This window comes from Pseudomonas sp. 10-1B (assembly GCF_000935045.1).
GTDB lineage: Bacteria > Pseudomonadota > Gammaproteobacteria > Pseudomonadales > Pseudomonadaceae > Aquipseudomonas.
This window is the reverse complement of record NZ_JYKS01000023.1, coordinates 280,403-323,417: the sequence shown is the minus strand read 5'-3', so window position 1 is coordinate 323,417 and position 43,015 is coordinate 280,403. Positions and strand designations below refer to the sequence as shown.

Sequence of the window (43,015 nt, the reverse complement as noted above, 5' to 3'; positions counted from 1 at the left end):
GCAGCTTAAACTGTCCAACTTTTTGGGGGCAGTCCATCCTGTGGGAGCTGGCTTGCCGGCGATGGGCTGCCACCAAGGCTTAACTGACTGGCATTACGCCAGACGGCCCCTTTTCGTTTCAACTCTTGACCGGCTTCAGGTCGAACGCCCCGGCCTGATACTGGAACAGCAGGCAATCGGCAGCGGCCGTGCAGCCGCTCTCATGCACCAGGTCGGCGGGCAACTGGTAATAGGAGCCGGCCGAATACTCGCTGCGCTTGCCATCGATAACCGCGTAGAACGTGCCTTTGAGCACCAGGGTCGGCAGCACCTGGGTGTGCTGGTGCAGGCCGTTGTCGGTGCCTTTGCGGAATTTGACATAGGCCGAGTAGGGCCCCTTGCCGAAGATATCGCCCTCGACGTTGGCGTAGCTGATGGCGCCCTGGGTATTGGGTACATCCTGCCATTTCAAGGCGGCACTGTCGGTGACAGAGATGGCTTGTTCCGCCGCGTTGACGCTGAGGGTCAAGGTGCACAGCGATAACGTCGCGATGATTGCCTGAATTGCCTGCATGATGGAGCTCCTCGATGAGTGACAGTCACCCAGCCTATCTGAACCTCCATCACACAAATACGCGCCATGTGGGCCATGACTTGTGCCAATTCTGCACAAATTAGCTTGGCCACCTGTCTGTCGAGTAATAGGCCTGCACGTAATCGAGCAATGCCCTTACTTTCGGCGCCAGATAGCGGCTTTGTGGATAAACCGCGTACAGGCTGCGTGCGGGTAGCTTCCAGTGTTCCAGCACCGGCACCAAGCGCCCGTCCTGCAGGGCATCATGCACGATGAAACGGTCGAAACTGGCGATGCCCAGGGCGCCTATGGCGGCGGCGCGCAGGGCCATTGGCGAGTTGGCACTCAGGCGCCGGGGCATGAGGACGTCACGTTGCTCGCCGCAGGCGCTGGCCAGTTGCAGGCGCTGCGGGTGCAGCAGCCGGCTGTAGCCGAGCAGGGCGTGGCTGGCCAGGTCATCGGGCGTAACCGGGGTGCCGTGGCGTTCGAGATAACCCGGGGCGGCTACCAGCAGCACCTCGCTGCTTGCCAGCCGGGGCGCCACCAGGCTGGAGTCCGGTAACTGGTCGGTAACGCGCAGGCACACATCGATTTCCTCCTCCAGCAGGTCGACGAAGCGATCGCTGCAGTGCAGTTCGATCTGCAACAGTGGGTGACGCCCGACGAAGTCGGGCAGCCAGCGCCCCAGCTCCAGTTCCCCAAAGGCGGTAGCCACGCCCAGGCGCAAAGTGCCGGTGGGTTGTTGCTGATGCTCGGACAATTCCAGGGTCATCGCCTGCATCTGTTCGAGAATCTGCACGCAGTGGCGATAGAACAATGCCCCGGCCTCGGTCAGGTGCAGGCGGCGGGTGGTACGGGTGAGCAACTGGGCGCCGAGGTGGCGTTCCAGGTGCTTCACCTGTCGTGACAGCGCGGTATGCGAAACGCCCGCCTGACTGGCGGCGGCGCTGAAGCTGCCGAGGTCGACGACCCGGCGGAAGGTTTGCATGGCACTGAACTGGTCCACCGGCACAACTCTCCTGGCTGCGTGCGCTGGGGCCCGCGAGGCCCCGGCGCAGCAAAGATCAGCGCCGAACCAGCAGTACCCCGCTTTCCATATGATGGGTGTACGGGAACTGGTCGAACAGCGCGCAGCGTTCGATACGGTGGGTATCTTGCAACTGGGCGATGTTCTGCGCCAGCGTCTCGGGATTGCACGAGATGTACAGGATGCGCTCGAAGCGCCGGGTCAGCTCGCAGGTGTCCGGATCCATCCCCGCGCGCGGCGGGTCGACGAACACCGTGCCGAACTCATAGCTCTTCAGGTCGATGCCTTCCAGCCGACGGAACGGCCGCACCTCGTTCAGCGCCTGGGTCAGCTCTTCCGCCGACAGCCGCACCAGCCGCACGTTATCCACAGCGTTCTCGTCGAGGTTGCTCAGCGCGGCATTGACCGAAGTCTTGCTGATTTCGGTGGCCAGCACCTGGCGTACGCGGGTGGCCAGCGGCAGGGTGAAGTTACCGTTGCCGCAATACAGCTCCAGCAGGTCGTCCTCACGCTCGCCAATGGCCTCGAAGGCCCAGCTCAACATCTTCTGGTTCACCGCGCCATTGGGCTGGGTGAACGCGCCCTCCGGCTGACGGTAGCTGAACACGCGGCCAGCCACGTCGAGTTTTTCCACCGCGTAGTCGCGGCCGATCACCAGGCGCTTGCCCTTGGAGCGGCCGATGATGCTGACCCCTAGTTCCTCCGCCAGTTGCCGCGCGGCCACTTCCCAGGCCTCGTCCAGCGGGCGGTGATAGCACAGGGTGACCATGGCATCGCCGGCCAGGGTGGTGAGGAACTCCACCTGGAACAGGCGGTTGCCCAATTCCTCGCTGGCTTGCCAGGCCGCCTTCAGGCGCGGCATCAGCTCATTGATGCGCTGGCTGGCGATGGGGAAGTCGTCGATCAGGATCGCCTTGTGTTTCTCGCCCGGGGCGAACATGGCGTAGTGGCGCTGGCCATCTTCGCGCCACAGGCGGAACTCGGCGCGCAGGCGGTAATGCTCGCGCGGCGAATCGAAGACGGCCGGCTCCGGTGCGCCGAACGGTGCCAACAGTTCGCGCAGCCGGGCCACCTTGGCGTCCAGTTGGGTGGTGTAGGAGGAGGGGTCGAAAGCAGCACTCATGCGTTGAGCCAGCCCAGTTTGATGACGAACAGGATGGAAAGGATCACCAGCGCCGAATTCAGCTCGCGGTGGCGGCCAGAGATCAGCTTGATGGTGGTCCAGGCGATGAAGCCGAAGGCGATACCGTTGGCGATCGAGTAGGTCAGCGGCATGGCCAGGGCGGTTACCACCACTGGCGCGGCTTCGGTGACGTCGTCCCAGTTTATTTCCGCCAGGCCCGAGGCCATCAGCACCGCGATGAACAGCAGCGCGGGGGCGGTGGCGAAGGCCGGCACGCTACCGGCCAGTGGGGCGAAGAACAGTGCCAGCAGGAACAGCACGGCCACCACGATGGCGGTCAGGCCGGTACGGCCACCGGCGCTCACGCCAGCGGCGGATTCGATGTAGCTGGTGGTGGTCGAGGTGCCTAGCAGCGAACCGGCCATGGCCGCGGTGCTGTCGGCGATCAGGGCGCGGCCCATCTTCGGCATGTAACCGTCCTTGCCCATCAGCCCGGCGCGCTTGGCCACGGCGATCAGGGTGCCGGAGTTGTCGAACAGGTCGACGAACAGGAAGGCGAAGATCACGCTGACCAGGCCCACGTCCAGGGCGCCGGCGATGTCCAGTTGCAGGAAGGTCGGGGCCAGCGACGGCGGCATCGAGACGATGCCACCGAACGGCGTCACGCCCATCACGATCGAAGCGATGGTCACTGCCAGGATGCCGATCAGCACGGCGCCGCGCACTTTCAGCGATTCCAGGCCGACGATCAGGAAGAAGCCCAGTGTGGCGAGGACCGGCGCTGGCTGCTTGAGGTCGCCCAGGCCCACCAAGGTGGCCGGGTTATCGACGACGATGCCGGCGTTATGCAGGGCGATCAGTGCCAGGAACAGGCCGATTCCCGCGGCGATAGCCGAACGCAACGGCAGCGGGATGCTGTTCACGATCCATTCGCGGATGCGGAAGATCGACAGCAGGAAGAACATCACCGCCGACAGGAACACCGCACCCAGTGCCACCTGCCAGGTGTGGCCCATGTGCAGCACCACGGTGTAGGTGAAGAACGCGTTCAGGCCCATGCCCGGTGCCAGGGCGATCGGGTAGTTGGCGATCAGGCCCATGGTGGCGGAGCCTATGGCCGCCGCCAGGCAGGTGGCGACGAAGATCGCGCCCTTGTCCATGCCGGTCTCGCCGAGGATGCTCGGGTTGACGAACAGAATGTAGGCCATGGCCAGGAAGGTGGTGACGCCCGCGAGAATCTCGGTGCGCACATTGGTGTTGTGTGCTCTTAGTTGAAACAGCCTTTCCAGCATGCCCGCTCCCCAAGGCGCCCCCGGCGCCATGAATGTATCGACCCCATCAGCAAAGCACAGACCGTACCGGTTGCCGTGGTTTTGTGTGGGGCGGAAAAAAGCCGCGCATCATACCAGCATGCTTGGCGGGGGCCTATGACCATTGGGGAATGGGATTTTCTTGACCTGTGCTGGCCTCTTCGCGGGCACGCCCGCTCCCACAGGTACAGCGCAGGGCCTGACTGTGGCGCGGTCCCTGTGGGAGCGGGCGTGCCCGCGAAAGGGCCGGGACAGGCTATATCTCAACCGCTATGCAACCGATCCCGCTTGGCCAGGGTCGGGAACAGTTTTATCCACACCCCGGTCACCAGCAACGTGCCCACGCCACCCAGCACCACCGCCGGCACTGTGCCAAACCAGTGCGCTGTAACCCCCGATTCGAACTCGCCAAGCTGGTTCGAGGCACCAATGAACAACCCGTTCACCGCGCTCACCCGGCCACGCATCTCGTCCGGGGTCTCCAACTGCACGAATGAACTGCGGATGACCATGCTGATCATGTCCGCCGCACCCAGCACCACCAGCACCGCCAGCGAGAACCAGAACGAGGTCGACAGGCCGAAGGCGATGGTCGCCACGCCGAACACGCCAACCGCCGTGAACATGGTCCGCCCGACGTTACGCTCGAACGGGAAGCGCGCCAGCCACAGCGACATCAGCAATGCCCCAACCGCCGGTGCCGAACGCAGCAGGCCCAGGCCCAACGGGCCGGTCAGCAGGATGTCCTTGGCGAACACCGGCAGTAGCGCGGTGGCCCCGCCCAGTAGCACGGCGAACAGGTCCAGCGAGATGGCGCCGAGGATATCGGGCCGGCTGCGGATGAAGCGGATGCCGGCCAGCAGCGATTCGATGCTGGCGCGCCCGCGCTGGGCGACCTGGTCGCGCGCCTGCAGGCTCAGGGTGAGCACGCAGGCGATGGCGTACAGGGCCACGGTGGGGCCATACACCCAGATGCTGCCGAAGGCATACAGGAAGCCGCCCACCGCCGGCGCCACGATGGTCGCCGACTGGGTGGCCGACGCCGACGCCGCCACCGCCCGTGGGAACAGCCCGGCCGGCACCACGTTGGGCAGCAGCGCCTGGGTCGCCGGCATTTCGAACGAGCGCGTGGCACCGAGCAGGAAGGCGAGGGCGAAGATCAGCTCGCGGGTAACGTTGTCGGTGGCACTGCCCAGCGCCAGCGCCAGGGCAATCAGCCCCTGCAGGCTCTGGCACAGGGCAGCGACCTTGCGCCGGTCATAGCGGTCGGCGACATGCCCGGTGTGCAGCATGAACAGTACCCGTGGGGCGAACTCGACCAGGCCGACCAGGCCCAGGTCCAGCACATTGCCGGTCAACTGGTAGAGGTGCCAGCCAATGGCCACGGTGAGCATCTGGAAGCCGCTGGCGGTGAAGACGCGGGCCAGCCAGAAGGCCAGGAAAGGACGGTGGTGACGCAACAACTGCGGTGCGGAATCGGACATCGGAAACCAGGGGCCTCGGCGCAGTAGAGGGGCGCGCAGCGTATCATCTGTTTGTAACAAACGGTTACTGTTTGCCGGAGTGGGCACTTTTTCACATTTACCGAAAGGGGGTGGGGCAACCGGTCACGCGGCAATCAACCACACGGCCCGTCGGGCCATTCGGGACTATGCTTCCAAGCATTCGTTGACCTGGATCAATCGTTGCCTTTGCAACAACTGGCCAGCGAATAGGCCTCTGGGCCGGAATCCCTGCGATCGAACAGAACAATTCCAACGCGCCGCACTCGACTACCGTGGGGGCAGTGGGCGACGGGCCACAGGCCCGGACGCCGGATTATCTGAAGAGGAAGCACCATGTTCGGAATAGAGGCCTTAGAGCTCGCCCGAATGCAGTTTGCCTTTACCGTGTCGTTCCACATCCTGTTCCCGGCCATCACCATTGGCCTGGCGAGCTACCTGGCAGTCCTCGAAGGCCTCTGGCTGCGGACCAACAACCAGGTCTACCGTGACCTCTACCACTTCTGGTCGAAAATCTTCGCCGTCAACTTCGGCATGGGCGTGGTCTCCGGCCTGGTCATGGCCTACCAGTTCGGCACCAACTGGAGCCGCTTCTCCGACTTCGCCGGTGCCATCACCGGCCCGCTGCTCACCTACGAGGTGCTGACCGCCTTCTTCCTCGAGGCTGGTTTCCTGGGGGTCATGCTGTTCGGCTGGAACCGCGTCGGCCGCGGCCTGCACTTCTTCTCCACGGTGATGGTGGCGCTCGGCACACTGGTCTCGACCTTCTGGATTCTCGCCTCCAACAGCTGGATGCAAACCCCGCAAGGCCACGAGATCATCGATGGCCGGGTGGTGCCAGTGGATTGGCTGGCGGTGGTGTTCAACCCCTCGTTCCCCTACCGCCTGATGCACATGGCCACTGCCGCGTTCGTTTCCACCGCGTTCTTCGTCGGTGCCTCGGCGGCCTGGCATCTGCTGCGCGGGCGGGACAACCCGGCGGTGCGCAAGATGCTGTCGATGGCCATGTGGATGGCGCTGATCGTCGCCCCGATCCAGGCGGTGATCGGCGACTTCCATGGCCTCAACACACTCAAGCATCAGCCGGTGAAGATTGCCGCGATCGAAGGCCACTGGGAGAACGTGCCCGGCGAGCCGACCCCGCTGATTTTGTTCGGTATCCCCGACATGAAGGCCGAGACCACCCGCTTCAAGCTCGAGATCCCGGCGCTCGGCAGCCTGATCCTGACTCACAGCCTGGACAAGCAGGTACCGGCGATGAAGGAGTTCCCGCCCGAGGACCGGCCCAACTCGACCATCGTCTTCTGGTCGTTCCGGATCATGGTCGGGCTGGGTTTGCTGATGATCTTCGTCGGCCTGTGGAGCCTTTGGCTGCGTAAGCGCGGCACGCTCTACACCTCGCGCCCATTCCTGCATGTGGCCCTGTGGATGGGCCCTTCCGGGCTGATCGCGCTGCTGGCTGGCTGGTTCACCACCGAAATCGGCCGTCAGCCCTGGGTGGTTTATGGCTTGATGCGCACGGCGGATGGTGTGTCCAACCACAGCTACGCCCAGCTCGGCTTCACCCTTGTGGCCTTCGTGGTGGTGTATTTCGCCCTGTTCGGCACTGGCCTTGGCTACATGATGCGCCTGGTGCGCAAAGGGCCGCAGACCGGCGAGGGTGACGAGCACAACCCCGGTGGCCCCGGCCAGAAACGCACGCCGGCGCGGCCGCTGTCCGCCGCCGATGATGGCCATGAGGCCAACACCGCCAGCCTGAGCAAGGGGGACTGAGCCATGGGTATCGACCTTCCGCTGATCTGGGCCGTGATCATCATCTTCGGCGTCATGATGTACGTGGTGATGGATGGTTTCGACTTGGGCATCGGCATGCTCTTCCCGTTCGTCAAGGGCGAGCATGACCGCGATGTGATGATGAACACCGTCGCCCCCGTGTGGGACGGTAATGAAACCTGGCTGGTGCTGGGTGGTGCCGGGCTGTTCGGGGCGTTCCCGATGGCCTACGCGGTGGTGCTCGAAGCCTTGTACCTGCCACTGATCCTGATGCTGATCGGGCTGATCTTCCGCGGCGTGGCCTTCGAGTTCCGCTTCAAGGCCAAGGCCGACAAGCGGCATATCTGGAACAAGGCGTTCATCTGGGGTTCGCTGATCGCCACCTTCTTCCAGGGCGTGGCTCTGGGTGCCTTCCTGGAGGGCTTCAAGGTGGTCGACCGGCATTTCGCCGGTGGCACCCTCGACTGGCTGACCCCGTTCAGCGTGTTCTGCGGCTTGGGGCTGATCGTTGCCTACACGCTGTTGGGTTGTACCTGGCTGATCATGAAGACCGAAGGCGCGCTGCAGCAGAAGATGCATGACATCGCCCGGCCGCTGGCGCTGGTGCTGCTGGTGGTGATCGGTATCGTCAGCCTGTGGACACCGATCGCCTATCCGCAGATCGCCGACCGCTGGTTCAGCATGCCTAACCTGGTCTGGTTCATGCCGGTGCCGATCCTGGTGCTGGTGACCTTCTACGGGCTGCTCAAGGCGGTGGCGCGCCATGCCCACTACACGCCGTTCCTGCTCACCCTGGTGCTGATCTTCCTTGGCTACAGCGGCCTGGGTATCAGCCTGTGGCCGAACATCATCCCGCCGTCGATCTCGATCTGGGATGCCGCTGCGCCACCACAGAGCCAAGGCTTCATGCTGGTGGGCACACTGTTCATCCTGCCGTTCATCCTCATGTACACCTTCTGGAGCTACTACGTGTTCCGCGGCAAGGTGACCCACGACGACGGCTATCACTAGGAGGGCCGAATGATGACGGGCAAGCATGGCTTGGAAGAGAAGAAGCCACTGTGGCAGCGGCTGGGCTGGCTGCTGCTGATCTGGGCGATGAGCGTCGCGGCGCTGGGTGTGGCGGCTTGGGTGATGCGCTTGTTCATGGGGGCTGCGGGGTTGACCACCCATTGAGGTAAGCCTGTTCTGGCCCTATCGCCGGCAAGCCAGCTCCCACAGGTACTGCACAGGATTCGGGCACTGTGGTTACCTGTGGGAGCTGGCTTGCCGGCGATAGGGCCGGTACAGGTTTACTTGCGGGCTTTCAGGATAACGAACTTGGGCGTAGCCGCCACCTGCTCCACACCACGGAACAACCGCGCCAGCTTGCTGTGATAGCCCAGGTGCCGGTTGCCCACGATATAAAGCGCCCCACCCACCACCAGCGCCTCACGCGCCTGCTGGAACATGCGCCAGGCGAGAAAGTCGCCCACCACCTGCTGCTGGTGGAACGGCGGGTTGCACAGCACCACGTCCAGCGACTGTTTCTCCACCCCTGCCAGGCCATCGGCCGCCAGAAGTGTCGCCGGGCGATCGCCCAACGCAGCCTGCCAGTTCTCCCGCGCCGATTGCACCGCCATGTACGACTCGTCGACCAGGGTGTACTCGGCATCCGGGTTGGCCAGGGCGCTGGCAATCGCCAGCACGCCGTTGCCACAACCCAGGTCCGCTACCCGCGCACGGCCCAGCTCGCGTGGCAGGTGCGGGAGGAACGCCCGGGTACCGATATCCAGGCCTTCACGGCAGAACACGTTGGCGTGGTTGACCAGTTCCAGTGCCGGTGCGTCGAGGCGGTAACGGCTAGGGTAGGGCGAGCGGGCGAGCGGCCGTTCGGCCACTGTCGCCGTCAACAAACGGGCCTTTTTCTGTGCCAGCGAAGCCTGTACCGGGCCGATGTACTTTTCCATCAGGTCACCGGCGGCCCGTGGCAGGTGCTTGATCATCGCCCCGGCAATCACCTGTGCACCGGGCGCCAGCTGGCCCTGCAGGCGGATCAGCTGCTCTTCGAGCAGGGCCAGGGTCTTTGGCACGCGTACCAGTACTCGGTCGAACGGCCCTTGCCAGTGTTCGCTGGCCGGCACGAACGGCACGCTGTCGAATGGCAAGCCATTGCGCGCCAGGTTCTTCTCCAGGCCCAGGTGCGCCAGGTGCGAATCGCCGCTGCTGACCACCTGCAGCCTGCCCGCCAGGCTGGCGGCCAGGGCGCCGAAGCTGTCATTGAGCACCAGTACCCGGCAGTTGGCGTCGGGTGCCTGTTCGTGCAACTGCGCGAGCAGGTACTCGTCGGCGGCATCGAAAGCTTGCAGCGGGTCATTGGCCTGCTCCGGCTGGCGGATCAAGTCGAGTTCGGCGTAGGGGGTGGTCAACAGGGGCATGGCGTCTGGCTCGGGTATGAATCTGCCCGTTGCGGTTCGCTCCGGGCTTTGCCGGGCGATTCTACAGGGCTTTGCCCAAGGTCGCAGGCTTGCCTGTCAGAGCCAGCCACGCATGGCGGCGATGGCGATGGCGCCGACCTTGTTGGCGGCGTTGGTCTTGTTGATCACGCTGCGGATGTGGAAGTTCACCGTGCTTTGCGACAGTGACAGGATGCAGGCGACGTCGGCGGCGGTCTTGCCGGCAGCCGACCATTTCAGCACTTCCAGCTCTCGCTCGCTCATTTTCGGCTGCGGCGGGTGTAGCGCATTCAGGTGGTATTCGCCGAGTACTGAATGCAGGGTGTAGCACAGCCACAGCACCCTGCCGGCCTTGTCGTAGAGTTCGGTCGTGTCGATTTCGCCGACGGGCCTGGCCACGCTGATCTGGCTCTCGTTATGCTGCAGGTCGTGCAACGATTGCGTCCAGCCATAGCGCAGGCCATGTCGGCAGGCGGCTTCACGAAACTGCGGGGCATCGCGATACAATTCGTCGGTCCACAGCACCGGCCTGGTCGAACTGTGGCTCACATTGGCGGCCGGGTCCTGCTTGTAGAACTCATCGCGCTGATAGCACTCGATCCACTCGTTCGGGTAATTGCTGTAGAGGTACAGCTGGGGTGTCTGCGTGGCGATCTGGATGCGAATCTTGAGCCCCAGGTAATGCATGCCCAAGTCCTGCGCCAGGTGCACTGCGATATCGAACATCTTCTTTGGGCTGCGTTCGTTGGCGAACGCATGAAGATGCTCGGGTTTCCACTGAAGCATCTGAAACCCTCCTTGGTGGAATCCAACCCATTTAGATACGCAGGTGATTGTAGGAAAGGACCTACCGTGTTGCTGGGATTTTTTGTTACAGCGATCAGGTTTTTCTGCGACTTCGGTAGAGGCGCCTTTGCTGAGGCCCTACAAAGCAATGGTTTTTATCCAGGCCACTTTGCGCGACACTGTGCGCACGCCAACCCTGGAGCCCGATATGACCGCTAGCGCCGAAAAGTTCACCCGCCAGACTCTGCTCGATGTTCAGCCGCTGACGCCGAACCTCTTCAGCCTGCGGGTTACGCGCGATGCGGGGTTCCGCTTCCGTTCCGGCCAGTTCGCCCGCCTGGGCGTGACCAAGGCCGATGGCAGCGTGGTGTGGCGTGCCTATTCCATGGTCAGCGCGCCACATGACGAGCACCTCGACTTCTTCTCCATCGTGGTCCCAGGTGGTGAGTTCACCAGTGAGCTGAGCCGGCTGGGTGCGGGCGATACCCTGTTGATCGACCGCCAGGCCTTCGGCTTCCTCACCCTCGACCGTTTCGTCGGTGGTCGCGACCTGTGGCTGCTGGCCACCGGCACTGGCATTGCGCCATTTATGTCGATCCTGCAGGACTTCGAGGCCTGGGAGCGCTTCGACCACATCAAGCTGGTGTATTCGGTGCGCGAAGCGAAGGAACTGGCCTATGTGGATGAAATCGCCGGGCTGGAGCAGCGCGACTACCTGGCTGAATTCGCCGGCAAGTTGCAGTTCATCCCGGTGGTGACCCGTGAGCGACACCCAGGGGCGTTGAATGCACGCATTACCACGCTGATCGAGAATGGCGAGCTGGAGAAGGCGGCGGGGTTGGAACTGTCGCCAGAGCATTCGCGGGTGATGCTGTGCGGTAATCCGGAAATGATCGACGAGACGCGCAAGGTGCTGAAGGCGCGTGACCTGCAATTGAGCTTGAGCAAGCGGCCGGGGCAGGTGGCTGTGGAGAATTACTGGTAGCTGCAAGCTGCAAGCTGCAAGCTGCAAGCTGCAAGCTGCAAGCTGCAAGCTGCAAGCTGCAAGCTACAAGCTACAAGAAAAAGCAGCCCAATCACCTATCCGCTTTTTCTTGCAGCTTGCAGCTTGCAGCTTGCAGCTCAGCCCCTCAAGGCAACCGATTCTGGTTCTGCGCCTTGAGCAAATCGCGAATCTCGCTCAGCAAGGTCTCTTCGGCAGAAGGCACCGGCGGCGCAGTCGGCGCCACGGCTTCTTCGCGCTTCAGGCGGTTGATCACCTTCACCCCCATGAAGATGGCAAAGGCCACGATCACGAAGTCGATCACGGTCTGGATGAACTTGCCATACGCCAGCACCACCGCGGGCACATCACCTTCGGCAGCCTTCAGGGTAATGGCCAGGTCGCTGAAGTCCACACCACCGATAAGCAGGCCCAGTGGCGGCATTATCACATCACCGACGAAGGACGAGACGATCTTGCCGAAGGCCGCGCCGATGATGATACCGACCGCCATGTCGACGACATTGCCTTTGACCGCGAAGGCCTTGAACTCACTGATCATGCCCATGTTTGGTTCCTTGTAACAAAAGGTAAGGTTAACGCAGTGTAATCCACTAAAACGCTTCATGCGCTGTGTTCAGGGCTACTGACTGCGGTTAGAACGAATAGTTTTGTCGCATCCCAAAGCGTTCGGGACACGTCCTGCTCGGCTATCATGGCGGTTTTTCCAGGAGACCCCATCCAATGGCCAAGGCCAAGCGCTTGTATGGCTGCACCGAGTGCGGCGCGACCTTCCCCAAATGGGCCGGCCAGTGCGGCGAATGCGGGGCCTGGAACACCCTGGTCGAAACCATGATCGAAAGCGCTGGGGCGGCTGCGCCCAGTGGCGGCCGCGCTGGCTGGGCTGGGCAGCAGGCGCAGATCAAGACCCTGGCCGAAGTCAGCGTCGAGGAAATCCCGCGCTTCACCACCAGCAGCACCGAACTGGACCGCGTGCTGGGCGGTGGCCTGGTGGATGGCTCGGTGGTGCTGATTGGTGGCGACCCCGGCATCGGCAAGTCGACCATCCTGCTGCAGACCTTGTGCAACATCGCCGTGGGCATGCCGGCGCTGTATGTCACCGGCGAGGAATCCCAGCAGCAGGTGGCCATGCGCTCGCGGCGCCTGGGCCTGCCCCAGGACCAGCTCAAGGTGATGACCGAAACCTGCATCGAAACCATCATCGCCACGGCGCGCCAGGAAAAGCCGCGGGTGATGGTGATCGACTCGATCCAGACCATCTTCACCGAGCAGTTGCAATCGGCGCCCGGCGGCGTGGCCCAGGTGCGTGAGAGCACGGCGTTGCTGGTGCGCTACGCCAAGCAGAGCGGTACGGCGATCTTCCTGGTCGGCCACGTGACCAAGGAAGGCTCGTTGGCCGGCCCGCGGGTACTGGAGCACATGGTCGACACCGTGCTGTATTTCGAAGGCGAGTCCGACGGCCGCCTGCGTCTGCTGCGGGCGGTGAAGAACCGCTTTGGCGCGGTCAACGAGCTGGGCGTGTTCGGCATGACCGACCGTGGCCTGAAGGAAGTTTCCAACCCGTCGGCGATCTTCCTCAACCGCACCCAGGAAGAAGTGCCGGGCAGCGTGGTGATGGCGACTTGGGAGGGCACCCGGCCGATGCTGGTGGAGGTGCAGGCACTGGTCGACGACAGCCACTTGGCCAACCCGCGCCGGGTGACCCTGGGCCTGGACCAGAACCGCCTGGCCATGCTGCTGGCGGTGCTGCACCGCCACGGCGGTATTCCGACCCATGATCAGGACGTGTTCCTCAACGTGGTGGGCGGAGTGAAGGTGCTGGAAACTGCCTCAGACCTGGCGCTACTGGCGGCAGTGATGTCCAGCTTGCGCAACCGGCCACTGGCTCATGGTTTGCTGGTGTTTGGCGAGATCGGCCTGTCGGGCGAGGTGCGCCCGGTGCCCAGTGGCCAGGAGCGCTTGAAGGAAGCGGCCAAGCATGGCTTCAAGCGGGCCATCGTGCCCAAGGGCAATGCGCCGAAAGAGCCGCCGGCGGGGTTGCAGGTGATTGCCGTTACCCGGCTGGAGCAGGCCCTGGATGCATTGTTCGAGTAATTTGTAGCCTGTGCTGGCCCTATCGCCGGCAAGCCAGCTCCCACAGGGATTGCATCCGGACTGACAGATGCGGTGGCGAGCACCTGGCAACCCTGGTGCCCTTGCCAGAAACCATAGAATCTCCCACAGGTACTGCACAGGATTCGGAAGCTGTGGTGTTCCTGTGGGAGCTGGCTTGCCGGCGATAGGGCCAGCACAGGCAAACGAAAAAGGGGGCCGACGATGCGCATCGGCCCCCCACTTCACCGCTCAGTCAACGGTCAATGCTCGGCAACCGCACTGCGCCTGACCGTTTCATTGCCATGCTCGTCCAGCTCCAGCATCGGCACTTCATTCCCTTCGGCATCGAACAGCTTGCCATCCTTGAAGTAATCGCCATCACGCAGCGCAGAAATGTCCGAGTACTGGATGGTGCGCTCATAGGCTGCAGCGAACACCGACTGGTTTTCCGAGTTGCCGGTGGTGAAGTGGTTGAAGATCAGGTTCAGCAGGATGGCCATGATCGCTGCCGAGCTGATGCCCGAGTGGAAGATGGTCTCGAACCAGTTCGGGAAGTGGTGGTAGAAGTTCGGCGCGGCAATCGGGATCATGCCGAAGCCCAGCGAGGCGGCGACGATGATCAGGTTGACGTTGTTCTTGTAGCTGACCTTGGACAGGGTACGGATGCCACTGGCAGCCACGGTGCCGAACAGCACGATGCCGGCGCCGCCCAGTACCGGGGTAGGTACCGCGGCAATCACCCGGCCCATGATCGGCAGCAGGCCGAGCACCACCAGGATCACGCCACCGGTGGCCACCACGTAGCGGCTCTTGACCCCGGTCACGGCCACCAGGCCGACGTTCTGGGCGAATGCGCTCTGGGTGAACGAGCCGAAGATCGGTGCCAGGATGCTCGATGCCATGTCGGCGCGCAGGCCGTTGCCCAGGCGCTTGGAGTCGACTTTGGTGTCGATGATCTCACCCACGGCGAGGATATCGGCCGAGGTTTCCACCAGGGTCACCATGATCACGATGCACATCGACAGGATCGCGGCGATGTGGAACTCCGGCATGCCGAAGTGGAATGGCGTGGGGAAGGCGAACATCGGGCCTTCGGTGACCTTGCTGAAGTCGGTCATGCCCAGCGCCCAGGCGATCAGGGTGCCGACCACCATGGCCAGCAGGATCGACAGGCGCGAGATGGTGGCGCTGCCCAGCTTGCTCAGCAGCAGCACGATGGCGAAGGTCAGGGCCGCCAGGCCGATGTTGGCCATGCTCCCGAATTCCGGCGAGGCGCTGTTGCCGCCCATCACCCAGCGGGCGGCCACGGGCATCAGGGTCAGGCCGATGGTGGTGATGACGATGCCAGTCACCAGCGGCGGGAAGAACTTGGTGATGCGCGAGAACACCGGAGTGATCAGGAAGCCGATCAGCGATGCCGCCATCACCGCGCCGAGTACCCCCGGCAAGCCACCGCCGCCCTCGCTGCTGAGGATTGCACCCATGGTCGCCACGCCAGCGAACGACACGCCCTGCACCAGCGGCAACTGGCAGCCGAAGAACGGCAGGCCCAGGGTCTGTAGCAGGGTGGCCAGGCCACCGGCAAACAACGAGGCGGCGATCAGCATGCCGATTTCGGCGCCGTTCAGACCCGCGGCCTGCCCCAGGATCAGGGGTACCGCGACGATTCCCCCATACATGGTCAGCACATGCTGCAGACCATAGGCCAGGTTGGCCCCAAGGCCGAGGTTTTCATCCTCGGGGCGCTTGGCGGGAGACGTGCTAGGGGACGTAGTCATGGAGCAGGCTCTCTGTTTATTTTTGTGTTGCTACTGTAGACACTTCCTGCAATTGATTGCCACAAAAATTGTATACAATATTTTGATCGGAGCGCGCACAAGCGTGCCCGCACGATGTCTGAGAGCTCAATGCAGAAGGCGTACCAACTCGTCAGAGGCTGTACTAGAGGGGTGTGTACAAAGCGCTGCTACCCAGGCTCAAAGCTGTCTGGGTAGACAGGAAACACCAGGCGGTAAGGCTATTAGCTAGCTAAGAGATTTCATTATTCGATCAGTTCGCGCAGCTCACGCATCATTTCGGTGCTGTCGGCCACGTTCAATTCCACAAGACGGTGCAAATGGCTCATCGAATCGATGTCGATGTACAGGCAGATGAAGCCCAGCCGGTCGGGCTCTTCGTGGCGCAGTTCGACCTGCATCTGCACGCACGTTTCCTGGTCCAGGTGAATGATGGCATCGAAGTCCTGGGTGAGGTCGGCATCCCAATTGGCCGGGCGTTCGATCAGCAAGCCTTTGAGTGAAAGATCCAGCAGTTTGGCTGGCCAGCGTTGCAGGCCTTGGCGCAGTTCGGTGGGCGCGTCGAAATCGATGCGCTGAAAGCGCCGGCGTTCGTCGTGATCGCTCATGGCATGGCTCCTCGAATAGCTTCTCGGGTGACATCCTGACTATAGTTACTGTGGTCTGTGCCTTGGGTAGCGCAATCGGGCCGCAGAGGCTCTAGACCAAAGCAAGTGTGGCAATGCGCTTTGACTGGCCCTAGACTCGATGGGCGGTCTTTTCCAATCCACCAGCTGGAAGCAAACCATGAACAACAATAATAGCCTGCTACGCCACATTCCGTGGCTGGCGCTGGCAGTCATAGGAGCCTGCGCGCTGGGTGTGGTTGCCCTGCGTCGCGGCGAGGCGATCAATGCCTTGTGGATCGTGGTCGCGGCAGTGGCCATCTACCTGGTCGCCTATCGCTACTACAGCCTGTTCATCGCCACCAAGGTGATGCAACTCGACCCGCGCCGTGCCACTCCGGCGGTGCTCAACAACGACGGCCTGGACTATGTCCCGACCAACAAACACATTCTCTTCGGTCACCACTTCGCCGCCATCGCCGGCGCAGGCCCCTTGGTCGGCCCGGTACTCGCCGCGCAGATGGGCTACCTGCCCGGCACGCTGTGGCTGATTGCCGGCGTGGTGCTGGCCGGTGCGGTGCAGGACTTCATGGTTCTGTTCCTGTCCACCCGCCGCAATGGCCGTTCGCTGGGCGACATGGTGCGCGAGGAAATGGGCCGCATTCCTGGCACCATCGCCTTGTTCGGCTGCTTCCTGATCATGATCATCATCCTCGCGGTGCTGGCGCTGATCGTGGTCAAGGCCTTGGCCGAAAGCCCGTGGGGCATGTTCACGGTGATGGCGACCATCCCGATCGCGATGTTCATGGGCATCTACATGCGCTACATCCGCCCGGGCCGCATTGGCGAGATCTCGATCATCGGCGTGGTGCTGCTGCTGGCTTCGATCTGGCTTGGGGGCCAGATTGCTGCCGATCCGGTATGGGGCCCAGCGTTCACCTTCACGGGTGTGCAGATCACCTGGATGCTGGTCGGTTACGGTTTCGTGGCTGCAGTGCTGCCGGTATGGCTGGTACTGGCGCCGCGCGACTACCTGTCGACCTTCCTCAAGATCGGCACCATCATCGCCCTGGCCATCGGTATTCTGGTGACCATGCCCGAGCTGAAAATGCCGGCGCTGACCCAGTTCACCGACGGCACCGGCCCGGTGTGGAAGGGCACCCTGTTCCCGTTCCTGTTCATCACCATCGCCTGTGGTGCGGTGTCCGGCTTCCACGCGCTGATCTCCTCGGGGACCACGCCCAAGCTGCTGGACAACGAAACCAACGCCCGCTACATCGGCTACGGCGGCATGCTGATGGAGTCGTTCGTCGCCATCATGGCCATGGTCGCCGCCTCGGTGATCGAGCCGGGCGTGTACTTCGCCATGAACAGCCCGGCCGCGGTGGTTGGCGCCGACGTTGCATCGGTGGCGCAAACGGTCAGCAGCTGGGGCTTCCTGATTACTCCCGAGCAGCTTGAAGCCGTCGCCCGCGACATCGGCGAGCACACCGTCCTGGCCCGTGCCGGTGGTGCGCCGACCCTGGCGGTGGGTATCGCGCAGATCCTCCACCAGGTGCTGCCGGGTGAGAACACCATGGCCTTCTGGTACCACTTCGCGATCCTGTTCGAGGCGCTGTTCATCCTTACCGCGGTGGACGCCGGTACCCGTGCGGGCCGTTTCATGCTGCAGGACCTGCTGGGTAGCTTCGTACCGGCGCTGAAACGTACCGAGTCGTGGACCGCAAACCTGATCGGTACCGCTGGCTGCGTGGCGCTGTGGGGCTACCTGCTGTACCAGGGCGTGATCGACCCGCTGGGTGGCATCAACACCCTGTGGCCACTGTTCGGTATTTCCAACCAGATGCTGGCCGGTATCGCCCTGATGCTCGGCACCGTGGTGCTGGTCAAGATGAAGCGCCAGCGCTACGTCTGGGTCACCCTGCTGCCGGCCGTGTGGCTGCTGATTTGCACCACCACTGCGGGCCTGATCAAGCTGTTCGACCCGAACCCGGCGGTTGGCTTCCTGGCCCTGGCCAAGAAGTACAGCACTGCACTGGACGCCGGCCAGGTACTGGCCCCGGCCAAGGACATCGGGCAGATGCAGCATGTGATCTTCAACGCCTACACCAACGCCGGCCTGACCGTGCTGTTCCTGGTGGTGGTGTTCAGCGTGCTGTTCTTCGCAGTCAAGGTCGGTTTCGCCGCCCTCGGCCGCAAGGAGCGCACCGACAAGGAAACCCCGTTCCAGGCCCTGCCTGACGCTTGAGAGGAATGCTGCGATGTTCAACGACCTGGGTCGACTGGGTAAATACCTGGGGCAGGCAGCCCGCCTGATGGTCGGCATGCCCGACTACGACAACTATGTCGAGCACATGCAGAAGACGCACCCGGACCAGCCGGTGATGAGCTACGAGGCGTTCTTCCGCGAACGCCAGGAAGCGCGTTATGGTGGCAAGTCCGGGCCCAAGTGCTGTTGAGCCTTAAGCGTTAACCTGTCCCGGCCTCATCGCCGGCAAGCCAGCTCCCACAGGTACAGCACAGGCCGCAAGGTTTGTGCAGTACCTGTGGGAGCTGGCTTGCCGGCGATGAGGCCTGTGTTTTTTCCGCACAGGAGATGTTCTGCGTGCAGACGCCTATTCCCGTAACCGTACTCACCGGCTTTCTCGGTGCCGGCAAGACCACCTTGCTCAAGCACATGCTCAAGGCCGAGCACGGCCTGAAGCTTGCCGTGATCGAAAATGAATTCAGCGAAGCCGGCATCGACAGCCAGCTGTTGGGCGACGAGCCGGTGCAGGTGATGACCCTGGCCAACGGCTGCGTGTGCTGCAGCATCCATGGCGACCTGACCCGCGCCCTGTACCTGCTGCTCGAACGCCTGGACGCCGGCGAGATCGCCTTCGACCGCCTGGTGATCGAATGTACCGGCCTGGCCGACCCGGCGCCGGTAGCGCAAACCTTTTTCATCGACGAGGAACTGCGTGAGCGCTACATCCTCGACGGCATCATCACCCTGGTCGATGCCGCCCATGCCGAACTGCACCTGACCCAGGCCATCGCCCAGGCCCAGGTCGGCTTTGCCGATCGCCTGCTGCTGAGCAAGACCGACCTGGTCGAGCCGGCTGCGGTAGAGGCCCTGCGTGAACGCCTGGCACGCATCAATGGCCGGGCCGCGATCCGCGTGGTCGAGCATGGCCGTATCGACCTGGCCGAACTGCTCGATGTGCGCGGTTTCAACCTCAACCCCGACCTGGGCGCGAACCTGCAGCCAAGCCTGCGCCCACTGCTCAAGCCTGCTACGCCGGACCGTATCTCGACATTGGTGTTGCGCACTGAGACCGCGCTGGACATCGACCGCCTCAGCGATTTCATGAACGAACTGCTGGAAACCCACGGCAAGCAACTGTTGCGCTACAAGGGCGTGCTGAACATTGCCGGTGAAGAGCGCAAGCTGGTGTTCCAGGGCGTGCTCAAGCTCTACGGCTTCGACTGGGACGCCGAGTGGGCCGATGGCGAGGCCCGCGAGAGCGTGATGGTGTTTATTGCCGACGAGCTGCCCGAGGCTACGATTCGGGCTGGGTTCGAGGCGCTGGCTGCGGGCTGAGCCGGCGCGAGGTTGGCGGTGCGAACCACTGCGGCCATGAGCTGCGGTGGCGAGTTTCCACCTCAATGCACGGGATCAGCCGCTCGGTCAGCACGGCAGTTTGCCCCACAGCCTTGGCGGTGCGGTACTTGACGCTGTGGATGCACTCACGGTCGCCGAACTCGCAGCGGTTCAGCGCGGTACCACCACAGGGGCCGTTGGCCAGGCCCTTGGGGCAGGTTTCCGGGCAGATGTACAGGGTGTCTTCCAGACGGCAGCGGCCGCAGGTGTCACAGCCCACCAGCGGGCGCTTCACGCTGCGCTCCAGCGTGTGCAGCACTTGAACGCCAGCGCGGGTGGCCCACAGCGGCTGGCGCACCGCCCAGCCAAACGCCTTGCTCAGGCTGTTGCGGCGGCTGAACAGCAGGGCATGGACGCCATGCATCAGGTGGTAGCGGGCTTTCTCCCTGAACGACGCATCGACCTGCGATTCTCCCTGGCGCCAGCTCGCCTGCGGTGGATGGAAGGTTACCGCCGGCATTCCCGGCATCTGCCAACTGGCATGCCAGGCGGGCGCCCATTGCTCCAGCGAATGGACCTGCGCTTGCCAGTGTTCAAGTCGCTCTTCCAGGGCAAGCAGTTGCTTCAGTTCGTGAATCCCCGACAGGTGCACGCCGGCGTAACCCATCAGTTTCGTACCAATGATCTGCAAAGCAAGGCGATCAACGCTGCGCGCCTGGGCAAAGGTCTTGGACTGCGCCGTTTCCGCTTCGAGCATCTCGCGCATGGACGGTGTGACGGTAACGCCCGCCACATGGTCGAGCATTGTCGCACGGCCGTGGGTGAGGCTCATGAGGCATGCCAGCATGGGTTTGGGCGTGGCCTGGCGGCGCATCCAGTGCATGGCTTCCTGGTGCTTGGCGGCATCGAAGCCCAGTTGCAGGGTGAGGAAGTCGGCCCCCGCTGCCAGCTTTTTCTCGGCCTTGAAGTACTGCGCGCCGCCTTCTTCCTCGTGGTACTTGAAGGGGTTGAGCGCCGCGCCCAGTAGCCAGTGCGGGCAGGCCTGGCGGGCAATCTGCAGGGCGGCCACCGATTCCAGGTAGCGCACCGGGCGCTGGCCAGGCTCATGCCCGGGCAGGCGGTCGCCGGTCAGCAGCAACAACTGATCAAGGCCAGCAGCGTCCATGCGCTGCAGTTGGGCTAGCAGGTGGTGGCGTTCGCGGTCCTTGCCGGAAAAGTGCGGCAGGGCCGGTACTGGGTTGCTGAACGAGGCGAGGGCATCCAGCGGCGACATGTCCAGCGGGCTGCCGACGCGATCGCCGATGGCCACGGTCATTGGCCAACTGCACAGATGCCCACGGGCCATGATCGCCTGCATGGCGGCGAAGCGTTCTGCGGAGGCTTTGGGGACGAACTCCATGACACAGACGAAGTTCTGTTCGCGCAGCGCGGTTTTCAGCAGGCTCATGAGGCCAGTCACCTGGTTTGGTCAGGGTGGCATTGTGGAGCAGAAGGCGAGCGGGGTCATGTCCGGATGCGCAGGGTGGTGCTCTGAATGAGACATATGTGTTTGCCTTTACCGGCCTCTTCGCGGGCTCGCCCGCTCCCACAGGTTTGGCGCTGAACTTTAAAAATGCGCGGTCCTTGTGGGAGCGGGCGTGCCCGCGAAGAGGCCGGGCCTGCTCAAATCAATCAGTGATCAACGCTCGATGGCCAAGGCAACCCCTTGGCCGCCACCAATGCACAGGGTAGCCAGGCCCTTCTTGGCATCCCGCTTGATCATCTCGTGCAGCAGGGTCACCAGCACCCGGCAGCCGGACGCGCCAATCGGGTGGCCCAGGGCAATCGCCCCGCCATTCACGTTGACCCGCGCGGCATCCCACTCCAGCGCCTTGCCCACCGCCAGCGCCTGTGCGGCAAAGGCTTCGTTGGCTTCGATCAGGTCCAGCTCCGCCAGCTGCCAGCCGGCTTTGTCCAGGCAGCGTTGGCTCGCCGAAACCGGGCCAATGCCCATGATCGCTGGGTCTACACCGGCACTGGCATAGGCCGCGATCTTTGCCAGCACCGGCAGGCCCAGGGCCTTGGCCTTGGCGGCGCTCATCAGCAGCACGGCGGCGGCGCCGTCATTCAGGCTGGAGGCGTTGCCAGCGGTGACGCTGCCGTCCTTCTTGAAGGCTGGGCGCAGTTTGCCCAGGGATTCGGCCGTGGTCTCCGGGCGGGGTTGCTCGTCGCGTGCAAAGACCTTGGGCTCACCCTTTTTCTGCGCCAGCACGATCGGGGTGATCTCGTCGTCGAAACGGCCAGCCTCGATCGCCGCCACGGCCTTGCGCTGCGATTCGGCGGCGAAGGCGTCCTGCTGTTCACGGCTGAGGCCGTATTTGTCCACCAGGTTCTCGGCGGTGATACCCATGTGGTAGTCGTTGAAGGCGTCCCACAGGCCATCGGTGATCATGCTGTCGATCAGCTGGCCATGGCCCATGCGCTGGCCGGTACGGGCCGAGGGCATTACGTAAGGGGCAAGGCTCATGTTCTCCTGGCCACCGGCGATCACCACCTCGGCGTCACCGCAGCGGATGGCCTGGGTGGCCAGGTGCAGGGCCTTGAGGCCCGAGCCGCAGACCTTGTTCAAGGTCAGCGCCGGTACGCTGAAGGGCAGGCCGGCCTTGATCGCGGCCTGGCGTGCCGGGTTCTGCCCGGCACCTGCGGTGAGCACCTGGCCGAGGATGACTTCGTCGACCTGCGCCGGGTCCAGCCCGGTCTGCTCCAGCAGGCGCTTGATCACGGCAGCACCGAGGTCGACCGCAGGCACAGTGGCCAGGGCGCCCTGGAAGCTGCCGATGGCGGTACGGGTTGCGGCGACGATGACCACGTCGTTCATGTTGTTGTTCTCCGTGCGATGGGCGTAATGCCTCAAGCATCGGTGGCTTTGGCTAATTTGTTAAGTTTGTTTTTCTTTGTGATTGATCCAGAAAACAAATGAATAGCGTAATAAGAGGTGCCCACATCTACGCTAAGGGATGTGCTGTTTCACTCAACTGAATGGAGCTTACGCCCGTGCGCCTATTGATCGCTCTGACCCTGCTGATCGGCAGCAGCACAGCATTCGCCGCCACCCAATGCACCACTGCTGAAAGAAGTACCTGGCAAGACCCCGAAGCCTTCCAGGCCCAGCTCAAGGAACAGGGCTACAAGATCAACAAGTTCAAGGTCACCAAGCGTAACTGCTACAAGACCTACGGTTTCGACAAGGACGGCCGCAGGGTCGAGATCTACCATGACCCGGTGACCGGCAAGGCGGTCAAGACCGAGTACCACGATTGAACACTGACGGCACGGTACAGCTGTGGAACCGCTCCCACCTCGACCGCATAGGTCTCACGCCCTGTGCAATACCTGTGGGAGCAACTGTCTTGTATTGCCTGGGCGGGCCTCATCGCCGGCAAGCCAGCCCAACTGCGCAGGGCTTGAGGCCTATGCGGTCGAGGTGGGAGCTGGCTTGCCGGCGATGAGGCCAGCCCAGGCAACATCATTCAAATAGCCGGGCACTGATAGGTCACACAGTGAATCCCCCCGCCAGCTTGGCATGGTTCAGTCCTGTGCAGTCTTGAAGCGTGTCCACACGCGCATGCGTGCGCGCATGTCAGCCTGTGGAATATCGCGGCCCGGGATCAGCCGAGCATAGGTCGCTTCGTCGAGGTAGATATTTGGGTTGTCACGCATGCGTGGGTCTACCGCCAGTCGCGCCTTGGCGCTGGCGGTGGGGTAGCCGGTGAAGTTGCTGATGGCAGCCATGTTCGCCGGGCGCATGACGAAATTGATGAAACGATAGGCGTATTCCGGGTGCCTGGCATCGGCCGGAATGGCCATGGTATCCATCCACACCGTGGTGCCTTGGCGGGGGATGCGATACTGGAAGTCGAGATGCTTGCCTGCGGACTCGGCGGTGCGCTGTGCCTGGATTACATCGCCGCTGTAGCCCAGAGACAGGCACAGGTTCTCATTGACCAACTCGGTCACCGGTTGCGACTGGAACTTGCGCACATATGGGCGGATGGCCTTGAGCAGTTCGCTGGCAGCGGCCAGGTCTTCGCGTTTGGCGCTGCGTGGCTCACGGCCCAGGTAGTTGAGGACCACGGCCAGCACTTCATCGGGCGAGTCGATCACCGAGATACCACAGTCGGCGAACTTGGCGGCCAGCTCTGGTTTGAACAGCAGGTCGAGGTTGTCCAGCGGTGCATCAGGCATGCGTTGGCGGATCTTCTCGGCGTTCGCCGTCAGGCCGATGGTGCCCCAGGTGTAGGGCACCGTGGCCTGACTGGCCTTGGGGTACTGGGCATGCAGCTTGCGCAGGCCGGGCTCGATATCGTCGAGCGCTTCCAGGCGGCTGTGGTCCAGCGGCTGCAGGCTGCCGGCGCGCATCAGCCGTTCGGCAACGGTGTCACCGGGGAACACCAGGTCGTAGCCACTGCGCCCGGACATCAGCTTGGCTTCGAGCACTTCGCTGCCATCCATCACGTCGTAGATCACCTGGATACCGGTTTCGGCGGTGAACTGCTTGAGGGTGTCCTCGGCAAAATAATCGGCCCAGTTGTACAGGCGCAGCACCGGCTGCTCGGCCTGGACATGGCTGGCGCAGACGACCAGCGCCAATGTGGCAAGAACGTGGCGTTTCATGCTCAGGCCCTCAGGTTGTGTGGGTGGGCGCCGTCCAGGGTCAGCAGCGTTGCGTACATTTCCGGGCGGCGGTCACGGTAGATGCCCCAGCTCAGACGGTCTTCGCGCATGCCGGCGAGATCCAGGTCGTGCAGCCAGATGCCGCTGCTGTCACGGTCGGCCTCGGCAAGCATGGCGCCCTTGTGGTCGCAGATGAACGACGAGCCGTAGAAGCGCATGGTCAACCCGGCATCGCTGGCGGCGACTTCTTCGCCCACGCGGTTGGCTGCCACCACCGGCAGCAGGTTGGCGGCAGCATGGCCGCGCATCGCTACCTGCCAATGGTCGCGCGAGTCCAGTTCGGCACAGCCAGGCTCGGAGCCGATGGCGGTAGGGAACAGCAACACTTCGGCACCCATCAGCGCCAGGCAACGGGCCGTTTCCGGGAACCACTGGTCCCAGCAGATGCCGATGCCCAAACGTCCGAACGCGGTGTCCCAGACCTTGAAACCGGTGTCGCCGGGGCTGAAGTATTCCTTCTCCTGGTAGCCGATGGCGTTGGGAATGTGGGTCTTGCGGTACACGCCGAGCAGGCGGCCGTCGGCGTCGGCCACGGTCAGTGAGTTGAAGAAGGCATTGCCGGCGCGCTCATACCAGCTCAGCGGCAGCACCACGCCCAGCTCGCCGGCCAGGGCAGCGAAACGCTGCAGGATCGGGCTGTCGGGGTAGGGCTGGGCCAAGGCCTGGTGCTGGTGGTCCTGCTCGATGCAGAAGTACGGGGTGGCGAATAGCTCTTGCAGCAGGATTACCTGGGCTCCTTTGGCCGCGGCCTGGCGTACCAGCTGTTCGGCGCGGTCAAGGTTGTCGGGCAGGTTCCAGCTGCACGGCATTTGCGTGGTGGCGATACGCAGCCGGCTCATGGCTGCACCTCGGGCTGCTGTTGGGTGATGCAGTGAATGCCGCCACCGCCATAGGCAATGTGGTCGATGCGTACCGGCACGATCTCCCGACCCGGGAAGGCGTGGGCCAGTTGTGCGGCGGCGTCCTGGTCGGCTGCGATGCCATAGGCTGGCATGATGATCGCGCCGTTGGCGATATAGAAGTTGGTGTAGGAAGCACAGAACACCTCGGCATTGCGGTCGACAGCGGCGCTGGCCTCGTACAGGTCTAGCAGTTCGAAATGCCGGCCTTGAGCATCGGTTGCCAGTTCCAGGGCTCGACGGTTTTCCCGCACCACTTCGGCGTACACCGAATGCTGGTCATGGGTGGCATCGACCAGCAGCACACCTGGGCGGGCAAAGGCACAGACGCCATCGACGTGGCCGTCGGTCATGTCGCCGGTGACGTATTGCGGGTCACCCGGCAGCCAGATGGTCTTGCTGATGCCCAGGTAGCGGGCAAAGCATGCCTCGAATTCGGCCTTGCTCACGCCAGGGTTGCGGTTGGGGTTGAGCAGCACCGATTCAGTGGTGATCAGCGTGCCTTCGCCATCGACATGAATCGCACCGCCTTCGTTGCACAACGCTGTGCTGAAACCGTCCAGGCCAAGCTGGTCGAGGATCTGCCGGCCCAGGCTGCGGTCCAGGCTATGCTGCGACTTGCCGCCCCAGGCATTGAAGCGCCAGCTCAGACCGGCCAGGCCGAGCTGTGGGTGGCAGATGAAGCTCGGGCCGCTGTCACGGCACCAGCTGTCGTCCACGGCCAGTTCGATCAGCTCGATATTGGCGCCGCACAGGGCACGTGCGCTGGCCACGGCGCACGGGTCGACCACCATTTTCACCGGTTCGAAACGGGCGATGGCCGCCGCGACACGGGCGTAATCCTGCTGGACATCGGCCAGGCGCACGTTCCAGCCGCGTTCCCACAGCGGCTGGTTGTGTGGCCAGACCATCCAGGTAGCCGCGTGGCGGGACCATTCGGCAGGCATACGCCAGCCGCTGTCGAGGGACAGGTGCATAGTGAACTCCGATCAATTAAGGATTTTTATCAACGAAGCCCGCCGTCGCGGGTGTTGGTGTCCATGCTATGGCTAGGCTTGGCTGGCGACAAACGATAGATTTAGCGCATATCTGATCAGCAGGGCTTATCAATCATGCTTAAACACTGGCCACCCCTGAATGCCTTGCGCGGCTTCGAGGCCGCCGCGCGGTTGGGCAGTTTCCACAAGGCTGCCGAGGCGCTGAACCTGACCCAGTCGGCCATCAGTCAGCAGATACGCAGCCTGGAAACCTACCTGGAGCAGCCGCTGTTCCATCGCAGTGGCCGTAGCGTGAGCCTGACCGACGCCGGCCACGACCTGCTCAGCACCACGCAATCGCTGCTGCAGCACCTGGCCGTGGGTATTCGCCGGCTCGATCAGTACCGCAAGCCCAACCAACTGGTGGTCAATACCAGCCCGGCGTTTGCCAGGCACTGGCTGCTGCCGCGGCTGGCCGACTTTCACCAGCGCTGCCCGGATGTCGACTTGTGGTTGTTCACCAGTTTCGAGGTGCCGGAGATGGCCACCGAAACCATCGACCTGGCCATCCGCGACGACCTCAGTGCCCAGGCCGAATGCAGCTTCAGCGTGCTCCATCAGGACCAGTTGTACCCGGCTTGTCACCCCTCGTTGCTGGCGGCGACTGCGCGCACCACCTTGCATGGTGAACGGGAAATGGACTGGAGCCACTGGCAACTGGAGGGCGGCGAGGATGTGGGGCAGCAGGGCAAGGGCCTGAATTTTTCCGACCCCGGGTTGTTGCTGGATGCGGCAAGCGAGGGGTTGGGGGTGGCGCTGGTCAGTCAGTTGCTGGCACGGCGGGCGGTGGATGAGGGGCGTTTGCAGGCGTTGTCGGTACAGCGGGTGCGAGGGCCGGCATGGGCTTGCCTGGTGCATCGGGATAGCCAGGATGATCCGCTGGCCCGGCAGTTTCTGGGGTGGTTGAAAGACGCTCTGGCCTCCAGTTGAGGTCACCTGCACTGACCCTATCGCCGGCAAGCCAGCTCCCACAGGTACCCACAGGGCTCATGGTTTGTGCCGTCCTTGTGGGAGCTGGCAGGTAATCCACCGTTTTGCATCCCTTTGATCACCCCGTAATATGTGTCGGATAACCTGCGGGGGTAGTCTCACCCTCTGATCAATCGGAATCGCCCATGACGGTGTTTCCCCAGCATAAACCTGACGAGGTACAGACATTGGCCATCATTCATCCTAAGGTTCGCGGTTTTATCTGCACCACGACTCACCCGAAGGGCTGCGAGCTCAACGTCCGTGACCAGATCGAAGCCACCCGCAAGCTGGGCGTGCGCGAGGATGGCCCGAAGAAGGTCCTGGTCATCGGTGCTTCCAGCGGCTATGGCCTGGCAGCCCGCATCACCGCGGCGTTCGGCTTCAAGGCCGACACCCTGGGCGTGTTCTTCGAAAAGCCAGGCACCGAGACCAAGGCCGGTACCGCAGGCTGGTACAACGCTGCTGCCTTCGACAAGTTCGCCAAGGCCGAGGGCCTGTACAGCAAGTCGATCAATGGTGATGCCTTCTCCGACGAGGCCCGTGCCAAGGTCATCGAGCTGATCAAGAACGAAATGGGCGGCAAGGTCGACCTGGTCATCTACTCGCTGGCCTCGCCTGTGCGCAAGCTGCCGCAAACGGGTGAACTGGTGCGTTCGGCGCTGAAGCCGATCGGCCAGCCGTACAAGTCGACCGCCATCGACACCAACAAGGACACCATCATCGAGGCCAGCATCGAGCCGGCCACCGAGCAGGAAATCGCCGACACCGTCACCGTCATGGGTGGCCAGGACTGGCAGCTGTGGATCGACGCTTTGGCTGGCGCCAACGTACTGGCCGAAGGCGCTCGCACCGTGGCCTTCAGCTACATCGGTACCGAAATCACCTGGCCGATTTACTGGCACGGTGCGCTGGGCCAGGCCAAGCAGGACCTGGACGAAACCGCCCTGCGTCTGGACAAGAAACTGGCCGGTGAAGTGCAGGGCGGCGCCAACGTGGCGGTGCTGAAGTCGGTGGTTACCCAGGCTAGCTCGGCCATTCCGGTGATGCCGCTGTACCTGTCGATGGTGTTCAAGATCATGCAGGAGAAGGGCGTTCACGAAGGTACTCAGGACCAGCTGGACCGCATGTACCGTGACCGCATGTACCGTGCCGACGGTGCGCCGGCCGAGGTCGACGAGAAGGGCCGCCTGCGCCTGGACGACTGGGAACTGCGTGACGACGTACAGGACGCCTGCAAGGCCCTGTGGCCACAGGTGACCACCGAGAACCTGTTCCAGCTGACCGACTACGCCGGCTACAAGAAGCAGTTCCTCAACCTGTTCGGCTTCGAGCGCGCTGACGTCAACTACGACGAAGACGTGGCTACCGATGTGAAGTTCGACTGCGTCGAGCTGTAAGCTGAAACCGTGCTGGCCTCATCGCCGGCAAGCCAGCTCCCACAGGTACTGCACAGGGCTTGAGGCCTATGTGGTCGAGGTGGGAGCTGGCTTGCCGGCGATGAGGCCGGTACAAGCTGTAGAATCTTTGCTAGCTTTGGCGCACAACGACAGGGAATGTGCCATGAGCAGCCTCACCCAACCTGCCACTGCCTTTCGCCACCCCGCAGCCGACGGCTACAGCCTCGGCGGCTTCCGCTGGCGCCACGCCCAACCGGACCCCCAGCGCCCGCTGGTGATCATCAACGCTGCCACTTCGGTGCGCTGTCGCTATTACTCGCGTTTTGCCGACTACCTGTTTGCCCAGGGCTGCGATGTGCTGACCTACGACTACCGTGGCATCGGCGAATCCCGCCCGGCTTCGCTGCGTGGCTTCCAGGCATCGTGGAGCGACTGGGGCCGCCTGGATTTCGAAGCCATGCTGGCGCATGCGGCTGATCATTTCCCTGGCCAGCCGGTGGACGTGGTGGGGCACAGTTTCGGCGGTTGCGCAGTGGGCCTGGCACCCTCGGCAGGCCAGGTGCGCCGGGTGGTGATGGTGGGTGCGCAATTCGCCTACTGGCGCGATTATGCGGCTGACCAGCGCTGGCAGCTGTTTGGCAAGTGGCATGTAGTGATGCCGCTGCTGACCCGGGTGTTCGGCTACTTCCCAGGCAAGCGCCTGGGTTGGCTGGAGGACACGCCATCCGGCGTGGTGCACGACTGGACTACCCGTACCCCGCGTTATGAGCACAGGCCCAGCGGGCGTGCCCTGGCGACGTTGCCGTTCGCCCAGGTACGGGCGGCGACGCTGGCCATCAGCCTTACCGATGACCCCTTCGGCACCGTGGCGGCGACCGAGCGCTTGCTGGGTTATCTGCAGGGTGGCGAGCGCCAGCACCTGCGCATCGCGCCTGTGGATATCTCGGTCGAGGAAATTGGCCATTTCGCGTTTTTCCATGATCGGTTTCGCGAAAGTTTGTGGCCGGTGGCGTTGCAGTGGTTGCAGCGGGGCGGGTTACAGGGCGGGGTTCCAGGAACCCTCTTGTATTGATGGTGGGTTTGATATTTTGGGGCTGCTTTGCAGCCCTTTCGCGACACAAGGCCGCTCCCACAAAGTCCGCATCAGCACCGTCCCTTGTGGGAGCGGCCTTGTGTCGCGATGGGCCGCAACGCGGCCCTGGCTATCTCAAGCCTTGCGCGCAAGCGGCAGCGCGGCAAACTTCACACCGGCCAGGCCATGCTGGATCAGCGCGCGGATATTGCCATGGTCACTGCCCTCAGGCGTAGCCAGCACATCACGGTAATGCTCACCAAAGGCCAGCAGCGCTTCCTGGTCGCTCAGCCCTTCCAGCAGCGCCAGGCCCAGGGTCTTGCACGAACCCTCGTTCTGCCCGGCGGCATTCTCCACGCCGCCATTATTGAAGGCTTGCGGCTGGTAGCTGTAGTTGTCGGCAATGAACGCCAGGGTGTCGGCAAAAACGTGTTGGCCGCTGGCCAGGCTGGCGCGCAGGGTGTTCAGGTCAGTCACGAGGTTTTCCTTTTTCGAACGCCGCTTGTTGTTCGGCGCTGGCTTCTTTCTGGTATTGGGCTTTCCACTCGGCGTAGGGCATGCCGTACACCGCTTCGCGGGCGTCATCCAGGCTCAGGTCGAGCTGGCGCTCGTCAGCCGCGGCCTTGTACCACTTGGACAGGCAGTTGCGGCAGAAACCGGACAGGTTCATCAGGTCGATGTTCTGCACGTCGCTGCGCTTTTGCAGGTGTTCGACCAGGCGCCGGAACGCGGCGGCCTCGAGTTCGAGCTGTTGCTGTGGGGTCATGGGCTTCTCTCAGGTCATGCGGTTCTTCAGGTGGCGGCCACCGTTGATGACCACCTGGCTGCCGGTGCTGTACTGGCTGGCGAGCAGGTACTTGACCGTCTCGATCAGCGGGCCGGCGCCGGGTTCGAATTCCAGCAGGGCCTTTTTCAGGGTTTGCTGGCGGTAGGCTTCGTCACCCCCTTCCTTGAGGATCAGCAGCCCAGGCAGGATACCGTTCACATGCACCTTGGGCGCATATTTTTCGGCGAACGACAGCACCATGTTCTGCAGCGCGGCCTTGGTGGCGGCGTAGCCGATGTGGCTTTTGCTGCCGCGCGAAGAGGTTTCGTCGCAGATGTGGATGATGTCGGCCTTGTCCACCTTGGCCAGCAGGTCGCCCAGGGCCAGGTTCAGGTGGTAGGGCGCTTCGACGTGCAGGCGGAACATGGTCTCGAGGTTGTCCAGGCCGTCGTCGAGCCACAGCGAGGCGTTGTGGACGATGGCGCGCAGGCCGTCGTAGTGGTTGTGCAGGTAGTCGATCAAGGCCTGGCGGTCGGCCGTCTGGCACAGGTCGGCCTGGAACTGCACGATGTTCGGGTGGGCCGCTTGTGGTTGGACGCTGCGGCTGGCACTGACCACTGTATGGCCGGCCTGAGCCAGTTCAAGGGCCAGGGCCAGGCCGACGCGCTGGCTGGCTCCGGTAACGAGAATTGGGCTGTTCATGTTCGGGGCGGTCAACTTGTCTGTCCGTTGGTTGCCGCCCAGCATACCCGAACTGTTTAGCGCATGTGTGGCCTGGCCTCAGCGGCTGCGCAGGGCACCAGCAGTGGCTGGGGTGGGCTGTAGCCAACCGGCCAGCAGGCGGGTGGACAGGGGGATGAACAGGTAGACCATCACCGGTGTCAGGGCCAGGGTGCTGAGCAGTACCCGGGGCAGCAGGTCCAGCGCTGCCAGCCAGTGGCCGAACAGCAGGTTGAACGCCAGCGAGACCGGGAAAAAGGCCAGCCAGATGGCCACGGCTTGTTTCCAGCGCGGCGGTTTTTGCACCATGTTGGTGCCGAACCAGTCCTCGATACCACTCACACGCGCCTCGATGGGGCGTTCGAACAGGCCGTTGCCGCGTTGCAGCCAGGCCCGGCGCGAGGCCGAATGCTCCCAGGCATGCAGGGTAGGCTCGTTGCTGAAGCGGAAGATGATCTGGAATTCATCGCCATCGCGGGGCGGGGCGAGGATGCCCGAGCCGAGGTAGCCGGGGAAGTCGGTGGCCAGCTGTTCGCCTTCATGCAGCCAGGCCAGCAGGTCTTGGTAGCGGCCGTGGGCGGCGCGGCGCGACACCATCAAGGTGACGGGTGGGGTAGACATCGTGTATCTCCTGGCAACGGGGCTGGCGGGTAGCCGGCCCCTTTTGGCTGCGTGGCCCGGGGTGGTGGGCGACACAGGCGTGCATGCAAGAATCGGGCGCGGATTATCGCGCATGTGCGATCTTCGGCAAACGTCAGCCGGCAAACGGTCGCTGACCTGCGGCGGCGGCTGTCGTAGTAGACTACGTGTTCAACTTCCGCTCCCAGGATACCCCGTGCAGATGAACGAACAGGGACGTAAGCCGGTGATCGATGCGAGCCTCGAGCAGCAGGACCTGTTTCCGATCCGTGAGGTTTCCCGCCTGACTGGCGTCAACGCCGTGACCCTGCGTGCCTGGGAGCGCCGCTATGGCCTGGTCCAGCCCTCCCGCACCGACAGCGGCCACCGCCTTTACTCCCTGGCCGACATCGATGACATCCGTCGCATCCTCGGCTGGCTGGAGCGCGGTGTGGCGGTGAGCAAGGTCGCCAGCATCCTCGCCCGTAGCCATGCCCTTGCCGGGCAGGCTGGCTGCGCGATGGGCGCCTGGTTGCACTGGCAGCAGCAGATTCGCCAGGCTGTGCAAGGTTTTGACGTGGCAGGCCTGGGCCGCCTGTTCGATGAGGTGTTTGCCGCCAGCACCCTGGACCAAGTGTTCGCCGAGGTGTTCATGCCCGTGTGGCACGACCTGGCCGCAGGGCAGGGCGGCTACGGGCAGGCCAGCGAATGGCTGTTCCTTGATCAGTTCCTGCGTGGCCGGGTGTTTGCCCGCCTGCAGCTTGCTCATGTACCGCGTAGCCGCACAGTGCTGCTGGCGCCGTTGCCGGGGCAGTGTCATGAGCTGGAACTGCTGGTGACCAGCTTGACCTTGGGCAGCGAGGAAATTGGCGTGACACCACTGGCGACCGGGCAGCCGCTGCAGGAACTGGCGCTGGTCTGCGAGCGCATGAGGCCGGATGCCCTGGTGCTGTTTTCCCACCAGCCGCCCACGGCGGAACTTACCCGGCGCCTGACGCGCCTGGTGGTGGGGTTGAGATGCCCATTGTTATTGGCCGGTGAAGCAGTGGAAGTGGCGCAGGACAGTCTGGCTGGCAGCCCTATCGCCTGCCTGGGCGCACACGGCAGTGTGATGCGCCAGCGTTTGCGGCAGTTTCTGGCCGGTCAGCTCGATACCTGAGTGTGCAGCTCGGGGTGGGCCTGGAGGATATAGTCGCGCAGGCGCTCGATTTCTTCGCTCGGGCTTTGGCTGAGGTCGTAGGCCGCCAGGTCCGGGCCGATACGCCGGCCCAGCACGCCGTGCAGTTCGATAGGGCTGATGCCATCAGGGGCGAAACGCAGTTCGAAGCGCGCCGGTGCCGTTGGCAGGTCGCGGACTTCCAGTAGCACGCCCTTGAAGGATATTTCGCGAACCCACAGGCCGCTTTGCTGATCATGGGCATCGAGCAACGCGCTCGGTTGCTCCAACGACAGCCGCCAAGGGCGCAGCATGGGGCCGTCTTCGTAGATTTCCGGTGAGCCCAGTTGCAGGTGCAGGGCGTGGAACTCGTCTTCCACCAGTTGCAGCGGGAAGCTGATCTGCTGGTTGTTGAACTGGGCCTGCAAGCTTACTTGTTCGTTGGCCACCAGGCGGGTGAGCAAGCTCTGGATGTGGCGGTCGCCATTGACCATCAGGCTCGACATGGAGTCGGCCAGGTTCAACTGCGGCGAATGCTGCATGTTCTGTATGAAGTCCAGTTCGTCCTGGGTCAGGAGCGCATCTGCTTGCATGATCGAACTCGGTGGTGGCGATTTCTTCAACGGGATAGACCGTGCGTAATGCGCTTGGTTCAGACGCGTTCGTCGGTTTTCGAACGAGCGCGCAGGTCGGCCAGTTGCCGTTCCAGTTCGACCTCGCGGCTGACGTCCTTCTGGATGCCGATGAAATAGGTACGCTGTTCGGCGTCGCTGCGCACCGGAGTGATCGACAGCTCGTTCCAGAAGGCGCTGCCATCCTTGCGGTAATTGCGTAGCACTTCGCGGCACGGGCGGCCTTCGGCCAGGGCCTTGCGGATGCGCGCGCGGCCAAGCTGGTCACGGTCATCGGCCTGCAGGAAGCGGCAGTCTTGGTACAGGATTTCGTCACGGCTGTAGCCGGTCAGGCGTTCGAAGGCGGCGTTCACGTAGATGAGAATGGTGTCGTCGCCTTCCTGCTCGGCGACCACGATCCCGTCATTGGACGCATCGACCATGGATTGCAGCAATTGCGCGTTGATCATGTTCCGGCCATTGGGCGAAGAAGGGCTGAAGATGGCGACTTTGGTAGAGGCGGCCTTTTGCTAGCACTGGATGCTAGTATCCTACGTTTTCACTCAGTTTCGGAATCCTCTACCCGATGAAAGTCGCCATTATTTCCGGATCGGTCTATGGCACCGCCGAAGAAGTCGCCCGTCATGCTGAAGCATTGCTCAAGGCTGCGGGCCTGGAGGCCTGGCATGCTGCGCGTGCCACCTTGCAGGACCTTGAAGGTTTTGCCCCCGAAGCCTTGCTGGCCGTTACCTCGACCACCGGCATGGGCGAACTGCCGGACAATCTCATGCCGTTGTACAGCAGCATTCGCGACACCTTGCCAGCGGCCTGGCGTGGCCTGCCGGGAGCGGTGATAGCGCTGGGCGATTCCAGTTATGGCGACACCTACTGCGGTGGTGGCGAGCAGATGCGCGAACTGTTCGCCGAGCTGGGGGTACGGGAAGTGCAGCCGATGTTGCGCCTGGATGCCAGCGAGACAGTGACTCCGGAGGCGGATGCCGAGCCTTGGTTGGCCGAACTGGCCGCTGCATTGAAAGGCTGACGGGGCTTTTTGCCTGTACCGGCCTCTTCGCGGGCACGCCCGCTCCCACAGGGACCGCGCATTTCCAAAGCTCAGCGCCAAACCTGTGGGAGCGGGCGTGCCCGCGAAGAGGCCCGCAAGGACCATTCATTCCTGATGCTCAGGCACCGGCCATTCGCGCAGCAACGCCAACCACGCCTGCGCCGCTCGTGACAGGTACGCCCCGCGCCGCCAGATAAAGGCGATATCCCAGCGCAGATCTTCCGGCGAGCGCAGCGGCAAACGCACCACCCCGGGGCGCTCCAGTGCCTTCGCCACCACACGGGGCAGCAATACCACGCCCTGGCCTGCCGCCACCAGCGCTACCAAAAAGTCCGCCTGGCCACTGCGCCCGCCTTCTTTCGGGGTAAAGCCCTGCTGCTGGCACGCCTTCAGCAGCCGGTCGTTGAGCACGAAGCTGCGCTGGTAAAGCAGGAAAGGAGTATCGGCCAGCTGCCGCAGGTCTACCCCGTCCTCTCCCGCCAGGCCGTGGCCAGCTGGCAGCAGGGCATCCAGTGGTTCGTTGCAGAAGGGCTGGTAGGCGAACGCCTCGTCACTGGGTGTCAGGCTGCCGCCCAGTTCCAGTTCGCCACTGCGGACTGCTTGCTCGACGCTGCGGCTGCCGCCTTCGAGCAACTGGATAGCGATATTCGGATGGCGCCGCCGATACTCAGCGAACAACCCGGCGAACAACGCGTCGCTACCCAGCATCGGCAAGCCCAGGCGCAGTTCGCCGCGCTCCATCTGGCTGAGGTCATCCAGTTCGTTGAGCAGCGCCTGGCGTTGGCGCAGCAAGGCTTCGCCACGCTCCAGCACGATGCGCCCGGCAGCGGTCAGGTGCAGTTGCGAGGCCTGGCGCTCCAGCAGCGGCTGGCCCACATCTTGCTCCAGCTGGGCCACTTGCTTGCTCACGGCCGACTGGCTGATGTGCAGGGTTTGCGCCGCCTGGGTAAAGCCACCGCGGTGGACCACTTCGATGAAGCTGCGCAGCTGTTTGAATTCCATGCTCTGAATTCCATTCTGGAATGCTGATCAGTCTAACAATTCGCTTCTGGCCTAGGCAGCCAAATCTTAAAATGAGGGCCTGTCGAGGAACTCCCGCCATGAAACCCGCATTACTGAAAAAAGCCCTGCGCCTGCTCGTCGAACTGGCGATCCTCTGTGCCCTGTTCCTGCTCGGCGGCCAGCTTGCCACCTGGCTGGGCTGGCCGATCCCCGGCGGGGTGATGGGCCTGGCGCTGCTGTTGCTGCTGTTCGCTTCGGGGGTGCTCAAGCCGGCCATGCTGCAATTGGGCGCCGGCTGGCTGATGGCCGAGATGCTGCTGTTCTTCATCCCGGCGCTGATGAGCCTGCTCGACTACGGCACGTTGGTCCGCGAAGAGGGCTGGCGCATCTTGCTGGTGATCGCCGTGAGCACCCTGATGGTGATGGTGGTCACCGCCCTGACCGTAGAGCTGGTGTGCCGCTGGAGGTTGCGCCATGAGCCTTGAACCCATGCCGTTGTTCTGGCTGGCCCTGACCTTGCTGGCTTATCTGGCTAGCCGCTGGTTGTACCGGCGCAGCGGGCGCTACCTGCTGTCGCCGCTGATCCTGGTGCCGGTGCTGCTGTTGGCAGTGGCGGTGCCGTTGCACACCGCCTATGCCGAATACGCCCGTAATACCCACTGGTTGATGAATGTGCTCGGTCCGGTGACCGTCGCATTCGCGGTGCCGATCTGGCAGCAGCGGGCCATGCTGGCACGCCATTGGCCGGCACTGCTGGTGGGCATGCTGGCCGGCAGCAGTGCCTCGATCGCCAGCTCCTGGGGGTTGGCGCATTTGCTGGCGCTGGACAGTGCGACCAGCCTGTCGCTGGTGCCGCGTTCGATCACCACGCCCTTTGCCATGCCGTTGGCCCATGACCTGGGTGGCGTACCGGAACTGACGGCGGTGTTCGTGATGTTCACCGGCGTGCTCGGTGCCCTGTTCGGTGGTGTGCTGTTGCGCTGGTTGCCGCTGCGTACAGCGCTGGCGCGGGGTGCGCTGTTCGGGGTCGGTGCCCATGGCGCCGGGGTCAGCCGGGCGCAGGAGGTGGGCCGTGAAGAAGGCTCGGTGGCCGGCCTGGTCATGGTCCTGACCGGGCTGCTGAACCTGTTCGCGGCGCCGCTGCTGGCCATGTTGCTCTGACCGTTCGTGCCACTGACTCGCTCAGTCATCAAGCTGGCTGGCAACGCAAGTTTCAGCCTACGGGCTGCTGGCTAGACTCAGCCTCGACATAGAGAGCACATGTAAGTGCCGAGGTGACATGCAATGACCGCAGCCTTGCTCTATTCCGCCAACACCACTTTACCGGGACCCTTCTGATGCCTATGGCCGAAATTCCATTGTGCGTCTGGCGTACCCGGGGACAGAGTTTCACTTTCCGGGGCCAGAGCATCCGCTACTGGACCGCGGGGCAAGGAGAGCCCCTGCTTCTGCTGCACGGTTTCCCCACCGCCAGTTGGGACTGGCACTACCTGTGGGGGCCTTTGGCCCAGCGCTTCCGGGTGATCGCCTGCGACATGCTTGGCTTTGGCGATTCGGCCAAACCGGTCGATCATGCCTACAGCCTGATGGAGCAGGCCGACCTGCAGCAGGCCTTGCTCGCCCACCTGCAGGTCGACCAGCCGGTGCACCTGCTGGCCCATGACTATGGTGGCAGCGTGGCCCAGGAACTGCTGGCGCGGCACCATGAACAGCGCGCCGACATCGCCAGTTGCGTGTTCCTCAACAGCGGGCTGTTCCCCGAAAGCTGCCGCATGCTGCTGATCCAGAAGCTGCTGCTCAGCCGCCTGGGCTGGCTGGTGGGGCGCTCGTTCGGGCGTGACGACCTGGTGCGCAACGTGAGCCAGATCTACGGCCCCTGCACCCACCCCAGTGAAAGTGCGCTGGATGACTTCTGGAGCCTGATCGCCGCCAACCGTGGCACGCGCATCCTGCACAAACTGGTGGGCTACATGCCCGAGCGCAGGTTGCACCGTGAACGTTGGGTCGGGGCGATGCAGCGCGAAGGCGTGCCCCTGCGCTTCATCAACGGTGTGGTCGACCCGCTTTCCGGCGCGAACATGGTCGAGCGTTACCGGCAACTGGTGCCGGAACCGGATACCGTGCAGTTGCAGGGCATCGGCCACTACCCGCATACCGAAGCACCGGTGCAGGTGTTGCGCCACTACCTGGCCTTTCGTGAGCAACCGCTGAGCTACTTCGAGCAGAAGGTGGCATGGTCGTGACACGGCCTCATCGCCGGCAAGCCGGCTCCCACACCAACCGCGCCGATCTCAAGGCCTGCGCTGTACCTGTGGGAGCCGGCTTGCCGGCGATGGGCCGCACAGCGGCCCCATAACCATCGCCCTGCGTTATTGCCAGGCATTCAGCCTGCGTGAGCTTGATTGTCCGCCCGCCGCTGGCGGCGGACACTCGGCTGACCTGAACCTGCCTGGAGCCAAGAGCATGAGCGAGCCCGTCCGTCTGCAAGATCGCGTGGTGATCGTCACCGGAGCCGGTGGCGGCCTGGGCCGCGCCCATGCGCTACTGTTCGCCGCGCGCGGCGCGAAGGTTGTGGTCAACGACCTGGGCGGCACCACCCATGGGGAAGGCGCCAGCGCCTCCGCCGCCGACCGGGTGGTGGAGGAAATTCGCGCCGCCGGTGGCTGCGCCATCGCCAGCCATGACTCGGTCAGCCACGGCGCACGTATCGTCGAGCAGGCCCTGGACACCTTCGGGCGGGTCGATGTGCTGGTGAACAATGCCGGCATCCTGCGTGACAAGACCTTCCACAAGATGGAAGACAGCGACTGGGAGCAGGTCTACCAGGTTCACATCGAGGGGGCCTACAAGGTCACCCGGGCCGCCTGGCCGCACCTGCGCGAGCAGAACTGGGGGCGGGTGATCCTCACCGCTTCCACGTCCGGTATCTACGGCAACTTCGGCCAGGCCAACTACGGCATGGCCAAGTTGGGCCTGTACGGGCTGACCCGTACCCTGGCGATCGAAGGGCGCAAGCACGGCATCCTGGTCAACGCCATCGCCCCTACCGGCGGCACCCGCATGACCGAAGGGCTGATCCCGCCCGAGGTGTTCGAGCGGCTCAAGCCCGAACTGGTCAGCCCGCTGGTGGTGTACCTGGGCAGCGAGCAGTGCCAGGGCACGGGTGAACTGTTCGAAGTGGGCGGCGGCTGGGTGGGCAAGGTGCGTTGGGAGCGCAGCCTGGGGGTGGGCTTCGATCCGCGTGAAGGCTTTACCCCCGAGCAGGTGGCGGAGAACTGGGCGCGGATTGGTGACTTTGAAGGGGCGGTGCATCCCCAGGACAGCTTGCAGGCGCTGCAGCAGATGATGGCGAACCTGCAGAAATACCCGCTGCAAGGCTAATGCGGTCCCCTGTGGGAGCGGCCTTGTGTCGCGAAAGGGCCGCAGAGCGGCCCCAGGCATTCAGCCGAGCCGCATATATTGTTGGGGCTGCTTTGCAGCCCTTTCGCGACACAAGGCCGCTCCCACAGAGATCGCGTCAGGCAGTTGGTGAGGTGTTTTTTCAGGGCAAATAAAAAAGGCCGCTGCAAACCGCAGCGGCCAATCGAGACGTTAGATCAAGGAGCTTCAAAATCTACGTCGGTGAACCTCGCGGGCCTGAAAGGCGGGGGGGAGAGCCCTTCATGCCGGCCAGTGGGTCAAGAATAAGGCCTTGATCCGGCGAGAAAAATAGCCGCTTGTGACATTCACCTTTACGTATCGGGCAATAGTGCCGTAGGTACTCAGTCGGCTGGCGAATAGCCCATGCGCCAGCTGGTTTCCCGCGCCGCCGCCAGCAGCCGTTGCGCCGCCGGGCCATGTTCATCGGCATGGAAGATCGACGTAGGCCCGACCACGGTCATCACCGCAGCGATCTGCCCCATGGCATTGAACACTGGGGCCGACAGCGCATCCACGCCCGGCATCAGCAGGCCATGCACATGGTGCAGGCCACGTTCGCGAATGGCTGCCAGTACCGGCTGGTAGTCGTCGGCGCTGTGCTGCAGGGCGGCCAGCTCCTGGTCACGCAACTCCACGGTCTCGCGCTCGGGCAGGTAGGCGGCGAATACCAAGCCGGTGGACGAGGTGAGCAGCGGTAACACCGAGCCCATCTGGGTGACCACGGTGACCGCGCGCACCGCCGGTTCGATGCTGACCACCGTCGCACCCTGGTTGCCCCATACCGCAATGAAGCAGCTCTCGTTCAACGCGTCGCGCAATTGCGACAACGGCAACGCGGCAATCTTCAGCACATCGATGCTGCCCAGCGCTGCCAACCCCACACGCAATGCCTCGCGCCCCAGGCCGTAATGGTTGGTGGCCGCATCCTGTTCGGCAAAACCGCTGGCGATCAACGCTTGCAGGTAGCGGTGCACCTTGCTCGCCGGCATCTGCACATGCTCCGCCAGGCGGGACAGGGAGGTGGAAGGGGAGAGTTCGGCGAGGGCCTTGAGGATGTCGGTGCCGACCTCTGCCGAACGGACTTTCTGCTTGCCGTTGTCGGCAGGGGAGCTGGCTTTGGCCATGGACATCATCTTCCAGATTCTTCGAGTCGCGCCTTTATAGCTTGACGCATTGCTCGTAGCAAATTACGTTATTCGTAATCTGATTACGATAAAAACAATGCAGACGCGCTGCCACCCCGCTCCGGGTCAGCAGCCAGCTGCCAGCAACGGCTCGGCCAGAGCCCGGAGGCATCGATGAATCGCGACACGTCACCCGACCTTCACTACCTCAGCGGCTTCGGCAACGAGTTTGCCAGCGAAGCGCTGCCAGGCGCCTTGCCGGTCGGGCAGAACTCGCCGCAGAAGGCGCCCTATGGGCTGTATGCCGAGTTGCTCTCGGGCACGGCGTTCACCATGGCCCGCAGCGAGCTGCGCCGCACCTGGCTGTACCGCATTCGTCCGTCTGCATTGCACCCACGTTTCGAGCGCCTGGCGCGCCAGCCACTGACCGGGCCACTGGGTGCCATCACCCCCAACCGCCTGCGCTGGAGCCCCCAGCCGATTCCCGCCGAACCAACCGACTTCATCGAAGGCTGGCTGCCCATGGTGGCCAACGCCGCCGCGGAAAAACCGGCCGGCGTGAGCATCTACATCTACCGCGCCAACCGTTCCATGGAGCGGGTGTTCTTCAACGCCGACGGTGAACTGCTGCTGGTGCCGGAACAGGGCCGCCTGCGCATCGCCACCGAACTGGGGGTGATGGAGGTCGAACCGCTGGAAATCGCGGTGATCCCGCGCGGCATGAAGTTCCGCGTCGAACTGCTCGACGGCCAGGCCCGCGGCTACATCGCCGAAAACCACGGCGCGCCGCTGCGCATCCCGGACCTGGGCCCGATCGGCAGCAACGGCCTGGCCAACCCGCGCGATTTCCTCACCCCGGTGGCGCACTACGAAGAGGCCCAGGGCCCGGTGCAACTGGTGCAGAAGTTCCTCGGCGAGCACTGGGCCTGCGAGCTGCAGCATTCGCCGCTGGACGTGGTCGCCTGGCACGGCAGCAATGTGCCCTACAAGTACGACCTGCGCCGTTTCAACACCATCGGCACGGTCAGCTTCGACCACCCGGACCCGTCGATCTTCACCGTGCTGACCTCGCCGACCAGCGTGCATGGCCTGGCCAACATGGACTTCGTGATCTTCCCGCCGCGCTGGATGGTGGCCGAGAACACCTTCCGTCCGCCTTGGTTCCACCGCAACCTGATGAACGAGTTCATGGGCCTGATCAACGGCGCCTACGATGCCAAGGCCGAGGGCTTCCTGCCGGGCGGTGCATCGCTGCATGGGGTGATGAGCGCCCATGGCCCCGACGCGGAGACTTGCGAAAAGGCCATTGCCGCCGACTTGGCGCCGCACAAGATCGACAACACCATGGCCTTCATGTTCGAGACCAGCCAAGTGCTGCGCCCGAGCCTGCAAGCCCTTGAATGCCCGCAATTGCAGGCCGACTACGATAGTTGCTGGGCCACCCTGCCGAGCACCTTCAACCCGAACCGGAGATAACCCATGAACCACACTGCCAATGCCCGTAGCTGGGTCGAGCACGCCAACGGGCATAGCGACTTCCCGCTGCAGAACCTGCCGTTGGGCATCTTCAGCCGGCCGGGTGAGGCCAAGCGCTGCGGCGTGGCCATCGGCGAAGCCATCCTCGACCTGGAGGCAGTGCTGGCCGCCGGCCTGTTCGACGGTGCCGCCAAGGCCGCTGTCGAAGCCACCCGCGGCGGGGCACTGAACGCCTTCTTCGCCCTCGGCCGCAGCGCCCGCGTTGCCCTGCGCGAGCGCCTGCTGGTGCTGCTGGACGAGCACAGCGAACACCAGGCTGTGCTGCAGCCGGCGCTGTATCCGGCCAGCGACTGCCAGCTGCATGTGCCAGCGCAGATCGGTGACTACACCGACTTCTACGTGGGTATCGAGCACGCCAAGAACGTTGGCAAGCTGTTCCGCCCCGACAACCCGCTGCTGCCCAACTACAAGTACGTGCCAATCGGTTATCACGGCCGCGCCTCGACCATCCGCCCGTCCGGCACCGACGTGCGCCGGCCCAAAGGCCAGACCCTGCCAGCCGGGCACACCGAGCCGAGCTTCGGCCCCTGCGCCCGCCTGGACTACGAGCTGGAGCTGGGCATCTGGATCGGCCAAGGCAACGACATGGGCCAGGCGATCCCCATTGGCGATGCCGCCGAGCATGTGGCTGGCCTGTGCCTGCTCAACGACTGGTCGGCGCGCGATATCCAGGCCTGGGAGTACCAGCCGCTGGGGCCGTTCCTGTCCAAGAGCTTCATCACCAGCATCTCGCCCTGGGTAGTCACCGCCGAAGCACTGGAGCCGTTCCGCTGCGCCCAGCCGGCACGCCCGGAAGGCGACCCGCAGCCACTGTCGTACCTGCTGGACAAGCGCGACCAGGCCGCTGGTGCATTCGATATCGAACTCGAAGTGCTGCTGCTGACCGAGCGCATGCGCGAACAGGGCCTAGCTCCGCACCGCCTGACCTTGAGCAACACCCGCAGCATGTACTGGACCGTGGCGCAGCTGGTCGCGCACCACAGCGTCAACGGCTGCCAGTTGCAACCGGGTGACCTGTTCGGTTCGGGCACGTTGTCGGGCGCCACGCCGGGTTCGTTCGGCAGCCTGCTGGAGATCACCGAAGGCGGCAAGCAGCCGGTGGAACTGGCCAGCGGCGAGGTACGCAAGTTCCTCGAGGACGGCGACGAGATCATCCTGCGTGCCCGCTGCACGCGTGACGGCGTGGCCAGCATCGGCTTCGGCGAATGCCGTGGCACGGTCATCGCGGCCAACTGAGGAGGCAGGGGCATGGAGCTGTACACCTATTACCGTTCCACCTCGTCCTACCGGGTGCGCATCGCCCTGGCACTGAAGGGGCT

44 protein-coding genes (1 of these 44 only partly in view) are annotated in these 43,015 nt (G+C 63.7%); 21 read left to right on the top strand and 23 right to left on the bottom strand.

From position 1 onward, the window contains the following. Positions 1–118: 118 nt before the first annotated feature. The 5 genes from TZ03_RS14890 to TZ03_RS14870 form a co-directional block, all read right to left on the bottom strand. Positions 119–553, bottom strand: coding sequence for a cupin domain-containing protein (locus TZ03_RS14890; protein ID WP_051098766.1), 435 nt, complete (start codon positions 551–553; stop codon positions 119–121). Positions 554–653: 100 nt separating this feature from the next. Beyond that, complete coding sequence (locus TZ03_RS14885; RefSeq protein ID WP_051098774.1) at positions 654–1,559, bottom strand: LysR family transcriptional regulator; 906 nt, start codon at positions 1,557–1,559, stop codon at positions 654–656. Positions 1,560–1,617: 58 nt separating this feature from the next. Further along, a complete protein-coding gene (trmA, locus tag TZ03_RS14880; protein ID WP_051098765.1) occupies positions 1,618–2,703 on the bottom strand; it encodes a tRNA (uridine(54)-C5)-methyltransferase TrmA in 1,086 nt (361 codons plus the stop codon). After that, on the bottom strand, positions 2,700–3,995 hold the full coding sequence (locus TZ03_RS14875; protein ID WP_051098764.1) for an NCS2 family permease: 1,296 nt from the start codon (positions 3,993–3,995) through the stop codon (positions 2,700–2,702). Before TZ03_RS14875 ends, trmA begins: the two co-directional genes overlap by 4 nt. A 281-nt stretch (positions 3,996–4,276) precedes the next feature. Next, complete coding sequence (locus TZ03_RS14870; RefSeq protein ID WP_051098763.1) at positions 4,277–5,497, bottom strand: MFS transporter; 1,221 nt, start codon at positions 5,495–5,497, stop codon at positions 4,277–4,279. A 354-nt stretch (positions 5,498–5,851) separates the two neighbouring features. Here TZ03_RS14870 and TZ03_RS14865 point away from each other — a divergent pair, with 354 nt between their 5' ends. Genes TZ03_RS14865 through TZ03_RS14855 form a run of 3 tightly spaced genes read left to right on the top strand, consistent with a single transcriptional unit; the run spans position 5,852 to position 8,464 of the window. Continuing rightward, complete coding sequence (locus TZ03_RS14865) at positions 5,852–7,288, top strand: cytochrome ubiquinol oxidase subunit I (protein ID WP_051098762.1); 1,437 nt, start codon at positions 5,852–5,854, stop codon at positions 7,286–7,288. Between the two features lie 3 nt (positions 7,289–7,291). Continuing rightward, positions 7,292–8,299, top strand: coding sequence for a cytochrome d ubiquinol oxidase subunit II (cydB, locus tag TZ03_RS14860; protein WP_051098761.1), 1,008 nt, complete (start codon positions 7,292–7,294; stop codon positions 8,297–8,299). Positions 8,300–8,308: 9 nt separating this feature from the next. Further along, on the top strand, positions 8,309–8,464 hold the full coding sequence (locus tag TZ03_RS14855) for a DUF2474 domain-containing protein (RefSeq protein WP_016713451.1): 156 nt from the start codon (positions 8,309–8,311) through the stop codon (positions 8,462–8,464). 116 nt (positions 8,465–8,580) lie between these two features. On the opposite strand, the gene TZ03_RS14850 is transcribed toward TZ03_RS14855, so the two are convergent. Continuing rightward, entirely contained in the window at positions 8,581–9,705 is a 1,125-nt protein-coding gene (locus TZ03_RS14850; protein WP_051098760.1) for a methyltransferase, read from the bottom strand. A gap of 96 nt (positions 9,706–9,801) precedes the next feature. Further along, the gene (locus TZ03_RS14845) at positions 9,802–10,509 is read right to left on the bottom strand and encodes an autoinducer binding domain-containing protein (RefSeq protein WP_051098759.1); all 708 of its coding nucleotides are present in this window, start codon (positions 10,507–10,509) and stop codon (positions 9,802–9,804) included. A 208-nt stretch (positions 10,510–10,717) separates the two neighbouring features. Between TZ03_RS14845 and TZ03_RS14840 the strand changes: the two genes are divergently transcribed. Next, a complete protein-coding gene (locus TZ03_RS14840) occupies positions 10,718–11,494 on the top strand; it encodes a ferredoxin--NADP reductase (protein WP_051098758.1) in 777 nt (258 codons plus the stop codon). Positions 11,495–11,639: 145 nt separating this feature from the next. Here TZ03_RS14840 and mscL read toward each other — a convergent pair whose 3' ends face one another. Continuing rightward, a complete protein-coding gene (gene mscL / locus TZ03_RS14835) occupies positions 11,640–12,059 on the bottom strand; it encodes a large-conductance mechanosensitive channel protein MscL (protein ID WP_051098757.1) in 420 nt (139 codons plus the stop codon). Positions 12,060–12,235: 176 nt separating this feature from the next. On the opposite strand from mscL, the gene radA reads away from it, so the two are divergent. Next, positions 12,236–13,606, top strand: a complete 1,371-nt coding sequence (gene radA / locus TZ03_RS14830) for a DNA repair protein RadA (RefSeq protein ID WP_051098756.1) — start codon at positions 12,236–12,238, stop codon at positions 13,604–13,606. 260 nt (positions 13,607–13,866) lie between these two features. Here the strand turns inward: radA and TZ03_RS14825 are convergent, their stop codons facing one another. Together TZ03_RS14825 and TZ03_RS14820 are read right to left on the bottom strand one after the other, a co-directional pair. After that, positions 13,867–15,384 (bottom strand): nucleobase:cation symporter-2 family protein, encoded by a 1,518-nt coding sequence (locus TZ03_RS14825; RefSeq protein ID WP_051098755.1) that lies wholly within the window; start codon positions 15,382–15,384, stop codon positions 13,867–13,869. A 263-nt stretch (positions 15,385–15,647) separates the two neighbouring features. Beyond that, positions 15,648–16,010 carry a PilZ domain-containing protein gene (locus TZ03_RS14820; protein ID WP_051098754.1) on the bottom strand — a complete coding sequence of 121 codons (363 nt, stop codon included), beginning with the start codon at positions 16,008–16,010 and terminating at the stop codon, positions 15,648–15,650. A gap of 178 nt (positions 16,011–16,188) precedes the next feature. On the opposite strand from TZ03_RS14820, the gene TZ03_RS14815 reads away from it, so the two are divergent. From TZ03_RS14815 to yjiA, 3 genes are all read left to right on the top strand, one after another. Further along, entirely contained in the window at positions 16,189–18,255 is a 2,067-nt protein-coding gene (locus tag TZ03_RS14815; RefSeq protein ID WP_051098753.1) for a carbon starvation CstA family protein, read from the top strand. Between the two features lie 13 nt (positions 18,256–18,268). Beyond that, complete coding sequence (locus TZ03_RS14810; RefSeq protein WP_029614786.1) at positions 18,269–18,466, top strand: YbdD/YjiX family protein; 198 nt, start codon at positions 18,269–18,271, stop codon at positions 18,464–18,466. A 146-nt stretch (positions 18,467–18,612) separates the two neighbouring features. After that, positions 18,613–19,590 (top strand): GTPase, encoded by a 978-nt coding sequence (gene yjiA, locus TZ03_RS14805; protein ID WP_051098773.1) that lies wholly within the window; start codon positions 18,613–18,615, stop codon positions 19,588–19,590. Here the strand turns inward: yjiA and TZ03_RS14800 are convergent. Then, positions 19,550–21,037, bottom strand: a complete 1,488-nt coding sequence (locus TZ03_RS14800; RefSeq protein ID WP_051098752.1) for a methylenetetrahydrofolate reductase C-terminal domain-containing protein — start codon at positions 21,035–21,037, stop codon at positions 19,550–19,552. The genes yjiA and TZ03_RS14800 overlap by 41 nt on opposite strands. A gap of 231 nt (positions 21,038–21,268) precedes the next feature. Continuing rightward, positions 21,269–22,447 carry an acetyl-CoA C-acetyltransferase gene (locus tag TZ03_RS14795; protein ID WP_051098751.1) on the bottom strand — a complete coding sequence of 393 codons (1,179 nt, stop codon included), beginning with the start codon at positions 22,445–22,447 and terminating at the stop codon, positions 21,269–21,271. Positions 22,448–22,608: 161 nt separating this feature from the next. On the opposite strand from TZ03_RS14795, the gene TZ03_RS14790 reads away from it, so the two are divergent. Next, entirely contained in the window at positions 22,609–22,890 is a 282-nt protein-coding gene (locus TZ03_RS14790) for a PepSY domain-containing protein (protein ID WP_414860309.1), read from the top strand. A gap of 267 nt (positions 22,891–23,157) precedes the next feature. On the opposite strand, the gene TZ03_RS14785 is transcribed toward TZ03_RS14790, so the two are convergent. Genes TZ03_RS14785 through TZ03_RS14775 form a run of 3 tightly spaced genes read right to left on the bottom strand, consistent with a single transcriptional unit; the run spans position 23,158 to position 26,179 of the window. Further along, complete coding sequence (locus TZ03_RS14785; protein WP_051098749.1) at positions 23,158–24,243, bottom strand: extracellular solute-binding protein; 1,086 nt, start codon at positions 24,241–24,243, stop codon at positions 23,158–23,160. Positions 24,244–24,245: 2 nt separating this feature from the next. Next, entirely contained in the window at positions 24,246–25,142 is an 897-nt protein-coding gene (aguB, locus tag TZ03_RS14780; protein ID WP_051098748.1) for an N-carbamoylputrescine amidase, read from the bottom strand. Then, the gene (locus tag TZ03_RS14775; protein ID WP_051098747.1) at positions 25,139–26,179 is read right to left on the bottom strand and encodes an agmatine/peptidylarginine deiminase; all 1,041 of its coding nucleotides are present in this window, start codon (positions 26,177–26,179) and stop codon (positions 25,139–25,141) included. Before TZ03_RS14775 ends, aguB begins: the two co-directional genes overlap by 4 nt. 135 nt (positions 26,180–26,314) lie before the next feature. Between TZ03_RS14775 and TZ03_RS14770 the strand changes: the two genes are divergently transcribed. From TZ03_RS14770 to TZ03_RS14760, 3 genes are all read left to right on the top strand, one after another. Next, entirely contained in the window at positions 26,315–27,169 is an 855-nt protein-coding gene (locus TZ03_RS14770; protein WP_051098746.1) for a LysR substrate-binding domain-containing protein, read from the top strand. A 227-nt stretch (positions 27,170–27,396) separates the two neighbouring features. Beyond that, the gene (gene fabV / locus TZ03_RS14765; RefSeq protein WP_201775722.1) at positions 27,397–28,608 is read left to right on the top strand and encodes an enoyl-ACP reductase FabV; all 1,212 of its coding nucleotides are present in this window, start codon (positions 27,397–27,399) and stop codon (positions 28,606–28,608) included. Between the two features lie 163 nt (positions 28,609–28,771). Next, positions 28,772–29,680: an alpha/beta fold hydrolase gene (locus TZ03_RS14760; RefSeq protein WP_051098744.1), complete on the top strand. Its 909-nt coding sequence runs from the start codon at positions 28,772–28,774 to the stop codon at positions 29,678–29,680. Positions 29,681–29,815: 135 nt separating this feature from the next. Here the strand turns inward: TZ03_RS14760 and TZ03_RS14755 are convergent, their stop codons facing one another. The 4 genes from TZ03_RS14755 to TZ03_RS14740 are packed head-to-tail and all read right to left on the bottom strand — an operon-like array spanning position 29,816 to position 31,787. Further along, positions 29,816–30,157, bottom strand: a complete 342-nt coding sequence (locus TZ03_RS14755; RefSeq protein WP_051098743.1) for a HopJ type III effector protein — start codon at positions 30,155–30,157, stop codon at positions 29,816–29,818. Then, entirely contained in the window at positions 30,150–30,446 is a 297-nt protein-coding gene (locus tag TZ03_RS14750) for a DUF1244 domain-containing protein (RefSeq protein ID WP_051098742.1), read from the bottom strand. The genes TZ03_RS14755 and TZ03_RS14750 overlap by 8 nt, the downstream gene beginning before the upstream one ends. A gap of 9 nt (positions 30,447–30,455) precedes the next feature. Further along, positions 30,456–31,193 carry a dihydromonapterin reductase gene (gene folM / locus TZ03_RS14745; RefSeq protein WP_051098741.1) on the bottom strand — a complete coding sequence of 246 codons (738 nt, stop codon included), beginning with the start codon at positions 31,191–31,193 and terminating at the stop codon, positions 30,456–30,458. 33 nt (positions 31,194–31,226) lie between these two features. Continuing rightward, the gene (locus tag TZ03_RS14740; protein WP_051098740.1) at positions 31,227–31,787 is read right to left on the bottom strand and encodes an antibiotic biosynthesis monooxygenase; all 561 of its coding nucleotides are present in this window, start codon (positions 31,785–31,787) and stop codon (positions 31,227–31,229) included. Between the two features lie 220 nt (positions 31,788–32,007). On the opposite strand from TZ03_RS14740, the gene TZ03_RS14735 reads away from it, so the two are divergent. Further along, positions 32,008–32,943 (top strand): MerR family transcriptional regulator, encoded by a 936-nt coding sequence (locus TZ03_RS14735; protein ID WP_051098739.1) that lies wholly within the window; start codon positions 32,008–32,010, stop codon positions 32,941–32,943. Here the strand turns inward: TZ03_RS14735 and TZ03_RS14730 are convergent. Both TZ03_RS14730 and TZ03_RS14725 read right to left on the bottom strand, forming a co-directional pair. Beyond that, positions 32,928–33,533 (bottom strand): hypothetical protein, encoded by a 606-nt coding sequence (locus tag TZ03_RS14730; RefSeq protein WP_051098738.1) that lies wholly within the window; start codon positions 33,531–33,533, stop codon positions 32,928–32,930. The genes TZ03_RS14735 and TZ03_RS14730 overlap by 16 nt on opposite strands. Before the next feature lie 59 nt (positions 33,534–33,592). After that, a complete protein-coding gene (locus TZ03_RS14725; RefSeq protein WP_051098737.1) occupies positions 33,593–34,021 on the bottom strand; it encodes a PAS domain S-box protein in 429 nt (142 codons plus the stop codon). Positions 34,022–34,137: 116 nt separating this feature from the next. Between TZ03_RS14725 and TZ03_RS14720 the strand changes: the two genes are divergently transcribed. Then, the gene (locus TZ03_RS14720) at positions 34,138–34,593 is read left to right on the top strand and encodes a flavodoxin (RefSeq protein WP_051098736.1); all 456 of its coding nucleotides are present in this window, start codon (positions 34,138–34,140) and stop codon (positions 34,591–34,593) included. Between the two features lie 126 nt (positions 34,594–34,719). Here TZ03_RS14720 and TZ03_RS14715 read toward each other — a convergent pair whose 3' ends face one another. Further along, positions 34,720–35,616 carry a LysR family transcriptional regulator gene (locus tag TZ03_RS14715; protein WP_051098735.1) on the bottom strand — a complete coding sequence of 299 codons (897 nt, stop codon included), beginning with the start codon at positions 35,614–35,616 and terminating at the stop codon, positions 34,720–34,722. 98 nt (positions 35,617–35,714) lie between these two features. On the opposite strand from TZ03_RS14715, the gene TZ03_RS14710 reads away from it, so the two are divergent. From TZ03_RS14710 to TZ03_RS14695, 4 genes are all read left to right on the top strand, one after another. Then, positions 35,715–36,101 carry a CidA/LrgA family protein gene (locus tag TZ03_RS14710; protein ID WP_051098734.1) on the top strand — a complete coding sequence of 129 codons (387 nt, stop codon included), beginning with the start codon at positions 35,715–35,717 and terminating at the stop codon, positions 36,099–36,101. Then, positions 36,091–36,777, top strand: a complete 687-nt coding sequence (locus TZ03_RS14705; protein WP_051098733.1) for an LrgB family protein — start codon at positions 36,091–36,093, stop codon at positions 36,775–36,777. The genes TZ03_RS14710 and TZ03_RS14705 overlap by 11 nt, the downstream gene beginning before the upstream one ends. A 176-nt stretch (positions 36,778–36,953) precedes the next feature. After that, entirely contained in the window at positions 36,954–37,859 is a 906-nt protein-coding gene (locus TZ03_RS14700) for an alpha/beta fold hydrolase (protein ID WP_051098732.1), read from the top strand. A gap of 220 nt (positions 37,860–38,079) precedes the next feature. After that, positions 38,080–38,997 (top strand): SDR family oxidoreductase, encoded by a 918-nt coding sequence (locus TZ03_RS14695; RefSeq protein WP_051098731.1) that lies wholly within the window; start codon positions 38,080–38,082, stop codon positions 38,995–38,997. A gap of 380 nt (positions 38,998–39,377) precedes the next feature. Here the strand turns inward: TZ03_RS14695 and TZ03_RS14690 are convergent, their stop codons facing one another. Then, positions 39,378–40,160 carry an IclR family transcriptional regulator gene (locus tag TZ03_RS14690; RefSeq protein WP_051098772.1) on the bottom strand — a complete coding sequence of 261 codons (783 nt, stop codon included), beginning with the start codon at positions 40,158–40,160 and terminating at the stop codon, positions 39,378–39,380. A gap of 174 nt (positions 40,161–40,334) precedes the next feature. On the opposite strand from TZ03_RS14690, the gene hmgA reads away from it, so the two are divergent. The 3 genes in view from hmgA to maiA are tightly spaced (at most 12 nt apart) and all read left to right on the top strand, a layout consistent with a single transcriptional unit that may run on beyond the window. Next, positions 40,335–41,636 (top strand): homogentisate 1,2-dioxygenase, encoded by a 1,302-nt coding sequence (gene hmgA, locus TZ03_RS14685; RefSeq protein ID WP_051098730.1) that lies wholly within the window; start codon positions 40,335–40,337, stop codon positions 41,634–41,636. A 3-nt stretch (positions 41,637–41,639) separates the two neighbouring features. After that, on the top strand, positions 41,640–42,932 hold the full coding sequence (gene fahA / locus TZ03_RS14680; RefSeq protein ID WP_051098729.1) for a fumarylacetoacetase: 1,293 nt from the start codon (positions 41,640–41,642) through the stop codon (positions 42,930–42,932). Between the two features lie 12 nt (positions 42,933–42,944). Next, on the top strand, positions 42,945–43,015 hold the 5' portion of the coding sequence (maiA, locus tag TZ03_RS14675; protein WP_051098728.1) for a maleylacetoacetate isomerase. The gene runs 562 nt beyond the window's last position; the window shows 71 of its 633 coding nt (coding positions 1–71); it begins with the start codon at positions 42,945–42,947; its stop codon lies beyond the right edge, outside the window.

Bases quoted from the DNA above. Each gene is read 5' to 3' on its own strand.
- TZ03_RS14890 (WP_051098766.1), bottom strand. From the start codon at position 553: ATGCAGGCAATTCAGGCAATCATCGCGACGTTATCGCTGTGCACCTTG.
- trmA (WP_051098765.1), bottom strand. From the start codon at position 2,703: ATGAGTGCTGCTTTCGACCCCTCCTCCTACACCACCCAACTGGACGCC.
- TZ03_RS14875 (WP_051098764.1), bottom strand. From the start codon at position 3,995: ATGCTGGAAAGGCTGTTTCAACTAAGAGCACACAACACCAATGTGCGC.
- TZ03_RS14870 (WP_051098763.1), bottom strand. From the start codon at position 5,497: ATGTCCGATTCCGCACCGCAGTTGTTGCGTCACCACCGTCCTTTCCTG.
- TZ03_RS14865 (WP_051098762.1), top strand. From the start codon at position 5,852: ATGTTCGGAATAGAGGCCTTAGAGCTCGCCCGAATGCAGTTTGCCTTT.
- cydB (WP_051098761.1), top strand. From the start codon at position 7,292: ATGGGTATCGACCTTCCGCTGATCTGGGCCGTGATCATCATCTTCGGC.
- TZ03_RS14855 (WP_016713451.1), top strand. From the start codon at position 8,309: ATGATGACGGGCAAGCATGGCTTGGAAGAGAAGAAGCCACTGTGGCAG.
- TZ03_RS14850 (WP_051098760.1), bottom strand. From the start codon at position 9,705: ATGCCCCTGTTGACCACCCCCTACGCCGAACTCGACTTGATCCGCCAG.
- TZ03_RS14845 (WP_051098759.1), bottom strand. From the start codon at position 10,509: ATGCTTCAGTGGAAACCCGAGCATCTTCATGCGTTCGCCAACGAACGC.
- TZ03_RS14840 (WP_051098758.1), top strand. From the start codon at position 10,718: ATGACCGCTAGCGCCGAAAAGTTCACCCGCCAGACTCTGCTCGATGTT.
- mscL (WP_051098757.1), bottom strand. From the start codon at position 12,059: ATGGGCATGATCAGTGAGTTCAAGGCCTTCGCGGTCAAAGGCAATGTC.
- radA (WP_051098756.1), top strand. From the start codon at position 12,236: ATGGCCAAGGCCAAGCGCTTGTATGGCTGCACCGAGTGCGGCGCGACC.
- TZ03_RS14825 (WP_051098755.1), bottom strand. From the start codon at position 15,384: ATGACTACGTCCCCTAGCACGTCTCCCGCCAAGCGCCCCGAGGATGAA.
- TZ03_RS14820 (WP_051098754.1), bottom strand. From the start codon at position 16,010: ATGAGCGATCACGACGAACGCCGGCGCTTTCAGCGCATCGATTTCGAC.
- TZ03_RS14815 (WP_051098753.1), top strand. From the start codon at position 16,189: ATGAACAACAATAATAGCCTGCTACGCCACATTCCGTGGCTGGCGCTG.
- TZ03_RS14810 (WP_029614786.1), top strand. From the start codon at position 18,269: ATGTTCAACGACCTGGGTCGACTGGGTAAATACCTGGGGCAGGCAGCC.
- TZ03_RS14800 (WP_051098752.1), bottom strand. From the start codon at position 21,037: ATGAGCCTGCTGAAAACCGCGCTGCGCGAACAGAACTTCGTCTGTGTC.
- TZ03_RS14795 (WP_051098751.1), bottom strand. From the start codon at position 22,447: ATGAACGACGTGGTCATCGTCGCCGCAACCCGTACCGCCATCGGCAGC.
- TZ03_RS14790 (WP_414860309.1), top strand. From the start codon at position 22,609: ATGGAGCTTACGCCCGTGCGCCTATTGATCGCTCTGACCCTGCTGATC.
- TZ03_RS14785 (WP_051098749.1), bottom strand. From the start codon at position 24,243: ATGAAACGCCACGTTCTTGCCACATTGGCGCTGGTCGTCTGCGCCAGC.
- aguB (WP_051098748.1), bottom strand. From the start codon at position 25,142: ATGAGCCGGCTGCGTATCGCCACCACGCAAATGCCGTGCAGCTGGAAC.
- TZ03_RS14775 (WP_051098747.1), bottom strand. From the start codon at position 26,179: ATGCACCTGTCCCTCGACAGCGGCTGGCGTATGCCTGCCGAATGGTCC.
- TZ03_RS14770 (WP_051098746.1), top strand. From the start codon at position 26,315: ATGCTTAAACACTGGCCACCCCTGAATGCCTTGCGCGGCTTCGAGGCC.
- TZ03_RS14760 (WP_051098744.1), top strand. From the start codon at position 28,772: ATGAGCAGCCTCACCCAACCTGCCACTGCCTTTCGCCACCCCGCAGCC.
- TZ03_RS14750 (WP_051098742.1), bottom strand. From the start codon at position 30,446: ATGACCCCACAGCAACAGCTCGAACTCGAGGCCGCCGCGTTCCGGCGC.
- folM (WP_051098741.1), bottom strand. From the start codon at position 31,193: ATGCTGGGCGGCAACCAACGGACAGACAAGTTGACCGCCCCGAACATG.
- TZ03_RS14740 (WP_051098740.1), bottom strand. From the start codon at position 31,787: ATGTCTACCCCACCCGTCACCTTGATGGTGTCGCGCCGCGCCGCCCAC.
- TZ03_RS14735 (WP_051098739.1), top strand. From the start codon at position 32,008: ATGAACGAACAGGGACGTAAGCCGGTGATCGATGCGAGCCTCGAGCAG.
- TZ03_RS14730 (WP_051098738.1), bottom strand. From the start codon at position 33,533: ATGCAAGCAGATGCGCTCCTGACCCAGGACGAACTGGACTTCATACAG.
- TZ03_RS14725 (WP_051098737.1), bottom strand. From the start codon at position 34,021: ATGATCAACGCGCAATTGCTGCAATCCATGGTCGATGCGTCCAATGAC.
- TZ03_RS14720 (WP_051098736.1), top strand. From the start codon at position 34,138: ATGAAAGTCGCCATTATTTCCGGATCGGTCTATGGCACCGCCGAAGAA.
- TZ03_RS14715 (WP_051098735.1), bottom strand. From the start codon at position 35,616: ATGGAATTCAAACAGCTGCGCAGCTTCATCGAAGTGGTCCACCGCGGT.
- TZ03_RS14710 (WP_051098734.1), top strand. From the start codon at position 35,715: ATGAAACCCGCATTACTGAAAAAAGCCCTGCGCCTGCTCGTCGAACTG.
- TZ03_RS14705 (WP_051098733.1), top strand. From the start codon at position 36,091: ATGAGCCTTGAACCCATGCCGTTGTTCTGGCTGGCCCTGACCTTGCTG.
- TZ03_RS14700 (WP_051098732.1), top strand. From the start codon at position 36,954: ATGCCTATGGCCGAAATTCCATTGTGCGTCTGGCGTACCCGGGGACAG.
- TZ03_RS14695 (WP_051098731.1), top strand. From the start codon at position 38,080: ATGAGCGAGCCCGTCCGTCTGCAAGATCGCGTGGTGATCGTCACCGGA.
- TZ03_RS14690 (WP_051098772.1), bottom strand. From the start codon at position 40,160: ATGGCCAAAGCCAGCTCCCCTGCCGACAACGGCAAGCAGAAAGTCCGT.
- hmgA (WP_051098730.1), top strand. From the start codon at position 40,335: ATGAATCGCGACACGTCACCCGACCTTCACTACCTCAGCGGCTTCGGC.
- fahA (WP_051098729.1), top strand. From the start codon at position 41,640: ATGAACCACACTGCCAATGCCCGTAGCTGGGTCGAGCACGCCAACGGG.